60 protein-coding genes, 4 pseudogenes and 1 riboswitch (1 of these 65 only partly in view) are annotated in these 57,671 nt (G+C 35.4%); of the genes and pseudogenes, 41 read left to right on the top strand and 23 right to left on the bottom strand.

Features of this window, described 5'->3' with window-relative positions:
* Positions 1-28: the start of an ABC transporter ATP-binding protein gene (locus tag ACQKNC_RS12620; protein ID WP_427425186.1), read on the bottom strand. The gene continues 749 nt to the left of window position 1, outside the view; only the first 28 of its 777 coding nucleotides appear in the window; the start codon lies at positions 26-28; its stop codon lies off the left edge, out of view.
* 391 nt (positions 29-419) lie between these two features.
* Between ACQKNC_RS12620 and ACQKNC_RS12615 the strand changes: the two genes are divergently transcribed.
* Both ACQKNC_RS12615 and ACQKNC_RS12610 read left to right on the top strand, forming a co-directional pair.
* The gene (locus tag ACQKNC_RS12615) at positions 420-1,118 is read left to right on the top strand and encodes a class I SAM-dependent methyltransferase (RefSeq protein ID WP_427425185.1); all 699 of its coding nucleotides are present in this window, start codon (positions 420-422) and stop codon (positions 1,116-1,118) included.
* Positions 1,119-1,133: 15 nt separating this feature from the next.
* Positions 1,134-1,643 (top strand): GrpB family protein, encoded by a 510-nt coding sequence (locus ACQKNC_RS12610; RefSeq protein ID WP_427425184.1) that lies wholly within the window; start codon positions 1,134-1,136, stop codon positions 1,641-1,643.
* A 568-nt stretch (positions 1,644-2,211) separates the two neighbouring features.
* On the opposite strand, the gene ACQKNC_RS12605 is transcribed toward ACQKNC_RS12610, so the two are convergent.
* Positions 2,212-2,445, bottom strand: a complete 234-nt coding sequence (locus ACQKNC_RS12605; RefSeq protein WP_427425183.1) for a hypothetical protein — start codon at positions 2,443-2,445, stop codon at positions 2,212-2,214.
* Positions 2,446-2,606: 161 nt separating this feature from the next.
* Between ACQKNC_RS12605 and ACQKNC_RS12600 the strand changes: the two genes are divergently transcribed.
* The 3 genes from ACQKNC_RS12600 (at position 2,607) to ACQKNC_RS12590 (ending at position 5,778) form a co-directional block, all read left to right on the top strand.
* The gene (locus ACQKNC_RS12600; protein ID WP_427425182.1) at positions 2,607-3,269 is read left to right on the top strand and encodes a hypothetical protein; all 663 of its coding nucleotides are present in this window, start codon (positions 2,607-2,609) and stop codon (positions 3,267-3,269) included.
* Positions 3,270-3,416: 147 nt separating this feature from the next.
* Positions 3,417-4,865: a PLP-dependent aminotransferase family protein gene (locus ACQKNC_RS12595; protein ID WP_427425181.1), complete on the top strand. Its 1,449-nt coding sequence runs from the start codon at positions 3,417-3,419 to the stop codon at positions 4,863-4,865.
* A gap of 4 nt (positions 4,866-4,869) precedes the next feature.
* Entirely contained in the window at positions 4,870-5,778 is a 909-nt protein-coding gene (locus ACQKNC_RS12590) for a D-alanine--D-alanine ligase (RefSeq protein ID WP_427425180.1), read from the top strand.
* A gap of 457 nt (positions 5,779-6,235) precedes the next feature.
* Here the strand turns inward: ACQKNC_RS12590 and ACQKNC_RS12585 are convergent, their stop codons facing one another.
* Complete coding sequence (locus ACQKNC_RS12585; protein ID WP_427425179.1) at positions 6,236-7,075, bottom strand: YitT family protein; 840 nt, start codon at positions 7,073-7,075, stop codon at positions 6,236-6,238.
* A gap of 435 nt (positions 7,076-7,510) precedes the next feature.
* On the opposite strand from ACQKNC_RS12585, the gene ACQKNC_RS12580 reads away from it, so the two are divergent.
* The 3 genes from ACQKNC_RS12580 to ACQKNC_RS12570 all read left to right on the top strand — a co-directional run bounded on the left by ACQKNC_RS12580 (position 7,511) and on the right by ACQKNC_RS12570 (position 9,033).
* A complete protein-coding gene (locus ACQKNC_RS12580; protein WP_427425178.1) occupies positions 7,511-8,149 on the top strand; it encodes a DUF2975 domain-containing protein in 639 nt (212 codons plus the stop codon).
* 12 nt (positions 8,150-8,161) lie between these two features.
* Entirely contained in the window at positions 8,162-8,377 is a 216-nt protein-coding gene (locus ACQKNC_RS12575; RefSeq protein WP_427425177.1) for a helix-turn-helix domain-containing protein, read from the top strand.
* Between the two features lie 92 nt (positions 8,378-8,469).
* On the top strand, positions 8,470-9,033 hold the full coding sequence (locus tag ACQKNC_RS12570) for a cupin domain-containing protein (protein WP_427425176.1): 564 nt from the start codon (positions 8,470-8,472) through the stop codon (positions 9,031-9,033).
* A gap of 66 nt (positions 9,034-9,099) precedes the next feature.
* Here the strand turns inward: ACQKNC_RS12570 and ACQKNC_RS12565 are convergent, their stop codons facing one another.
* Positions 9,100-10,578 (bottom strand): serine hydrolase domain-containing protein, encoded by a 1,479-nt coding sequence (locus ACQKNC_RS12565; RefSeq protein ID WP_427425225.1) that lies wholly within the window; start codon positions 10,576-10,578, stop codon positions 9,100-9,102.
* A 536-nt stretch (positions 10,579-11,114) separates the two neighbouring features.
* Here ACQKNC_RS12565 and ACQKNC_RS12560 point away from each other — a divergent pair.
* From ACQKNC_RS12560 to ACQKNC_RS12545, 4 genes and pseudogenes are all read left to right on the top strand, one after another.
* Positions 11,115-11,708, top strand: coding sequence for an NADPH-dependent FMN reductase (locus ACQKNC_RS12560; RefSeq protein WP_134023526.1), 594 nt, complete (start codon positions 11,115-11,117; stop codon positions 11,706-11,708).
* Positions 11,709-11,791: 83 nt separating this feature from the next.
* Positions 11,792-12,730: a ring-cleaving dioxygenase gene (locus ACQKNC_RS12555; protein WP_427425175.1), complete on the top strand. Its 939-nt coding sequence runs from the start codon at positions 11,792-11,794 to the stop codon at positions 12,728-12,730.
* Positions 12,731-12,744: 14 nt separating this feature from the next.
* Positions 12,745-12,879, top strand: a pseudogene (locus ACQKNC_RS12550) (flavin reductase family protein); the annotation flags it as partial.
* Between the two features lie 86 nt (positions 12,880-12,965).
* On the top strand, positions 12,966-13,487 hold the full coding sequence (locus ACQKNC_RS12545) for a flavin reductase family protein (RefSeq protein ID WP_427425174.1): 522 nt from the start codon (positions 12,966-12,968) through the stop codon (positions 13,485-13,487).
* 86 nt (positions 13,488-13,573) lie between these two features.
* On the opposite strand, the gene ACQKNC_RS12540 is transcribed toward ACQKNC_RS12545, so the two are convergent.
* A complete protein-coding gene (locus ACQKNC_RS12540; RefSeq protein ID WP_427425224.1) occupies positions 13,574-13,729 on the bottom strand; it encodes an IclR family transcriptional regulator domain-containing protein in 156 nt (51 codons plus the stop codon).
* Positions 13,730-13,925: 196 nt separating this feature from the next.
* Here ACQKNC_RS12540 and ACQKNC_RS12535 point away from each other — a divergent pair, with 196 nt between their 5' ends.
* The 3 genes and pseudogenes from ACQKNC_RS12535 to ACQKNC_RS12525 all read left to right on the top strand — a co-directional run.
* Positions 13,926-15,326, top strand: a complete 1,401-nt coding sequence (locus tag ACQKNC_RS12535) for an amino acid permease (RefSeq protein WP_427425173.1) — start codon at positions 13,926-13,928, stop codon at positions 15,324-15,326.
* Between the two features lie 996 nt (positions 15,327-16,322).
* Positions 16,323-17,366, top strand: a complete 1,044-nt coding sequence (locus ACQKNC_RS12530; protein WP_427425172.1) for an AI-2E family transporter — start codon at positions 16,323-16,325, stop codon at positions 17,364-17,366.
* 623 nt (positions 17,367-17,989) lie between these two features.
* A pseudogene (locus tag ACQKNC_RS12525) lies at positions 17,990-18,115 on the top strand (excalibur calcium-binding domain-containing protein); the annotation flags it as partial.
* Positions 18,116-18,180: 65 nt separating this feature from the next.
* On the opposite strand, the gene ACQKNC_RS12520 reads toward ACQKNC_RS12525, so the two are convergent.
* On the bottom strand, positions 18,181-19,530 hold the full coding sequence (locus ACQKNC_RS12520; RefSeq protein WP_427425171.1) for an MATE family efflux transporter: 1,350 nt from the start codon (positions 19,528-19,530) through the stop codon (positions 18,181-18,183).
* Positions 19,517-19,984, bottom strand: a complete 468-nt coding sequence (locus ACQKNC_RS12515; RefSeq protein WP_427425170.1) for an N-acetyltransferase family protein — start codon at positions 19,982-19,984, stop codon at positions 19,517-19,519. The genes ACQKNC_RS12520 and ACQKNC_RS12515 overlap by 14 nt, the downstream gene beginning before the upstream one ends.
* Positions 19,985-20,108: 124 nt before the next feature.
* On the opposite strand from ACQKNC_RS12515, the gene ACQKNC_RS12510 reads away from it, so the two are divergent.
* The 3 genes from ACQKNC_RS12510 (at position 20,109) to ACQKNC_RS12500 (ending at position 23,770) form a co-directional block, all read left to right on the top strand.
* Complete coding sequence (locus ACQKNC_RS12510) at positions 20,109-20,945, top strand: MerR family transcriptional regulator (protein WP_427425169.1); 837 nt, start codon at positions 20,109-20,111, stop codon at positions 20,943-20,945.
* Positions 20,946-21,298: 353 nt separating this feature from the next.
* Complete coding sequence (locus ACQKNC_RS12505; RefSeq protein WP_427425168.1) at positions 21,299-22,576, top strand: SMI1/KNR4 family protein; 1,278 nt, start codon at positions 21,299-21,301, stop codon at positions 22,574-22,576.
* Between the two features lie 18 nt (positions 22,577-22,594).
* Complete coding sequence (locus ACQKNC_RS12500) at positions 22,595-23,770, top strand: DUF4272 domain-containing protein (protein WP_427425167.1); 1,176 nt, start codon at positions 22,595-22,597, stop codon at positions 23,768-23,770.
* Between the two features lie 229 nt (positions 23,771-23,999).
* On the opposite strand, the gene ACQKNC_RS12495 is transcribed toward ACQKNC_RS12500, so the two are convergent.
* The 3 genes from ACQKNC_RS12495 to ACQKNC_RS12485 form a co-directional block, all read right to left on the bottom strand.
* The gene (locus ACQKNC_RS12495; protein ID WP_427425166.1) at positions 24,000-25,424 is read right to left on the bottom strand and encodes an erythromycin esterase family protein; all 1,425 of its coding nucleotides are present in this window, start codon (positions 25,422-25,424) and stop codon (positions 24,000-24,002) included.
* A 180-nt stretch (positions 25,425-25,604) separates the two neighbouring features.
* Positions 25,605-25,958 (bottom strand): hypothetical protein, encoded by a 354-nt coding sequence (locus ACQKNC_RS12490; protein WP_427425165.1) that lies wholly within the window; start codon positions 25,956-25,958, stop codon positions 25,605-25,607.
* A 23-nt stretch (positions 25,959-25,981) separates the two neighbouring features.
* Positions 25,982-26,677 (bottom strand): DUF2225 domain-containing protein, encoded by a 696-nt coding sequence (locus ACQKNC_RS12485; RefSeq protein WP_427425164.1) that lies wholly within the window; start codon positions 26,675-26,677, stop codon positions 25,982-25,984.
* 457 nt (positions 26,678-27,134) lie between these two features.
* Between ACQKNC_RS12485 and ACQKNC_RS12480 the strand changes: the two genes are divergently transcribed.
* Both ACQKNC_RS12480 and ACQKNC_RS12475 read left to right on the top strand, forming a co-directional pair.
* The gene (locus tag ACQKNC_RS12480; RefSeq protein WP_427425223.1) at positions 27,135-27,908 is read left to right on the top strand and encodes a Cof-type HAD-IIB family hydrolase; all 774 of its coding nucleotides are present in this window, start codon (positions 27,135-27,137) and stop codon (positions 27,906-27,908) included.
* Between the two features lie 616 nt (positions 27,909-28,524).
* A complete protein-coding gene (locus ACQKNC_RS12475) occupies positions 28,525-29,121 on the top strand; it encodes a DedA family protein (RefSeq protein WP_427425162.1) in 597 nt (198 codons plus the stop codon).
* Positions 29,122-29,179: 58 nt separating this feature from the next.
* On the opposite strand, the gene ACQKNC_RS12470 is transcribed toward ACQKNC_RS12475, so the two are convergent.
* From ACQKNC_RS12470 to ACQKNC_RS12460, 3 genes are all read right to left on the bottom strand, one after another.
* Positions 29,180-29,917, bottom strand: coding sequence for a cyclase family protein (locus tag ACQKNC_RS12470; RefSeq protein WP_427425161.1), 738 nt, complete (start codon positions 29,915-29,917; stop codon positions 29,180-29,182).
* A 98-nt stretch (positions 29,918-30,015) separates the two neighbouring features.
* Positions 30,016-30,120, bottom strand: a riboswitch (SAM riboswitch).
* A 146-nt stretch (positions 30,121-30,266) separates the two neighbouring features.
* On the bottom strand, positions 30,267-30,677 hold the full coding sequence (locus ACQKNC_RS12465) for a hypothetical protein (RefSeq protein WP_427425160.1): 411 nt from the start codon (positions 30,675-30,677) through the stop codon (positions 30,267-30,269).
* 260 nt (positions 30,678-30,937) lie between these two features.
* On the bottom strand, positions 30,938-32,122 hold the full coding sequence (locus ACQKNC_RS12460; protein WP_427425159.1) for an MFS transporter: 1,185 nt from the start codon (positions 32,120-32,122) through the stop codon (positions 30,938-30,940).
* A 109-nt stretch (positions 32,123-32,231) separates the two neighbouring features.
* On the opposite strand from ACQKNC_RS12460, the gene ACQKNC_RS12455 reads away from it, so the two are divergent.
* Positions 32,232-32,615 (top strand): winged helix-turn-helix transcriptional regulator, encoded by a 384-nt coding sequence (locus ACQKNC_RS12455; protein WP_427425158.1) that lies wholly within the window; start codon positions 32,232-32,234, stop codon positions 32,613-32,615.
* 68 nt (positions 32,616-32,683) lie between these two features.
* On the opposite strand, the pseudogene ACQKNC_RS12450 reads toward ACQKNC_RS12455, so the two are convergent.
* A pseudogene (locus ACQKNC_RS12450) lies at positions 32,684-33,528 on the bottom strand (aldo/keto reductase).
* A 222-nt stretch (positions 33,529-33,750) separates the two neighbouring features.
* Here ACQKNC_RS12450 and ACQKNC_RS12445 point away from each other — a divergent pair.
* The 10 genes from ACQKNC_RS12445 to ACQKNC_RS12400 all read left to right on the top strand — a co-directional run bounded on the left by ACQKNC_RS12445 (position 33,751) and on the right by ACQKNC_RS12400 (position 43,033).
* Positions 33,751-34,224, top strand: a complete 474-nt coding sequence (locus ACQKNC_RS12445) for a GNAT family acetyltransferase (RefSeq protein WP_427425157.1) — start codon at positions 33,751-33,753, stop codon at positions 34,222-34,224.
* A 194-nt stretch (positions 34,225-34,418) separates the two neighbouring features.
* Positions 34,419-34,865 carry a VOC family protein gene (locus ACQKNC_RS12440; protein ID WP_427425156.1) on the top strand — a complete coding sequence of 149 codons (447 nt, stop codon included), beginning with the start codon at positions 34,419-34,421 and terminating at the stop codon, positions 34,863-34,865.
* Between the two features lie 301 nt (positions 34,866-35,166).
* Positions 35,167-35,835 (top strand): response regulator transcription factor, encoded by a 669-nt coding sequence (locus ACQKNC_RS12435; protein WP_427425155.1) that lies wholly within the window; start codon positions 35,167-35,169, stop codon positions 35,833-35,835.
* Positions 35,832-37,184, top strand: a complete 1,353-nt coding sequence (locus ACQKNC_RS12430; protein WP_427425154.1) for a sensor histidine kinase — start codon at positions 35,832-35,834, stop codon at positions 37,182-37,184. The genes ACQKNC_RS12435 and ACQKNC_RS12430 overlap by 4 nt, the downstream gene beginning before the upstream one ends.
* Before the next feature lie 287 nt (positions 37,185-37,471).
* On the top strand, positions 37,472-38,383 hold the full coding sequence (locus tag ACQKNC_RS12425; RefSeq protein WP_427425153.1) for an ABC transporter ATP-binding protein: 912 nt from the start codon (positions 37,472-37,474) through the stop codon (positions 38,381-38,383).
* Entirely contained in the window at positions 38,380-39,090 is a 711-nt protein-coding gene (locus ACQKNC_RS12420) for an ABC transporter permease (protein WP_427425152.1), read from the top strand. The genes ACQKNC_RS12425 and ACQKNC_RS12420 overlap by 4 nt, the downstream gene beginning before the upstream one ends.
* Complete coding sequence (locus ACQKNC_RS12415; protein ID WP_427425151.1) at positions 39,091-39,825, top strand: ABC transporter permease; 735 nt, start codon at positions 39,091-39,093, stop codon at positions 39,823-39,825.
* A 157-nt stretch (positions 39,826-39,982) separates the two neighbouring features.
* Positions 39,983-41,245 carry an erythromycin esterase family protein gene (locus ACQKNC_RS12410; protein ID WP_427425150.1) on the top strand — a complete coding sequence of 421 codons (1,263 nt, stop codon included), beginning with the start codon at positions 39,983-39,985 and terminating at the stop codon, positions 41,243-41,245.
* 599 nt (positions 41,246-41,844) lie between these two features.
* Positions 41,845-42,396 (top strand): DUF5626 family protein, encoded by a 552-nt coding sequence (locus ACQKNC_RS12405; protein WP_427425149.1) that lies wholly within the window; start codon positions 41,845-41,847, stop codon positions 42,394-42,396.
* Between the two features lie 478 nt (positions 42,397-42,874).
* Positions 42,875-43,033: a DUF1540 domain-containing protein gene (locus tag ACQKNC_RS12400; protein ID WP_082172635.1), complete on the top strand. Its 159-nt coding sequence runs from the start codon at positions 42,875-42,877 to the stop codon at positions 43,031-43,033.
* Between the two features lie 45 nt (positions 43,034-43,078).
* Here the strand turns inward: ACQKNC_RS12400 and ACQKNC_RS12395 are convergent, their stop codons facing one another.
* The 3 genes from ACQKNC_RS12395 to ACQKNC_RS12385 all read right to left on the bottom strand — a co-directional run bounded on the left by ACQKNC_RS12395 (position 43,079) and on the right by ACQKNC_RS12385 (position 45,257).
* Entirely contained in the window at positions 43,079-43,324 is a 246-nt protein-coding gene (locus tag ACQKNC_RS12395; RefSeq protein ID WP_427425148.1) for a group-specific protein, read from the bottom strand.
* A gap of 122 nt (positions 43,325-43,446) precedes the next feature.
* Positions 43,447-44,541 (bottom strand): sensor histidine kinase, encoded by a 1,095-nt coding sequence (locus ACQKNC_RS12390; RefSeq protein ID WP_427425147.1) that lies wholly within the window; start codon positions 44,539-44,541, stop codon positions 43,447-43,449.
* Complete coding sequence (locus ACQKNC_RS12385; RefSeq protein WP_427425146.1) at positions 44,532-45,257, bottom strand: response regulator transcription factor; 726 nt, start codon at positions 45,255-45,257, stop codon at positions 44,532-44,534. The genes ACQKNC_RS12390 and ACQKNC_RS12385 overlap by 10 nt, the downstream gene beginning before the upstream one ends.
* A 157-nt stretch (positions 45,258-45,414) precedes the next feature.
* On the opposite strand from ACQKNC_RS12385, the gene ACQKNC_RS12380 reads away from it, so the two are divergent.
* From ACQKNC_RS12380 to ACQKNC_RS12355, 6 genes are all read left to right on the top strand, one after another.
* Positions 45,415-46,338, top strand: a complete 924-nt coding sequence (locus tag ACQKNC_RS12380; protein ID WP_427425145.1) for an ABC transporter ATP-binding protein — start codon at positions 45,415-45,417, stop codon at positions 46,336-46,338.
* Positions 46,331-47,029, top strand: coding sequence for an ABC transporter permease (locus ACQKNC_RS12375; RefSeq protein WP_427425144.1), 699 nt, complete (start codon positions 46,331-46,333; stop codon positions 47,027-47,029). Before ACQKNC_RS12380 ends, ACQKNC_RS12375 begins: the two co-directional genes overlap by 8 nt.
* Before the next feature lie 22 nt (positions 47,030-47,051).
* The gene (locus tag ACQKNC_RS12370) at positions 47,052-47,924 is read left to right on the top strand and encodes a DUF4097 family beta strand repeat-containing protein (RefSeq protein WP_427425143.1); all 873 of its coding nucleotides are present in this window, start codon (positions 47,052-47,054) and stop codon (positions 47,922-47,924) included.
* 29 nt (positions 47,925-47,953) lie between these two features.
* Positions 47,954-48,610, top strand: a complete 657-nt coding sequence (locus tag ACQKNC_RS12365; RefSeq protein WP_427425142.1) for a hypothetical protein — start codon at positions 47,954-47,956, stop codon at positions 48,608-48,610.
* A gap of 9 nt (positions 48,611-48,619) precedes the next feature.
* Positions 48,620-49,162 carry a histidine phosphatase family protein gene (locus tag ACQKNC_RS12360; RefSeq protein WP_427425141.1) on the top strand — a complete coding sequence of 181 codons (543 nt, stop codon included), beginning with the start codon at positions 48,620-48,622 and terminating at the stop codon, positions 49,160-49,162.
* Between the two features lie 179 nt (positions 49,163-49,341).
* A complete protein-coding gene (locus ACQKNC_RS12355) occupies positions 49,342-49,992 on the top strand; it encodes a uridine kinase family protein (RefSeq protein ID WP_427425140.1) in 651 nt (216 codons plus the stop codon).
* A 107-nt stretch (positions 49,993-50,099) separates the two neighbouring features.
* Here the strand turns inward: ACQKNC_RS12355 and ACQKNC_RS12350 are convergent, their stop codons facing one another.
* The 4 genes and pseudogenes from ACQKNC_RS12350 to ACQKNC_RS12335 all read right to left on the bottom strand — a co-directional run bounded on the left by ACQKNC_RS12350 (position 50,100) and on the right by ACQKNC_RS12335 (position 52,780).
* Positions 50,100-50,513, bottom strand: coding sequence for a helix-turn-helix domain-containing protein (locus ACQKNC_RS12350; protein ID WP_427425139.1), 414 nt, complete (start codon positions 50,511-50,513; stop codon positions 50,100-50,102).
* Between the two features lie 498 nt (positions 50,514-51,011).
* Positions 51,012-51,662: an SIMPL domain-containing protein gene (locus ACQKNC_RS12345; protein ID WP_427425138.1), complete on the bottom strand. Its 651-nt coding sequence runs from the start codon at positions 51,660-51,662 to the stop codon at positions 51,012-51,014.
* Positions 51,663-51,733: 71 nt separating this feature from the next.
* Positions 51,734-52,363 (bottom strand): annotated as a pseudogene (locus ACQKNC_RS12340) (DUF2238 domain-containing protein).
* 114 nt (positions 52,364-52,477) lie between these two features.
* On the bottom strand, positions 52,478-52,780 hold the full coding sequence (locus ACQKNC_RS12335; RefSeq protein ID WP_049663111.1) for a YunC family protein: 303 nt from the start codon (positions 52,778-52,780) through the stop codon (positions 52,478-52,480).
* Positions 52,781-52,972: 192 nt separating this feature from the next.
* Here ACQKNC_RS12335 and ACQKNC_RS12330 point away from each other — a divergent pair, with 192 nt between their 5' ends.
* Together ACQKNC_RS12330 and ACQKNC_RS12325 are read left to right on the top strand one after the other, a co-directional pair.
* Complete coding sequence (locus ACQKNC_RS12330; RefSeq protein ID WP_427425137.1) at positions 52,973-54,154, top strand: NAD(P)/FAD-dependent oxidoreductase; 1,182 nt, start codon at positions 52,973-52,975, stop codon at positions 54,152-54,154.
* A gap of 19 nt (positions 54,155-54,173) precedes the next feature.
* Positions 54,174-55,061, top strand: a complete 888-nt coding sequence (locus ACQKNC_RS12325; RefSeq protein WP_427425136.1) for an RNA polymerase sigma-70 factor — start codon at positions 54,174-54,176, stop codon at positions 55,059-55,061.
* Positions 55,062-55,120: 59 nt separating this feature from the next.
* On the opposite strand, the gene ACQKNC_RS12320 is transcribed toward ACQKNC_RS12325, so the two are convergent.
* On the bottom strand, positions 55,121-55,243 hold the full coding sequence (locus ACQKNC_RS12320) for a hypothetical protein (RefSeq protein WP_427425135.1): 123 nt from the start codon (positions 55,241-55,243) through the stop codon (positions 55,121-55,123).
* Between the two features lie 291 nt (positions 55,244-55,534).
* Between ACQKNC_RS12320 and ACQKNC_RS12315 the strand changes: the two genes are divergently transcribed.
* Positions 55,535-56,272 (top strand): polysaccharide deacetylase family protein, encoded by a 738-nt coding sequence (locus ACQKNC_RS12315; RefSeq protein ID WP_427425134.1) that lies wholly within the window; start codon positions 55,535-55,537, stop codon positions 56,270-56,272.
* Positions 56,273-56,369: 97 nt separating this feature from the next.
* Here ACQKNC_RS12315 and ACQKNC_RS12310 read toward each other — a convergent pair whose 3' ends face one another.
* The gene (locus ACQKNC_RS12310; protein WP_427425133.1) at positions 56,370-56,627 is read right to left on the bottom strand and encodes a hypothetical protein; all 258 of its coding nucleotides are present in this window, start codon (positions 56,625-56,627) and stop codon (positions 56,370-56,372) included.
* 106 nt (positions 56,628-56,733) lie between these two features.
* On the opposite strand from ACQKNC_RS12310, the gene ACQKNC_RS12305 reads away from it, so the two are divergent.
* The gene (locus ACQKNC_RS12305) at positions 56,734-57,525 is read left to right on the top strand and encodes a DUF2268 domain-containing protein (protein ID WP_427425132.1); all 792 of its coding nucleotides are present in this window, start codon (positions 56,734-56,736) and stop codon (positions 57,523-57,525) included.
* Positions 57,526-57,671: the final 146 nt, after the last annotated feature.

Genomic DNA, 57,671 nt, shown 5'->3' with positions numbered 1-57,671 from the left:
AATTCGTAATCGTCAAGATTTCTTCCATGTTGCAACTCCTTTCTGTTGTTCCCGCTTGAACGGGCAGTAATTTATCTGTACCGAAAGTGAAGCAAAAGGTACAAGAATCCCCTTCAAAATTTACAAATGCAAAGAAGGTGTAAGAGATTAACTGCCCGTAAAAGCCCAATTGATAAAGAGTAATAATCGGTGGAGGATGAAGAAGACCCCCTCCGAATAAAGTTTCACTTTATCTTATGTTTAGCGTAATTTATTTAGATAAAATATCCATAAATATAATATAACATTTAAAAATGTAGAAATATCCCTTTTGCGAAATGTGATCTATTTATTTACGGTATTTCCTAAATTTACTTTATAATAAAAAGAAGGAATATTTTGGTTTTTTGAATAAGATAGCTGCAAACGGGAGGCGTAAAATGTTGATCAAATCAAATGAACAATTGCTTGGAGTATTAGATAACTTATTACGTGAACCACAGGGATTTTGGGATGGGTTTTATAATCAAACTTTTAAAAAGGTACCTTTTTTTGTTAATAAACCTGATGAAAATCTAGTAAGCTATTTTGAAAAAAAGGTGATTCAGCCAAATAGAGTTTTAGATTTAGGTTGTGGCGCAGGACGAAATGCCATTTATTTAGCACAGCAAGGTTGTTCAGTTGTTGGTGTTGATATATCGGATCATGCATTACAATGGGCGCAAAAAAGGATGGATGAAGCAGAAGTAAATGTAGATTTCATTTGTGCTAATATTTTTGAACTGAATCTACAAGAAGAGAGCTTTGATTTTATTTATGATTCGGGCTGCTTCCACCACATAGCCCCTCATCGTCGTGTGTCGTATATTGAATTGATTCACAAATTATTAAAGCTTGATGGTTACTTCGCTTTATGCTCATTTGAGGAACATGGTGCATATGGTGGTTCTGCCATCTCAGATGAAGAAGTTTATATAAAGCGTACCTTAGAAGGCGGATTAGGATATACAAAAAATAAACTAAAAGAAGTATTTCAATCATTAGAAGAAATTGAAATACGAAAAATGACAGCCATGTCTGATGAAGAGCAATATTTCGGTTTAGAAGGATTTTTAGTAGGTTTATTTAAAAAGAATTAATGGGGAGGTAAGCTTGTGCGGAAAATTAAGGTTCAACTATCCGGATATAATCCACTTTGGGAACAACAATATGCAGTTGAACAAAACGAAATTGGAAAAGCTTTAGGTGGTAGTGTTATTCATATTGAGCATATTGGAAGTACATCGATAAAGGGACTAAAAGCGAAACCGATTATTGATATTCTTGTTGGTGTACAGAGTTTAGATGAAGTGCCGAGCTTCATAGACGCTTTAAGTAAAATTGACTATGAATATGTTCCGAAACTAGAGTTTAAGGATAGAAGATTTTTTAGAAAGGGATTGTGGGGGCAGGGAACAATCCACTTACATATTTGTGAATATAACAGTCATGAATGGACTGAAAAAATACTTTTTCGAGATTATCTAAGATCACATCCCCAAGCTGCAAATGAATATGCGGTATTAAAAAATCAATTAGCGTCTAAATATCGATTCGATCGATCGACATATACAAAGGAAAAAGAGCCGTTTATCCAAATGATTATTCAAAAAGCAAAGATGTAAGGAATACAAGGCATTGAGGCTAGGTACTTTCAAAAATTCTCACAAACGATTTATAATAATTTCATCAAACCTTTTGAAAGCCCCTAATAGAAATTTTAGAAGCAGGAGGAGAAAAACGTCTTCCTGCTTTTTTGATTAGTATTGGTTTACTGCTTAGTAACATCAAGATGTAAATAATTTGTAGGCTCGATTAAATAACCTAAATTTCGTGTAACTGTAGTTTGTTCTTTAGGTTTATTAACTGTATATGCCTTCCAATTACCTGTTATATCATAGTATATACCTTTAATATAAAAATCAATCTGATAGGTACCTGGTTTTGTGATGTTTGTTTCTGATCTTGTGCCTTGAGTCATTGTAACTGTTGATGATTTACTATAGCCGTATTCAAATTTATAATCTATTTCACTAATGAATTTAGCACCACCTTGTAGACGAAGAGAATTACTTATATTATGAGAAGATGATGCAGACTTAGTTATTGTACGCTCCCAAGTATATTTATAATTAGTACCAGAAGGTATTGATACAGATGTATTAAAAAAGTGCTTATGTTTATTTACCCATCCTAAATTTTTAAATGATAGAGTACATATACTATCGTCGAAGATCTAGGTAAATTTATATTTTCTACTTTTTCAGTTTCTTCAACTTCTAAATCTCCCTTCACGATTTCACCATCTATGGTAATTGAATCTGGATTTACTATGTCTTCAGCTTTAGCTATCTCATTATTCATAAATAAAGTTAACCCAAATATAAGTGTAAAAAGCGAAATAAAGCTGGATTTTTTTAGTTTCATTATATATCTTCTCCATTCCTAGTTTAAATAGTTACTTAAAGCGTCCACAAATTGAGCTGTCTCACTCAATGTAAAAACTTCTTGATTTGTTAAGTTATTAGAGATACCAAGTACAGATATTGCATAGCCATTCCCCAAAAAACTGTACAGTGCTACCTCTGATGAAGGATAATTTTCATAGTAGGTTTTTTTTGCTAAATCATAATGATATAGAAAAATTAACCCTTTTAAAAGTTAAAACGGCTGAATATTTACAAATTGAAAATGATTTAGAGATTAAAGAGATTCGACTTATTTGTGAAGCTCTCATACAATTAAATCAGGAAAATTTTAATGAAGCAAAAGAGATTATTAAGCCCATTTGGGACCGTATTTCAAAATATGATCAGTGGTATTTGAGTGATATTCGTTTGATCAACACGGTTTTATTTCTATTTCCGGTAGATATAGCAATAGAATTTACAGAAAATGTCCTAAAAAGGTTAAACAAATATAATAGTTTTAGAGATATAGATTTATTAAAATCTGCGTTTAATATTAATTTGTCACTGTTAGTAATAATGAATGAAGACTATTCTACAGCCCTTTCTATAATTAATGATTCATTAAGGCAGTATAAAAGAAAAATGAATTACTATATACTAGCTCTACATTTTTCAAGAAAAGCTATATGTCATTTTCATCTTGGCTACAAAGACTCAACAATTTTCTTAGAGCAAGCCTTTCAACTCTTAAGGCTATATGAAGACGAAGAATATTTTGAAAGAATTCAATTAGAATTTAATAAATATACAACGGTTCATGATCAAGAATTAAAAGAATAGTTAGCATATAATTAGGTGCAATTCTTCATTTTGAAGCATTGCATTTTTTGTGAGCCAAACCATACCACAAGGAAGGGAAAATCCCTATACTGTGGACCTTTTGAGTGAGATAAAGTTATGCAAAAATAAAGCAAGGGGGTCAAGGAAGTGTTTAATGATTTTAAGCTTATCGATGATCGTCCGGTTTATATTCAATTAAAAGACTATTTAAAAGAAATGATAATGAAGGGACACTTGCTGGAGCATCAGAAGCTTCCATCTACCCGTGAACTTAGTAAATTATTATCGATCAGTAGAAATACGGTACTGAATGCATATGCAGATTTAGAGCAAGAGGGCATGATCTATGCTGTGAAAGGAAAAGGGAATTTTGTAGGGAAAGTTGAAACGTTGAAAGCTTCATCTATCGAATTTAATTGGAAGGAAAGACTTAATAACGTTACTTTGTTAGCTGATGAATTAGATTTAATGAAGCAAGATATTCATTGGGAAAAAGGGATGATTTCCTTCAATAGTGTTGCCCCCGAAGAAAAGCTTTTTGATGTTGAAAATTTTAAAAGAGCCTTTTTGACCCGGATGTCCCTTGAAGGAGATGTCGTGTTGAATTACGGCTACGCAAAAGGCTATAAACCTTTAATCGAATATCTTCTTCATTATATGGAAATGAAGGGTGTAGATATTTCCAATAAAGATATTTTAATTACGAATGGCTTTACCGAGGGATTGGATATTTTATTATCGTCCTTAGCAAAAAAATCTGGACGTGTTATTTGCGAAAATCCTACTCATCATGCGGCATTAAAGCTTTTCCGCCTACATGGATTTGAAATTCACGGAATTGATATGAAAGATGACGGTATCGATATTGAACAAGTTGAGAAAAGCTTATCGGAAAAGGAATTTGATTTTGCCTACTTAATCCCGTCCTATCATAATCCGACAGGCATTGTTACATCCTCTGAAAAAAGAGCTGAAATTATTAAGCTTTTTTCACAATATCAAGTTCCTATTGTGGAGGATGGCTTTAATGAGGAATTACGTTATTCTGGCTCGCATTTAGCACCACTGATGACTTTTATCGGCGAGGGCAACAATGTTATTTATATCAGTAGCTTTTCCAAAATTCTTTTTCCGGGCTTACGTGTTGGATGGATATTAGCTGATAAGGAACTCATTCACTGTTTGGAAAGTATGAAAAGAGCGCGCACGATTCATACATCGACACTAGATCAGGCTGTGCTTTATCAATATTTACAGGATGGTTATTTTGAAAAATACTTAAAAAAGGCCAAGGCAGTATATAAGAAAAAATATGAACTAGCCCGGCAAGCCTGCAATCAATACATTCCTTTTAAAAGAATGACAGGAGATGGTGGACTTCATCTCTTTATTGAGCTAGAAGAGGAAATGAATGCTCGCATACTACTGGAAAAGTGCTATCAAAAGGGAGTTGTTTTTTATCCTGGTGACGTTTTTTACAGTAATGGCGAAGGTAGTAACACATTTCGATTAGGGTTTTCTCGACTAAAAGAAGAGGATATTGTGCGTGGTATTAAGATTATTGGTGATACCTTGAAAAATGAAATGGGGAGTTGAACATATGAAAGTCGGCGTTATTATGGGGGGCGTTTCCTCTGAAAAGCAAGTCTCTATCATGACAGGGGAAGAAATGATCGCTCATTTAGATAAAAGTAAATACGAAGTGGTAGCTATTAAACTAAATGAAAATAACATGTCAGAGCTCTGTGAAAAGGTGAGAGATATTGATATTGCTTTATTAGCATTACATGGCAAGTTTGGAGAGGATGGCACGATTCAAGGTGTACTAGAGACTATGGGTGTTCCATATACAGGAAGTGGTATACTTTCAAGCAGTATTTGTATGGATAAAAATATTTCGAAAAAAATTCTACGTTATGAAGGCATTGAGACACCGGATTGGCTTTATCTTTCGAATAGCGAGGAGCTTCAGTTTGATAAATTAGACAAAATGGGATACCCGTTAGTGGTAAAACCTAATTCGGGTGGCTCCAGTGTAGGGGTAAAAATAGTTTATGATAAAGATGCCTTACTAACATCGGTTGCTGAAGTATTTAAATGGGATTCTGAAATCATTTTTGAGAAATATATAAAGGGCGAGGAAATAACATGCTCCATTTTGGACGGGGACCTATTACCAATCATTTCGATTCGCCATACAGCGCAGTTCTTTGACTATAAAGCGAAATATGAGGATGCCGCTACGATAGAGGAGGTTGTAGAACTTTCACCTGCCATACATGAACGTGTTGCTGAAGCCGCAAAAGCCTGCTATAGCGCATTAAAATGTAGTGTTTATGCCAGAATCGATATGATGATTAAGGACGGAATGCCATATGTTATGGAGGTTAACACATTGCCAGGGATGACAAAAAACAGCTTACTTCCAAAAAGCGCACTCTCAGCAGGAATTACTTATACTCAACTTTTAGATAAGATAATTGAAATTTCCTTCCAGGTTAAGGAATAAAGAGTTGATTACTGAAATTAAAGATGCATTTGTAAAACGTATACCAAGTATATTAGTTGATTGGAGTGGAGACTGGGCGACTCCTTGGGGATTAGCGATAGAGGAACGAAGGCTAAAACCATCACATCCTGTGATAACGCCTTCGTGACCAACATCGTGTTGGCCCGAGACCCTGGAGCGCAAGCGAAGCGGCTCATCAGACGCCCCCAGGAAGCTTTGCTCTGTGCGAAAGCGTAGTGCTAACGTAGCGGCAGCAACAAATGTTTTCTGCGCGAAAGCGAAGCGGCAGCGATAAAAGCGCCCAGTCGGAACGGAAATCAACCACACATTATGGTGTTAATCCAAGTAGATAAGTATGAGTCTAAAAATAGTAGCTCAATGGAAAAAACACCTTTATGTTGATAAGGGATTAACCCCATTTTCAACAAAAGGTGTTTTAAAGTTTAGATGAATCTCATTAAGCCTTAGACAATTCAATAAATCCATGTCCAAAGACATCTCGTACATCATGGATAGCAATAAAGGCATCCGTGTCTATCTCTTTGACGATTTTCTTTAGTTTTACTACTTCCTGTTTACTAATGACGATATACAAAATTTCTTTTTGTTCCTTCGTATAATAACCATGGCCTGATAGGACCGTTACGCCTCGATTCATATAACCATTTACATGACTGGCAATCTCTTCTGGCTTTTTCGAAATAATCGTAACTGCCTTTTTCGGGTTTACACCTTCAATAACAAACTCCATTACCTTTGTTCCAACATAAAGCATAATCACAGTAAGCATTAATGCTTCTGCTCCGATAATAAAATAAGATGAAAAAGCAACAATTAAATCAAAAAACAATAAACCGTAACTAATACTCCAGCCTAAATATTTGTTCGTCATTCTAGCTAAGATTGTTGAACCTGCTGTTGTTCCACCAACTCTTATAATTAAGCCGATACCAACTCCAGCAAACACCCCGCCAAAAATAGCATTCACAATAATTTCATTTGAAGAAATCGACCACGATTCTGTTAAATGTAAAAACAGTGAATGAAGGGATACAGCAATTATCGTATAAATAGTCGTTTGCCTACTTAAAAATCTATAGCCAACTACTAATAAAACTGCATTTAGCAAGAAGCTCACAATACTTGGCGACCATCCAAACAAATAATAGGCGATGATTGTTAAACCTGTTACGCCGCCTTCACCTAAATCATTAGGTATAACAAATAAGTTGACAGCGAGTGCAAAAAGTAGCGCCCCAATCGCAATCATAAAAAAATCCATAATAAACTTCTTCATATATACACCACCAAAATTTTTTCCTAAGTACATACTATATCAAGTTCTAGGCATTTTATATACTTTTTGGAATGTTCATTTATGATAAATCTATAATTGTTAGTATGTCCTTTATCAGGAAAAGGTCGAATGAAAGAAATAGTTCATGAAGCTGCTATTAAACAGTTATGCAGAATCAACTGAAATCACCAAAAAGCTTTAAGGGCTTGGTGATCGCTTGAGGATTACCTCATTCATACTGTTAATCTCCGAGGTACTTTTTATACAGCCATATTTAAAATATCCATTTATAATATATACTATATCCGAACTTAAAGTTGAAGTTAGTTATTGAAAAAGTAATCTTTAAAACGGGGGTGCGTATTAAGATATCCTACAGTAATAGGGGAAGGAATGTATATAAAGAACAAATAATAAGGGGTGTTAGAAGCAGTTATGGATCAATCGCTAGCAATTCGTAATATTAAAATGAGTTTGAGAATATTAAATGTATTATTAATAACTACTATAGTAATCATATCATCATGTATCTTATCACTCTTTGGTTTATTAGTTGTAGCTTTAACAGTCTCTGGTGAGAAGATTAGTAAACTAGTTTTAGATTCTAACATTGATATTTCTTTTAAATTTAATGGAATAACTATTTTTTTAAATAAAGATATAATGAGTAATTTTGTTTATGATAAAAGTGAAACGATCGTATTAATTTTACTCTTGATGATCTTTACTTTGATTATTATGTCAATTCTTATTTTATTATGGAAGTTTGTTAAATCCGTAATTGTTGGGGATGTATTTACTATTAGCAATAGTAAAAGAATAGAGTTAGTAGCATATAGTTTATTAATTTTAAGTTTTTTAAGTAATACGGTTCAAGCATACTTAGTTTCAACTGTATTACATATGTTTTTAAACAATAATGAATTAGGCAATATTGAATGGATTCAATCCGTTTCTTTTAGATTTTTTGATATAAATTGGAGCATACTACTTTGTAGTTTTATAGTTTGGACAATTGGTAGGATATTTAGATATGGCTCTTTTTTACAAGAAGAGTATGATGCAACAGCATAGGAAGTGAAGATATTGACGATTATAGTAAGATTGGATCGTGTATTAGCTGATAGAAAAATGCAATTAAGTGAGCTTGCAGAAGCAGTAGATATTTCGATTGTCAATTTATCTAATTTAAAAACGGGAAAGGTAAAGGCAATACGTTTTTCCACGTTAAACGCAATTTGCAAAGTCTTGGAATGTCAACCGGGGGATATTTTAGAGTATGCTGAAGATACCTTTGAGTAAAAAATTATCTTGTTTTTTCTAAAATGTGTGTAAGTACATTTCTTGAACAAGTTGCATAGGATAACCTTATAATGTGTGAGGGGATTGAGAAAATGTACTACATGCCTTATTACGGAAACATGCCTATGTATAACTATGGAGATCAGCTAGTTTATTGGCCATCTCCTTATCAGACGGGGTACGCGAACAGAGCTGAACCTTCTCATTTTTCTAATGGTGGAAGAATTGAATTAAAAGATTATGGAGACCGGCCGCTTGTCATCAATCTTGAAAATGCGACTAAGCAAAATGATACGTATCGTACTGCTCTGTGGACGGGAAAGAACTTACAAGTTACGTTAATGAGTATTAATGTCGGTGATAATATCGGTTTAGAAGTACACCCAAATGTTGATCAATTTTTATATATTGAACAGGGTGAGGGATATGCTCAAATGGGCCCAAGTAAAAACAATTTAAACTATGAAAGAAGGGTCTATGAGAATTATGCCGTAGTAGTGCCTGCTGGAACATGGCATAACGTCACGAATACAGGGAATGTGCCACTAAAGCTTTATTCGATATACGCTCCTCCTAACCATCCATTTGGTACGGTACATGTTACTAAAGCAGATGCTATAGCTTCGGAAGCGGGATATGGTCAGAGCAATCAATAATAGATTTTAAAAGGTTGAAGCATTAAGCTCATTAATACAATCATAACTAAAAAAGACAACTCCTACTTAGAGAAGTTGTCTTTTTTGTCGTCGTTTAAATGAAATATATAAAGATAATAAGCCATTCAATGTTAAAAGAGTAACCATTATTATAGTCAAAAATGCAATATCGGGAGCAAAAAATCTAATAGTGTGCCAAGGTGTTCCTGTAAAATGACTTATTAATGGAATTGAAATAATTGCCAAAATTAAAAGTATAAAACCAAATATACCCGACACACCTCTTTTTTTAAATTTTTTAGTTTTTACCTTTTTTAGAAGGTAAATTAACATCACAAAAAGTAAACATAAAATAGTAATCATTATTATTTGGAAAGTAGGTGTATATTTAGGTGCGTTAACAGGCTCTTTTCCATTTAAAATGTCGATAATCCCTTGTTTCAAGTATAGAAGTGACTTTTCCTCTAATATATGACTTTTGTTAGTAAGAATCACACCGCCCCAATCGGTTTCTGGTATATAAAATACTTCTGAGCGTGCGTCAGGATTAGAACCAGAATGCCATATCATTTCTTCTTTAGATTCTGGATAGGAGATTCGTACACCAAGGCCGTAATATCGATATTTACTAGTTTGAACAAAAGGCGATATATAAAGGTTCATCGCATTTTTACTTAAAAAAGTATTATGCTCATGTTGACTAAGAAGTTTAATGTACTGAACCATATCGGATGCACTTGCCGTTATGTATCCATATGGTGTGCCTCCGTTATCATATGTGACTGCGCTTTTTACAGGGTGACCAAGCCATGATTGATAGCCAGATAAGTATCCTTTTTCATATGCCTTGCTACTATTAGCGGCTGCATTTTTCATCCCTAATGGAGAAAAAACTTGTTCCTCCATATATTCAGAAAATGGTTGTTTGGTCACCTCTTCGATGAGAGCTCCAAGAATAGAAAAGTTAGCATTGCTATACTGATGCTTTTCTCCAGGAGCAGCAGTCAGCTTAACATTCGATAAACTTTCTACATTTTCCTTTATAGCGTTCAAATCATTAGATTCCTTGTCCGATATAGATAGGCCAGAATAAGTGCTTATCCCACTTGTTTGCGTGAGTAAATGTTTAATCGTTATTTGGGAAGCGGCTTGTTTATCTTTCAGGGTAAACCATGGCATATACTTTTGAACTGGATCATCTAATTGAATAATGCCTGCATCAACCAATCTCATTATGGCCAAGCCTGTTAGTGATTTACTAATAGAGCCGGTTACAAATGGAGTTTCAGCAGTTACCTTTTCTTCGGATTCTCCCGTTACGCCCCACGATTTGGAATAAAAGATAGCATTTTTATGAACAATAGCAATAGATGCCCCTGGAATTCGCTGCTCTTTCAAATAGTTTTCAACGTAATTATCTATTGTGCTCTTAATGTCTTGTCCTGCGGATGATGCGGAGATTTGTGAGACTGGTAGAAATAGATAGTATGGAATTAATAATAAACATACTAATATAGTTTTATAATATATGGGGGTTTTTTTCATTGTTGTTTTCACCTATTTCTTCCGAAAGTTTTTCCTTCATAATCATGACCTTTAATCATCAAGTGAAATTAACAAAAATATACACTTCTTTATAGTATATGATATTTGTTGTGTATACTATTCGAAAGAACGTTGTCTTCAAAAGCAGCATACGGATATTTTACATAGGATGACTTCCCTTTTTACACCACTTAACAAAAAACTTTCAAAATGATGAGGAGCTGTTGATTTTTCACGGAGAGTGGCGACTCCTGCGGGATTAGCTTGAGCTGACATCCGCCGGAGGCTTTAGGCCAACTCGGAGTGAAAATCAACCCTTGTTTATTGATACGCATTATTTTATTTATCCTTTTGTTAAAGTTGAAGCGGAGATGTTGCTACCATAACATCTCTGCTTTTTTAAAATATTAAACAAACATGTTGACGTAAATTAAACCATCGTGTTATTATTATCTCGAATTCAAGATAACTAAATTCAAGATAAATGAATTCGAACCTTTTAGTCCATGTTTTTACATCATAAGGAGGTAATCATATTGGGTTTTTTAAATAAATTATTTGCTTCAAAAAAAGAGGAGGAAAAAACAATGGCAGAATTAAATATCGGGATTATTATAGGATCAACACGTGAAGGTCGTGTAAGTCCACAAGTAGCACAATGGGTAAAAGAAATCGCAGATCAACGTGGAGATGCAAACTATACAATTATTGATATCGCAGATTACAAATTACCTTTACTAGGTGAACCAGGGCAAGACGCTTCAGGCGCTCAAGGTTGGTCAGAAATTGTTGCAAAACAAGATGGATTTGTATTTATCGTACAAGAGTACAATCACTCTATTACAGGTGCTCTAAAAAATGCACTAGATTATTTACGTGTAGAATGGAATAACAAAGCTGCAGGTATCGTATCGTATGGTTCTGTAGGTGGTGCACGTGCAGCTGAACATTTACGTGGTATTATGGGTGAGCTTTTAATTGCAGATGTACGTGTACATCCAGCATTGTCACTATTCACAGACTTTGAAAATGGTACTGATTTTAAACCAAAAGAAGTACAAGCTGATTCAGTTAACCAAATGTTAGATCAATTAATTCCTTGGTCAAAAGCTTTATATACAATTCGTTAATAATCATGTTCAAAGATTGATGTAGAACGGTATTGGGCAAAGTATAGGTGAAAAATACATTTATCATGAAAGGGACTGTTAACATGAAAAAACATACTGCGGGTATTCACCATATCACAGCCATTGTAGGGCATCCACAAGAAAATATTGATTTTTATGCTGGTGTATTAGGCTTACGTTTAGTTAAACAAACGGTAAACTTCGATGACCCAGGCACATATCATCTTTACTTCGGTAACAAAGGTGGTAAACCAGGGACTATTATTACATTCTTCCCATGGGCAAATGCTTATCAAGGTCGCATTGGTGATGGTCAAGTTGGTGTAACTACTTATGTTGTACCGGAGGGAGCGCTATCTTTTTGGGTTAATCGCCTTGCAAAATTCTCTATTCCATTCCAAAAAGTAGAACGCTTTGGTGAACAAGTAGTACAATTTGATGATCCACATGGACTTCATATTGAATTAGTTGCACGTGTAGAAGGGGAACTGAATGAATGGACATTTGGTGAAGTAACTCCTGAGGTTGCGATTAAAGGATTTGGCGGTGCAACACTGTATTCAAGTCATCCTGAAGAAACAGCTAAAGTCTTAACTGAAGTCATGGGGCTTGAAAAAGTAGCGACGGAAGGCGAGTATACTCGTTACAAATCCAGCGCAGATATCGGCAATACAGTAGATTTAAAAGTAGTTCCTGGTATGCGCGGTCAAATGGGAGTCGGAACGGTTCATCATATTGCTTGGAGAGCCCAGGATAATGCGGATCACCTAGAATGGCAAGAGTATGTAATGAATCATGGACAACATGTAACCGAAGTGAAAGATCGTAATTATTTTAATGCGATTTATTTCCGTGAACCTGGTGAGATTTTATTTGAAATTGCAACAGACCCACCTGGATTCGCTCATGATGAAACACCTGAGACAATGGGTATCCAATTAATGTTACCATCTCAATACGAACAGCATCGTGAACAATTAGAAAGAACATTAATTCCAATCGAAGTACGTGAGCTTGATTAAGGAGGATGAGTCGTTTGATTTCAATTGATCCTACGAAAAATACTGAGCGTGAAAACTATAAATTATTAATTGGCAGTATTATTCCGAGACCAATTGCCTTTGTTACGACGAAGTCAGAGCAAGGAGTCATCAATGGCGCACCTTTTAGTTTCTAACTTATTTCAGCAGATGTTTAAACATCCGCTGAAATAAGTTAAAGCCTCCGGCGGATGTCACAGAATCGGGAAGGAGTGCTTTGTGCAAGCACAAAGCCGATTCTGGACGCAATTATGCCGAGGCAAAATTGATTATCATTGTATCATCAAATCCACCGATGATTTCTCTAGCGGTTCAAAGACCACAGGGGCGCTTAAAAGATACCGCTCGACATATTCATCATCAGCAACAATTTGTTGTGCATATTGTAGATGAGGATCATGTTAAGCAGGTGAATGAAACGGCAGCTTCATTACCTGTAACTGAAAGCGAAATTGATAGAGCTCAATTTACATTAACCGATAGTCAGCGTATATCTGTACCAGGTATAAAAGAAGCAAAGGTTCGAATGGAATGTCGTTTAGTACAGACGATCCCTTTGATGAATGGTGATGAACAGACAGGTGATTTGTTCATTGGTGAGGTTGTACAATTTCATATAGATGAGACTATTTATAATGAAGGTCATATTGACCCAATGAAATTAAAAGCGGTTAGCAGACTAGCTGGCTCAAATTACGCAAAAATTGGAGATATATTTGCGCTAGAACGTCCTCAATAAAAAAATGCGAAAATGTTGATGTAACAACATTTTCGCATTTTTATTTTATTCTAAAATTCTTTCTATATTCACTAAATCTTCTTTAGTTAAAAGGATACGGTCGCTTTCACATTGGTAGCCACTTGATTTTTACAACATTTACCTTCATGCGTTTCTTCATTATCAACAGCATAACCTTGTGCTTTAATGACCTGTAAATGAGGAATCAATAGACTATAATCATAGAAGGTTTTTTTGTGAATGTATTAAGTTCCATACTATTTAATTGCAAAAGTTTTACATAAAAGAATGCATCAATTAACTCGTTTTAGTAAAAGATAAATTGTTATATTAATCTAATTGTTGACTCAATTTGAGAAAATAGATAATATACTGATTATTAATAAAGGTGTATAAAAATGAAATTTATTCTCTTTTATTGGAAATGGAGTGGTTATTATGGCGAATTTTTTACGAACGAAGTCAATCGAGCAAGCCAATAAAATAACTGAAGTCGAACGTTTTAAACTAAAGCGTGAACTAGGAGCGTTGCAATTATTGCTATATGTACTAGGAGCTACAATAGGAGCTGGAATTTTTGTACTGCCAGGAACTACAGCTGCTCTACATGCAGGTCCTGGTGTCGTTGTTTCTTTCTTAATCGGGGGACTTGTTACAATTGCAGTTGGACTAGCCTATGTCGAATTCGCAGCGATGGCGCCCGTCGCAGGGAGTGCTTACACCTATTCTTATATTGCGCTAGGTGAAATTATTGCTTGGATAATTGGTTGGGACTTATTATTGGAATTCATCGTTATTTCTAGTACAGTTGCAGTTGGTTGGAGTGGCTACGTCGATTCATTTTTACAATCTGTCGGAATACATTTGCCAGGAGTTTTAACAAAAGATATTGCCCATGGTGGGATTGTAAATCTACCTGCTGTGGCTGGTTGGCTTATTGTAGCTTGGATTGCACTGAGCGGAATTAAAAATGTGGGTCGATCAAATATGTTATTTACAGCTGCAAAGGTTGGCGCGATTATCTTATTCCTTGCTATTGGGGCTTTTCACGTTAACCCTATAAACTGGACACCATTTACACCGTTTGGCTGGTCAGGTGTAATGGCGGGAGCGGCATTAGTGTTCTTTGCCTTTACTGGATTTGATGGTGTAACAACTGTTCTGGAAGAAGTAAAAAATCCACAAAAAACAATACCAAAAGCTTTAATTGGTGGTCTAAGTGTATTAACGCTTATTTATGCACTTGTTGCCCTAGTATTAACAGGTATTGTACCATCCCCTGAGTTGGATGTTCCAAATCCTACTGTATATGCACTACAATCTGTTGGTATTCAATGGGGAGGTGCTATCATCGCAGTATCAGTTATTTTTGGATTGCTTGCTACGATGATTGCAAATACAACAAGTGCGACACGCGTGCTGTTTGCAATGAGCCGTGATGGACTTCTACCAGAACGTATTGCACAAACTAATAAAAAAACAGGAGTACCTGTATTATCAACTTTAATCGTGGTTGGAACAGGTATTCTCTTATCAGGATTTTTATCAATCGGTGAATTAGCGGAATTTGCTAACATCGGCGGTTTAACTGCTTTTGCTTTAACAACAGTTAGTGTTGTTGTTCTTCGCTATACACGACCAGATCAACCACGTGTATTCAAAGTACCTGCGTTATGGCTTGTAGCAACTGTAGGTATTGGGGGATGTATTGTATTAATTTTTAGTCTGCCGCTATTTACTATAGTGCGCTTTTTGATTTGGTTGGCGATAGGCTTAGTTATTTATATAGGCTATGGATATAAACATGCTAAAATAAGCTCTAAAGATGAAAATCTATAAATGAGATAAACATCTCTTTAGCTCTAATGAACTGCCCCGTAAAGGTTAGACACAAAATCTAACTTTTGTGGGGTGTTTTTATGAGTAAATTTTATACAAATCTGGGCGCACATTCTTGTGAATCTCAACATATTATAAGATTAAATTACCTTACATGCTCAGGAATAAATCTAGCACATGGAAGGTGATCGCCAAAAAAGACTATCTTCGTTAAATCTTGAAGTTTCAAATACACTTTCAAGATTCTTCAGGATTTTTTTTAATGCTAACCTCATTTGAGCTAATGGCTCTTCAGGTATATTCCCGTCTTTCGCCATTCCTATTTGTCCAGATAATTTAACCATCTCTATAGTCCTATCACTTTCATTTGATGCACATATAGAGCAACTGGTTTTGAATGTCCTTCAGGATTTTTGGAACTTTGAGATATTCCGTCTTTTCTATTATTTTAAGTTTAAAATTTTAATAAGAAAATCATACTAAAATTAAGTTTTACTACTAAAATTTGTAATTGATAAAAAAGTATTGTTTGAATAAAAGCATATGGAACGGATGGAGGCTCGGAGCTCTTGGAAATCGTCTTCAGGAATGGAATGTGATGTTTTAGTAATGATTTAATTATTATTTCATTATAAAAGAACTTACATTGGATATGATGGTGTTCAAAAGGTTATAATAGAATAATAGGATTAAGGCTTATAACGCTGATTCGGCTTTCACTAAAGTACAAAAGTATTGTCATTAATTTCTAAATTTGATAAGACATACAATTCTTTTTTACTCCTTGGATTCATTAATTTCTTATGGGACTTATAAAGCAACATGCATTTAAGTCTTTTTCTAAGTGATTATGGAAATAATAATCCAATAAAGGGGTGGATTTACATAAGAATGATACGTAATGTTTTACATCAATTTATTAATTGCTTATGTTCATTTGATAGCGAAACCCAGGCAGTAAAGGCAGCGAAGCCGTTTTGTAGAAGGAGTGAATACATGAGTAATTTCTTTCGTAGTAATGGATTTAAACGTTTTTTAATTCTAGTCGGAATCGCTATTGCAATATATTTGATGCGAAGTATGATCAATCTTATTCTTCTCACGTTTATTATTACTTACTTGATGAATCAGCTTACCACGAAGGCAACAAAAGAGGTTAGAAAGTACGTACGGATAAATGAGAAAGCTGTGACAGTAACCCTATATCTTTTACTTCTTGCAGGTATTGTTGCTGTTATCTACAAGTATTTGCCTGTCGTGACCCAGCAAGTTACACAGCTCTTTGATCTTATTGCAAGCTTTAGTCTCAATCCAAATGATAACGAAATTACAAGGTATTTAGCTCCGACCTTTGAGAAGATTGAACTGGGCAAATATTTAGAGCAGGGTGTAGACCTCACGCTAAAGAATCTTACGAATATTGGTAAAATCATTTTACATGTATTCATCTCACTAATTTTGAGTTTGTTTATTTTACTTGAGAAGAAACGTATTACGGAATTTACAGCAAAATTTAAAGATAGCAAAATGAGCCATCTCTACGATGAACTACATTATTTCTCAAAGATATTCATTCGTTCCTTCGGTAAAGTTATTGAAGCGCAGTTCATTATTGCCGCTGTCAACTGTGTTTTATCTGTTATTGCTTTATACATTATGGGCTTCCCACATTTAATTGCACTAGGGATTATGCTCTTTATACTAGGGTTAGTGCCAGTTGCAGGAGTCATCATGTCCTTGATTCCTCTAAGTATAATTGCATATAGCATAGGCGGTCTAATGTACATTGTCTATATTATGGTTATTGTTATGGTACTACATGCTATGGAGGCATACTTCTTAAATCCAAAGCTAATGTCTGCCAAGACAAATCTTCCAATTTTCTATACATTCATCGTCATTCTCTTCTCAGAGCATTTCTTTGGTGTATGGGGATTAATTATTGGTATTCCATTATTCATGTTCCTTCTCGATATTCTGGGAGTTACATCCTCAGAGGATGAACAGAAACAGGCAATGGAAATACAAGAGGACAAATGAATCGAATAAAGTTTTCGTTCAAAAAGGAATCAAGTGTGTTTGGTTCCTTTTTGTTTTTTCCTTAGGCGGATTTGGGAATTTTCTAGGCCCATGGTTTGGATGTATCTTGGAGAACGACTATGTTTTATTTGTGGATAAATTAAGGCGCACATAATTTATACTCAAGTTTGGGATTTGAAGATTATGGAGACCGCTTTGGTAAAGAGATTGCTGTCATCAAATATTTAACTTCTTTCAGCGGGTGTCCAAACTCCCGCTGAAAGAAGTTAATGCTCCGGCGGATGTCACGGAATTGGTAAGGAGTTCACATAGGATGTTAGCCTAAAATCATCGCATCCACGCGATAACGGCTAACTGACCTGCATTAATTACGCAGGCCTAAGCACAAAGTCGATTCCGGACGCAATTATGCCGAGGCATAATTGATATGAATAATATTAAAGGGAAAAGGGGCCAATTCAAGGCCCCTTTTGAATTTGTCTTCATTTTATTTTAGTATTGTTTCGTAATCCTAAATTATGTAATATTACCCATAAGGAGGTGTTATAGTGAAAAAGCTACTTTTAACTTTATTAACAGCGACATTAGTATTTGGGTTCACACCATTTAATGCGGATGTACAAGCGAAAGAGGTATTTAAAAACTGTAAAGAATTAAATAAAAAATACCCTAAAGGTGTAAAAAAAGGTCATCCTGCTTATCAAGATAAGCTTGACAGAGATAAAGATGGTTGGGCTTGTGAAAAATAGAAATTAAACAGCCAAACCCCTTTCGATTATTGTATCGAAGGGGGTTTAACTTATTTATATGTGCTTTATTTTAAGGAACTTACTTCTGAGAAAATTGCATGTGGTTTGTTCTTCATAAATATAAAAATTAGCAATGCGGTAATGCCTTCTGCGATAGGGAATGTCCACCAAATAGCTTGTGGACCAAGTAATTTAGGCAATAATATTAGAGTAGGGATAAATAGTATAATACTGCGAAGTAACATAATAGTTGTTGCAAGACGAATTCTTTCAATTGATTGGAAGAATTCCGCAAATACCATGTTCACTCCAAGGAATACATACCCAATTGCAAAGTATACAAAGCCTTGTGCTGCCATATTGCGAATTTCAAATGTACTATCACCAAATAATGCTATTAGCTGAGAAGGGAATAACGTAGCAATTATGACAGTAGTTAAACCTAAAATAAATGCAGTGGCTATACCTATTTTCAATAACGCTGTTAATCTCTCTATTAATCTTGCACCGTGGTGATAACTAACAAGGGGCTGTAGGGCCATGCCGATACCAAGGAATACTGTTAATAGTACGGTATGAATATAGTTAACCATCGCGTAGGCGGTAACTCCATCTGAGCCCAAATAGTGTAAAAATGTCACATTATATAAAATGACAATAACAGCTACGGAGGATTCAACGATAAAGCTTGGTAGCCCAATAGCAAATATTTTCTTTAAATCAGATAGACTGATAAATTTACGCACAAACTTTAATTCGGATTGCTTTCGGAAGAAATGTAGGCAAAGCACTGACATACCGATAATTGTGGATATTGCTGTAGCTAGGGCACAGCCAGTTACGCCGTAATTGAGCACGAAAATAAAGACGTAGTTTAAAATAATGTTTAACACAGATGTAGTGATTAAGCCCATCATCGCAAGCTTGGGGTTACCATCATTTCGAATAAAAATGCTTAGTAAGTTTTCAATTGTATAGAACACACCGAAAATCAAAATAACATGTAGGTACTCTTGGACATAAGGAAAGGTAGCATCACTTGCCCCAAATATATAGGAGATTTCCTTTAAATTTAATAAAAGTATTAGAATCAGTGTCATAACGACAACGATCATTGTTGTAAATGCTAATGTAAAGAGCTGGTGCGCTCTTTTTTTATTGCCCTCACCGAGTGAAATTGAAAATAGTGTTGCTCCACCCATACCAATCCAAAGGGAAATAGATAGTAAAATCGAGAAAATCGGTACGGCGATATTTACTCCTGCTAAAGCGGCTGGTCCAACTCCGTGACTAACGAAAATACCATCCACTAAAATATTGACTGACATCAGCAACATACCAATCATAGCCGGGAATAAGTATGATAAAAATAATGGTTTTAGTGGTCTTGTTTCAATTGGATTAATGGTAGTCATGAGCATGTGCCTCCTTAACCATCACCTTTTCACCATTTTCATCGAGCTCGCCGTTAAAGGAGAATCCGAATTTTTTATATAACTGAATAGCTACTATATTGTTGTCATAAACGCTTAAATATATATTTTGACAGCTGTATTTAGCTTCTAAATAATTAATAAGCTGCTGTAAAAAGTATTTTCCCAAACCTTGGTGCTGATAGCGCTCGTCGATGAAGTAGCGATCTAACCAAACACGCTGCGTATTGTTCTCGTGTGGGAACACACCATACATTGCGAAGCCGACCGCAATGTCCTCCCTATATAATCCAACTGGAATAAAACGTGTATCAGTTTCTGCCTCCGCCAGGCATTGCACTGTACTCTCAATAAAATCATGCTGACTATCTGCAATGCTTAATGATAAAATTTCCTTTTTGTTTAAAGCTGTAATGTCACGAATTTCCGTGAACATAATGTCAAAACCCTTCTGTTTTTAATTTCTTTCAGCGGATGAAGTATGCCGAGGTATACTTGCTTGTGAATAGCTACAATTTAATGTATATAGTAACTATATAGTCAAGGAGGGAAACTTAAAAATGTTTAATAAAAATGTAAAATATTTTACAACTGGTGAGTTCGCTAAAATTTGTAAGGTTAATAAACAAACGCTCATTTACTACGATCAAATCGGTTTATTATCACCGATTATGAAGGATAGTAAAGATTACCGTTATTATTCCATTGCGCAATATGAATTTTTTAGTGTGATAGAGCTATTAAAGGCGGTTGGCATGTCTTTAAAGGATATTCAAAAATATATGGCAGAAAAATCACCTGAAAATTTCTTAGAATTAATGCATCAGCAAAAGGAAATTGTAGCGAGAAAACGTCGAGAACTAGAGATGATTGAAAGTATTATTGATGTAAAAATCGATTTAACAGAGGAAGCCTTACACCTTGATTTTGATAGTATTACGATAGAGCAACTGCCAGAGGCAACATTGTATTTAAGTAAAAATATCGAGGATTCGACGGAAGAACAGTTTACGAAGGCTGTATCAGACTTTATAGATGAATTAGATCGCTCTCAGTTAGACACAGGTTATCCTATTGGAGGGATTACAAGAAGAGAGCAAGTATTAGCCGGAAACTATGATAATTATAGTTACTTGTATATAGAGCAACCACATCCACGAGAAGGTCATCCTTATTTCGAGGCGATTGAAGGAGAGTTTATTGTTGGATACCATGTAGGAACGTCTACTACACTTAGTGAAACTTACGAGCGATTATTTAAGGTTATGCGAGAAAAAGGTTTTGAACTAGGGAAGTACGTATATGATGAATATATTTATGATGCCGTTATTAAAAATCGTGAAGAGGATTATGTAACGAAAATTATGATAGAAATTAAAAAGGGTATTGATAAGTAAAATATCACTTTATAGTTACATTCAGATGTTCTATAAGTAGATATCTTTAAATAGTGATACTGAAAAAGGTCTAGGAAATAAAAATAATAAGGTAATTTATCATATATTTTGAGCCTTGAATAAAGTAAAATCTTAGCATTTTAACATAAATTAAGCCTTGTTCTAATAAGTAAATGATTTCATGACGATACAAAAGAAAGATGAGCTTTTATGAATTTAAAGTAGAACGTAACACATGACTAAATATGATGAGAGCATGATTCGTGAAACATATCGACTATCGTTGATGGAACAGTATTTGTACTACTGAAGCCCAATTAATTGACTATTTTTCTTAAAACGGAGGGATCGTAATGCAAAAATGGGTTGAACGATGGACGCAATTAATAAAACAGTTTGAACAGCAAGGAGCTTTGGTGCATCCGATTGAGGTGGCACCTGTAGCTACAGAACAAGAGCTATCAATAGTAGAGGAGCGACTTGGTGTTCGTATTCCTTCTGAGTTCCGTAATTTATTACTATATTGTTCGCGACAAGTGGGGATGTATTGGTCTTTGCCAGATGAGGCCCTACTCCCAATTGAACTAGAGGAGACGCCATCAGGTGATTTTGGTTGGAGTTTGGAAGAGCTTGAATTCCCTGATTTCGGCGGTGACGGTGAAAATCTAGATGAACAACTATATTTACAGTTTCACACGGCTGGCAACGGTGATGCACTTCTTATTAGGATTGAGGATGGTTCGGTTTGGTATTGGAGTCATGAGGAAGATGAGTTTGACTTACTTGCTGGGAGTTTTAATACCTATGCTGAACGAGCTACAGCTTTAGGTTGTATAGGTGCAGATTGTGGCCAGCATCGACAGTTTTGTAGTGAGGATGGACTGGATTTAAGCCTAACAAGCTCTCAAATATGGCTTAAGTGGCTTGAACAATATTTCACGCTAACTCTAAACCAAGCAATGTCTAACTTGGAATCCTTATTAATATATGTATCGATGCATGGAGTGACAGATACTAAAGTTCAGAAAGCATTTGCACAGTTTGATTCTAGCAAGGTATATCATGCACTCCGCAATAAAATTGAACAATCATTGCCACTAGCAGATAAAGAAGCATGGAGTGAAGTGCTAGTAAAGGTTTGTGCGGTAGAGGCAAGGGATTGGGGAAGGATGCTCTGGAGTGACAAAAATGATATGCCTAGTCGGATTCGAGATTATTTAACAGCAAATTGTCTACCAGCTGAAGAAGGTTTATCTCTTGTTCTTCAAGATATCGAGAAAAAGACGGTTGATTCCTATGAAGCTTTACACCGACTACGTCATTTTCATCATCCAAAAACGATAGCTTGGATGAAGCCGTATATTTCATTTCCAATAGATGGATGGGACATACTTTTAGCAGAATCACAGCCAAGTGCAGAGACGTTATTTGAATGGTTGAACGGCAGTGAAGCAGAAAGGCTTACAGCGATACGGGCGGTATGGCAAATGATGCAGCAAGATATGACGCCAACAACAGGTGTAGATAAAGACAATTGGAGACCATTGCTTGCTTATTGGAAGGAACACGAAATACTACGAAAAAATAAACAGCTATTTAGCCAAGCGCTTGCAGGCTTAGATAGTTGGTGAATAAAAGGGGAGAGAAGATTGAACTATTTCACAATATTTGCATCTAAGAACAACATTGATGATATTGAAGTTAAAATTTTAGATGTTTTTGTAAAAGGCTTTGCGATCGATAAAAATGACAATGAGTATTTAATAAAGTCCAAAGCCCTGTTTAAAAAACATAAATTAATAATTAGAGTCATGTCTGAAGATACGAATCCAGATTACTTCGCTAATAATATTCCTGGGATGATTGGGTATTACGACAATATACCTTTTGAAGATGACAATTTAAAGGAATTAGTTTTGACTCAAATATCTGTTTTAAATACAGTGATTGCAATCGAATCGGAAAAAGAGATAAATGAAGAACAGATGCAGTTATTTACGAACCTGCTATCAAGTATAGGGGGGATTGGCTTTTTACCGAATGGCACTTTACTAGACGATGAAGGGATCGTTATTGTTTATCCTGACGGGCAATCAGGACCATCCAATTTCAGACCTCATGCGTGTACACGCAAGGTAATGGGACAAGAGGTGACATCAGAAGAAGGCGAGCAAAGAAAAAATAACACGATAGCCTATTTAAAGGAAAGAGCTATTCCATATACAGCTTCACTCCCCCAGCTCCCACCAATTGGGGCTTGTCAGTTTAAAACCCAAGAGGACATCGCTAGAAGAGCCGTAGCATTGTTAATAGTTATTCAATTTGCCTGTGATGTGGCTCAAGGTGGAAATGTAGAAGAATCGCGAGACTTTTTCATCAATATGTTACGCACATATAAAGTGGAAGACTATCTAACTGGCAATGAAAGAGCCTTTTTACAAACTTCTGAACCAGATGTACAAGAAGCCATTAATATTTCTTGGCAATACGAGGCATATTGGACACTTATTTGGGCACTTGGATTTGTTGAGAAGCTCGATTTTCCTGATGAAGTATGCGATTGCGAGTATGCCATTCAAGTTGTTTCTAACTGCGAAACGTTTGAACAATTTTATTTACACACTGCTATGCGTAGTCAGGAAGAGATTTTAGATGAGGCTGACAAAAATTACAGACACCATTGGGCTTGCGTAGATAGTCGTATAAAAGACCAAGCGGCCCCTTCTGGGATGAATGAAAGCATCGTTATGGAAAGACGAAGAGGCTTGTTCTGGATGATAGGATATCGCCATGAGGAATGGGATACTATTTCGATGGATACTTAAACATAAAAGGAAAATAGCAAACTAGAAGTAGAAACTAGTTTGCTATTTTAACAATATTATTTTATCCCGCATTAACGGGCAGTAATTTATCTGTACCGAAAGTAAAGCGTCAGGTACAAGACTCCATCTCAAAATTCAATGAAAGCAAAGAAAGGACTGCCCGTAAAATCCCGATTGGTAAAGACTAATAATCAATGGGGATGAAGAGAGAATCCCACTGATTAAAGTTTTACTTTATATAATTTGGCTTACTTACTTTATCAATCAGAAGAAGGCCATCATATTGATCTCGTGGAACAAGGCTTTCCTGAATCATTCCCCAGCTATACGATAAGCGTGGCTCAAACATCCATGAGTTTCCTCGCTCATTTTGACGGTTTCGTAAGTCGATAAATGTGTATGGTTTATTTGACGATGAAACAATATCCTCGATTGATCCTTTTATTTGTGGTGAAACGGTCATAGATTCACCCATATTGTTTGCTGTTTCCCCACCTGCCATATAAAGACCAAGCACATAGCTATATTTCTTATAAATATCTGGTAGGCGCTCGCCCATTAATTTTACCGGATATGGAGAACCCATTACTTCGGATTGTGCTTTACGAATATGGTCATTATGCGCCCAGACGATGAATTTTTCAGTTGGATAAATCTCCTCTGCTAACCAAAGTAGGTTTTCCATCATTGATTGGTCACGCCATTCCATTGTCTTTAAGAAAGAATCATATTTATTTTGTTCAGTTTCAATGTTTGCTTGAATTGATAGTTCTACATATTCGTCTGCTAAACGAATTCGATCAGCTAAAGTACGTTCCATAAGCTTTACAATATGAGGCTCGCTCGGATAAGCCACTTTTAACTCTTTTTCTTTTAGCTGTACTTGTGATTTTACTTGTTTATATACTTCGATAATGCTTGGTTTCGCTTTTTGGTAACCTTTTAGATCCGTACCGAAGCTCCAGTCAGCAAGTTGCTCCTCTACTTCACTGAACTGTTTAGCAAGCTTACTATTTTGTAGCCAGTTACCGTTTGTGAATGCACCTTGCTGTTGAATATCAAAGCCTGCTAATTTTAATGGTTTATCGGTATTCTGTGTTTTTTTAGCATATTCAAATAACGGCAGTGTTTCTTTCGTCCACCATACGCCAAAAATAGAATCCTTCATCGTTTGTAGCGCTGCTTGTTTGTCAATTTGTCCTTGAGCATTCATAACATTCCCCATACCACTTTCGAAGGCAAGAACATTGTAGCCCATTTCTTGATGTAAAAACTGAATTATACGTGTTTTTGCTAGGTTAAACTCAGCGACACCATGTGAACTTTCCCCTAAAAAAACGATGCGCTTATCATGCAATAAAGGCTTTAGCATCTCTAAATCTTCAAATTTAGTAGATGGAATGTTTTGTTGACCAATTGCTTCAGGTTGAATAGATGTTAAGCTGTAAGCATGATCGTTTGTCCACTTTTTCCACTCTTGAAGTGTTTCATTGGATGTGCGGGCTTGCTTTACTTCAAAATTGTTCTCCAAAGCTACGCGTTCTTCTACCGCTGGAACCGCTGCCGATGCGTTTGATACTCCGCTGAACGCTGCAAAGCTTGTCAACGCAATACTTAATGATAATAAAACCTTACGTTTCTTACCTTTTGTCACTTTCTATCAGTCCTTCGCTATATGTTAAGACTAATTATAGGTGGTAAAGTTTAAAGTAAAAGGGAACTTCGTTTAAATTTTGTTTAAATTTGGTCAAATGTCATTATTTTGGATTATTTGAGCGGAGGTAGGAAAAAAACATCTCCAAAGTGTAAGTACACTGTAGAGATGTTAGTTATTTTATTTGTAGTGATACGTGCTAGCTCTTTGATTATTCCGTTGTATTTGATTGAACCAGGCACGATCCTTTTCCTCTTGTTTTAATGTACTAACGATGGTGGATGAGCAGCTAACACATATTTTTGCCTGAGTAATTTGTCCACAGCGCTCACAAGGTGCGCCTAAATTAGGGAAAATCGATTTTTTCAATTTTCCTGCTTTTACCCATTTATAGAGTAGCTCAGATGAAACCCCAGTTAATGCAACTACTTCATCATTCGTTAAATAGCGATTATTTTTTCTCAGCAAAAAATGATGTAGGTCTGAAAAAATATCTTCTTCTCTCACATCAATCTTTTTAGTAAATAGCTGCATGTTGATCACTCTCCTCGTTTACTTCAATTGATGACTTCTTCTATATTTTCATTTGCGTTGTTAGGTTGCTCGTCATATTTATAGTTTTCCCAGCGATTTCGTGCTAGTTTTCGATATTTATTGGAAACATTTCGATCTGCTATTAGTCGAGAAAATCCCTTTTTCGCCTCAGTAATATCTCCAAGTCGTAGGCTTAATTCTGCATGTAAAAATTGAATTCTCTCGCCGCCCTCTTGATTGGATGCAAAAGATTTGCTGTAAAAATCTCTAGCAGCAAAAAGGTAGCGCATTTCTGATTCATGATCATTTTTTAAGCGATATAGCCAGGCTATTTTTAATGCGAAATTGGCCATAAGAAGTGACTCTTCCATTGCTGCTCTTGATACAAGATAAGCTAATTTAAAGCTTACAATGGCATCATCGATTGTACGTTCCTTGCACATATCCCTTGGTTTCTGAAGCTCTTTTATGTACAACTCATCAATAAGAAGTAAGAAAGGCCCATATGTTCTTGTCATAGATTTGTGGTAAGCATAGCCACAATGTGGACAAACGGCAACCTCATACAATAACGGGTTTAAACCTTCATAAACTGGCATGAAATCTGTTTGTTCTTCGATAACTTTATATCGATTAGGACGTACTTTATATGTGGTAAAATGCTTTTTGCAAAATTTGCAATCCACACTACTTTCATAGTAGTAAATGTTAAATGCCATAAGAATCAACTCCTTTACCTCGAAAAAAATATTATTTCTTTTGTTCTATTTATATGATGAATAATATCGTTCAATGTATTTAATTTAGTTATCTTTTATTTTAACAATTCTATGTTCTTTGGTATACTCCTTTAGAATTATTGAAATAAAAATGTTCATTACTTTCTTAGTTGTTTGAAATTTCGATATGTAACCGTAGTAGTATTTATCGGTGTAGTAGAGGCAAGTTATACACCTCGTTTTAGTTTGTCAAATTACGTACAAAAGTTTAATTAAAAGCTACTAATTTTCATATGATAAAGTTGTTTGTGTAGGTGATAATACCTATAGTTAATTTTGATATAAAGATGTTTCTTAATGTAAAATTAAAAGTGTGTTGGTGATGATTAATGGGGATGATGAAAAATGGTTAATCGATATACTTGGTGAAAATAAACAAAATGATAAGGAGCGAACGATGAATTATAAAATTGTATTTTTTGACGTAGATGGGACGCTTGTTAATTATGAAGATGGTCGTATTGAAGAAAGTACAAGGAACGCTATTGAGCGATTAAAAAACAAAGGAATTCATATTGTTGCTGCTACAGGAAGACCTTTATCAATGTGCCAGGAGTTAAGAAATATAGGAATAGAGACGTTTATTACAGCTAATGGAGCATATGTTAAGCATCAAGATCAAGTAATACATAAAATACCTGTTGCAAAAGAAATTGTCCAGGCAGTTAAGGATTTTGCTGATGAAAATAAACAAAGTCTCTCGTTTTTTACAGAACAATTATCGATGAATAACGTCCAAAAACAAGAGACATTGAAAGCTATGCAAGAGACATTATCTTTGCGAGAGTTTCCTATGATTAATGAAGATATTTTAACGCAAGAAGTTTACTTAATGTGTTTATATGGCAATGAGGATGTGGAGAAAAAGTATATTTCAAAATTCCCTCATTTATTATTTAAAAGGTGGCACCCTTACATTACAAACGTTTTGCAACATGATGTTTCCAAATCTATTGCTGTTCAGGCTGTACTAGATTATTTTAACTTGAACCCTGGGGAAGCTTTTGCTTTTGGTGATGGAGATAATGATATCGACATGCTGGAGCAGGTTGGCTTTGGTATTGCGATGGGCAATGGTAGTGAAGCATTAAAAAATGTTGCTGATTATGTAACGAAAAAATCAACTGAGAATGGTATTGATTATGCTCTTCGTGAGCTACAAATAATTTAACTCCTTTCAGCAGATGTCTTTTGACCGAAAGCAAAGCGACAGGTACAGATGTCTTTTGACCGAAAGCAAAGCGACAGGTACAAATATTTTTTGTACCGAAAGCGAAGCGACAGGTACAGATGTCTTTTGACCGAAAGCAAAGCGACAGGTACAGATGTCTTTTGACCGAAAGCGAAGCGACAGGTACAGATGTTTTATGTAACGTAAGTGAAACGGCAGTTACAGAAGTCTCCCACTTCAATAGGTGGTGAGATGAATGTGGTTTTAAGTCACTTTTCAGCGGGTGTCCAAACAACCCCTGAAATAGAGGAACTCAGTCTAAGAACGCCACGTCCTGTGGCGACGACTGAGTGACCAACATCATGCTGTTGCTGTCGCTTCGTTGCACTACGCTTTCGCGCAAAAGACATCTGTTGCTGTCGCTGCGTTAGCACTACGCTTTCGCACAAAAAACATTTGCAGGCCTAAGCACAAAGCCGATTCCGGACGCAATTATGCCGAGGCATAATTGATTGGAGAAAACTGTATTAAATACATAACACTCATAATGTTGTTTCCATTGAGTTATTATAAAGCTAACTATTAAAAATTATTACGTTTTAGGTGGGATGGAATTATGGCGCATCATGTGCAATCTCTTATTGAACATTACGGATATTTTGGCATCATTCTTATCCTAGTTGGAGGGATTGTTGGGCTACCACTTCCAGATGAGATATTTTTAACATATGTAGGGTATAGTGTTTATCGCGAAACTCTAGCACATATCCCAGCTTTAATCAGCGCTATCGTAGGTGCGGCAGGGGGAATTACCCTGAGCTACTATATAGGTTATAAATTCGGGCTTCCTTTATTGCAAAAATACGGTTCGAAAATCCATATTACTGAACAGAAAATTGATTTTACTAAAAAGTTATTTGCGAAAATAGGTCCAGGATTATTATTAATAGGATATTTTATTCCTGGTGTGCGTCATCTAACAGCATATATTGCGGCTATTAATAATTATCCTTATAAAAAATTTGCTTTCTTTGCATATACGGGAGCAACTATATGGACATTTACTTTTATTACCTTAGGAACGATACTTGGAGAGAAATGGCGTTATGTTGGGTTATATGTATCCCGTTACAGTGTTTATCTTATAGTATTGTTCATATTAATAATGTTGATCGTTTATTTTGTTTTCAAAAGAAGGAATACAGCGAAATAAATTATTTTCATGAAGAAAGGTCTGATTCTATATTTATTGAATCAGACCTTTTGCTATATTAAGGTAATATTGCGAATGAACGGACAGGGAATCCAGACGCTTTTTCAGGCTTTGGCACAATATTGAATATAGCGGCCCCTTTTGGAGGTAGTTTATCCAAATTTGTCATAAGCTCAATTTGGTAAGTATCCTTCTCTAGCACAAAATATTCACCGTCTAACTTACCGTTTTTACGAAAATCTGCTGCTGAATCCGTGTCAAAAGTTTCGTGGCCAATAGCACTTACTTTTCGTTCGTTGAATAAAAATTGTAACGCTTCTAATCCCCAGCCCGGAATATGATTATTACCATCAGCGTCCTTATTGCTGAAAGACTCTTTATCTGGCCAACGTTTACTCCAATCGGTACGCAGCGCAACAAAGGTATCTGCTTCAATTTCTCCATATTCAGCTTCAAAGTCAAGAATATCTTGAATACTTAACGTGTAGTCGTTATTAATTTCGGCTTCCTTCGATTTATCAATAACGATTAGTGGTAGCACTAGTTCTTTTAGCTCCAATTCTTCTAAATAGCGTGTATCTCGCACAAAATGAATAGGTGGGTCGATATGTGTTCCGTATTGCCCAGGGAAAGTGAATTGTTGTGCAAAGAAGCCATCGTCATGCGAAAATAATGTTTCAAATTTTGCATCGTCAAACATAAAGAAATGAGGAGAATTTGGACCAAATGTATGTGTTAAATCGACCCATTCTTTCGATTTCAATAGTTGAATTGCTCGTAAAAGTTCGTTTGTCATAATAGTTCCCTGCTTTCTTTTAATTTTTTTGAATGCAACAATAAAAAAGAGTCCTCCTTGAAGAAGAGGACTCTTGTGCAATGCAACATAAGTAAGTCTTCTCATCTTCAAGGCTGAATTTTGCCAATTGGAATTAGCACCATACCTATAGGCTGGTTGCTGAGACTTCATAGGGCCAATCCCTCCGTCTCTCTTGATAAGAAAAAATAATATAAGAATTTTCAGAAATAACAATTACAAATACTTTAGCATATTTATTTATAGTTTACAAGTTCGATAGGGATACAAGGTTAAAATTCATAAAGATGCTAAAGGCAAAAAAAGTGGCCCTCTTCAAAGGACCAACTCTTCACCAACCCAAAATTAATGTTAGTTTACAACAGCTACTTTCAGTAAATGTTATACGAAATCCATCTGGTGTATAGGTAGTTTCGTATTTTATAGTAATGCCTGTTGACGCAATTAACTTTTCAACTTCTGTTTTCTTTGATTGTTGTGCCGCGTCCATAAGATCATGTGCAAATTGCTCTGATTCATCAATTTTATCCGTAAGTAATTGTGCTTGCTGCATAATATCCTTGATCCGTTTCGCGGAAGTCTTCAATTTCTTTGTATTGACGATTGGAAATGGACTTCTATTCGTTGGGTTTGTCGGCATTGCTAGATGGCTAGAAGGGTGTTGAATTGTTGGCTGATTTGCCATTACCCATGCCGGATAATAATTAGGATAGACAAAATACGGATAAGGATTGTAATACAACTAAATTCCTCCTATCCTATGCTGATACCTTATATTATGTACAACAAAGCCATTTGTTGCTGCCGCTACGCTTTCGCACAGAAAAGCCATTTGTTGCTGCCGCTTCGCTTTCGCACAGAAAAGCCATTTGTTGCTGCCGCTTCGCTCCAGGGTCTCAACTATGACTAATCCCTGAGGAGGTACCCGTTGATAAAAATTGAAATTGTTCCGATAAAACGAGAAAAGATTCCGATAAAATGAGATTTTGTTCCGATAAATCTTCAAAGTTTGTTTCTATCAAAGAGTAACCATAGAAATGTAGTAGCTGCAGCAATCATCACCATGCCGAATCCGTATATAGGAGTATGAGCTAATGATTGATGACGAATGATGAATCCTCCGATGTATGACCCTAGAAAAATGCCAATGTTAAAAGCTGAAATGTTTAATGCTGAAGCCATTGAAATAGCTGATGGTATATACTTTTCTGAAAGCTGAACGGCATAAAGCTGTAATCCTGGCACATTCATAAACATAAATAGCCCCATCATAAAGACCATCAATAATCCAATGATTGATGATTCCAAAAAGAAGCCGATGCCGAGTACTGCCAATGCTAAGCCGATAAAGATAATAAAAATAGAACGTAAAGGGTTATTATTCGCAAAACGACCACCTAATGTATTACCGATGGCAACACAAATACCATATACAACTAAGATCACGACAATTGCCTTTGGTGAGTAGCCCATATACTGCTCTAAAATAGGAGAAACATAGGTGTATACAACGAATGCGCCACCATACCCAATTGCAGTAATAAAGAGGATTAATAACATTCGAATATTCCCTAATACTTTACCAATATCTCGAATGGATATTGGATTACCTTTCGATAAGTGACTTGGCACGAGCAGGGCATTACTAATTAATCCAATGATGCCTATGAGAACAATGAAAATGAACGACATTCGCCAATCAGTTACTTGTCCAATAAAAGTTCCTAGCGGGACACCAGTGACAGTTGCTAATGTTAGCCCTGTAAACATAAAAGCTATTGCACTTGCTCGTTTATTAGGTGCCACAACATCTGCAGCGATAACAGAGGCAATAGACATAAACACGCCATGTGCTAATGCTGAAATAATACGGCCGGCAATTAGTAATGAGAATGAGGGTGCTAGAGCTGCAAGTAAATTCCCGATAATAAAAAGTACCATGACGAGCAATAACACATTTTTGCGACTAAGGCGCGATGTTAATGCTGTTAAAAGTGGTGCACCAATAGTTACACCTAGTGCATATATGGATACGGTTAAGCCCGCAGTACTTAATGTTATATCAAAATCTTTTGTAATTAATGGAAGTAATCCGACGCTTATAAATTCTGTAGAGCCGATACCAAATGCACTGATGGCAAGTGCGAGTAATGTTAGTTTGGCATTCGGCACTTTTGTATCTTTCATTCTAATAATATCTCCTTTGATTTTTTGTATAGTGTATAGTAATATTCATACATACCAAAAAGTTCGTAGGGTACTTTTAGTTACTTTTGAATATTACAGGGGGTTTACAATGAAAAAAGTTTATAATATTGGTGTTGAAGCCACTCTTGAAGTCATTGGGGGCAAATGGAAACCTATTATTCTTTGTCATCTTAACCACCATGGTCAGATTCGTACGAATGAATTTCGCCGATTGATTCCAGGCATTTCGCAAAAAATGCTAACAAGCCAATTGCGTGAATTAGAGCAGTCTGGATTAATTAATCGCAAGGTGTTCAATCAAGTACCGCCGAAAGTTGAATATTCGTTAACACCTTATGGTCAAGAAATGGACCCTGTGCTGAACATCCTTTGCACTTGGGGTGAAAAACATATCGAAAAGCTACAAGATAAAGGTGAAGATGTACTGTTAATGCAACGTGATGAAGATATCGCGATGATGCATACATCTTAAATAGATTGGTAAGAGACTGTCACGAGAAGAAAATTAGACAGTCTCTTTTACGTTTACATAGCTATCGTTTACATGACAAAGTCAAACACATCTGGGTTTGGTCCAACACGTTGTTCTAGATTCATAGCGTTAATGATCGCCATCTCTTCATCAGTTAGGGTGAAATCAAAAATATCAGCGTTTTGAATCATACGTTCTTTACGCACAGATTTTGGAATTGTGACGATACCATTTTGAATATCCCAGCGTAAGATCACTTGAGCATTTGATTTCTCGTATTTTTCAGCTATTGTTGAAATAGTTTCATTATCGAGGAGTCCACCTTGCATTAATGGTGCCCAAGCTTCCATTTGTATATTGTGCTCTTCGCAGAACGAACGTACCTCAGTTTGTTGCAATCGTGGATGTAGTTCTACTTGGTTAATAACTGGTGTGATACGAGCTATTTTAAGAAGATCCTGTAAGTGCGAAACTTGGAAGTTACATATCCCAATAGCTTTAATTTTCCCTTGCTCGTATAAATCTTCGAGTGCTCTCCAAGCTTCAGCAAATTTATTTTTACCTGGCCAATGAATGAGATATAGGTCTAAATAATCTAGCCCTAATTTTTCTAAGCTGTCCTCGTATGCTGCAATTGTCTCTTCATAGCTCAAGCCATCGTTCCATACTTTTGATGTAATAAATAAATCCTCACGTTTTAACCCAGTAGTTGCTAGTGCCTGACTAATACCTCACCAACCCCTGTTTCATTACCATAAATAGCAGCAGTATCGATACTACGGTAACCAACCTCAATCGCATTTTTCACCATTTCTGCTGTAACATCATTCGGTACTTGAAATACGCCTAGACCCATACCAGGCATTTGTAAGCCGTTATTTAATGTAATTTTATCTTGTAAATGATTAATCATTTTTCTGTCCTCCAATTTTCACTTGTGCTTTGTTGCTTTCTTATTATGCTTCCGTGCTATTGCAAAAAAAAGTACGCACTTTTTGGTTTCATAGAAACGTGGAGGTTACTTTTGTGAGATATCAATGGTTCACTGTAAGAAATTTTTATTAATTTACATGGTTCGGTCCTCTGAGTACGTTACAATTAGTGGTAGAAATCTTCGAAAAGGGTTGGTGAGCGTATGGTAACAACAAAAAACTTGGCAAATCACTTAGAAGTGACCGAAATAAAGATGTTCGAATCAAGGCTTAATGCAATTAAGGAAATTCAGAACAATGCAATGGGAGTGGAGGTTGGTAAATTTGATGGCGCCTATGCTTTCGCAATTAAGAACATTCCCGGTCCCTCTTACAATGTGGTAAAGGGCGATAGTTTTAGTTCGGAGAATACTATAGAAAAAATCCTTAGCTTTTATAGAGCAAGAGAAATACCAGCTCGTTTTGATTTAGCTCCACAATACGCAAATGCTACTTCACTACAAAAATTACATAACGCCGGCCTTTATCAGAGTGATTTTCATGCAACATTATATTGTGAGCTAAATGAAGAGATGGTAGGGAAAATAAAGGATTCGCCCATTAAGATAAGACAAATGAATGAAGCCGAATTTGATCGTTACGGAAATATCTACGTTGAGGGTTTTGGACAGAAGTAAAATAAAACGGTTACCAGAAGGTGGAAGGGTATTTGCTGCTTGAAATAGAATAAGTAATTGATGCTTTTATCTTCATTCAGCAAAAATGTTTTCTGTAGCGAAAGCAAAGCGACAGTAACAATGATTATTTGTGCGAAAGCGAAGCGACAGCAACAATTACACCAAGGCGAAATTGATTTAAAGGAGATGGATAGATGAATCGTTTAAATTTAATTACATTGGGTGTAAAAGATATGGTGGAGTCTCTTAGATTTTATAGAGAGGGTCTGGGGTTTGAAGTAATTGTTTATGGTGAGGAAACCAATCCAGATGTTATTTTCTTTAATAATGGAGGAACAAAAATCTCACTGTTTCCGATTGACCGTTTAGTAAAAGATATAAACGAGGCAAATCCACCTGCTATCTGCAATGACTTTAATGGGATTACGCTTGCTTATAACGGAAAGTCGAAAGAAGAAGTTGATCAAGTGTTTGATTTGGCTAAAAAGGCGGGGGCGAAAATTGTCAAAAAGCCAGAAACTGTATTCTGGGGTGGCTATAGTGGTTATTTCCAAGATCCAAATGGCTACTATTGGGAAGTTGCTTATGGGGACATGTGGCAGTTTGATGATAATGATATGTTGATTATTACAAATAGCTGAAAAGAGAGACGTATTTGGGGGTTCCAAATACGTTTTTTTATGGTTAGCTTGGTTTATCGACGGATTTTTAAAGATATCGCCCAACTTTTAAAAGTTATCACCCAACTTTTTGATTTTATCACCCAACTTTTAAAATTTATCGCCTAACTTTTTAATTTTATCGACATACCCCTAGCCTTAGATGTGATTTATTCAATGACTCTCTCACTTTACAGACAACGATTGAGTACAAATCTATGAAATCGTATAATACAGAATAACATTTATTTCTAAAATCTAGTTTAGATTGGGAGGATTACCATTGTATCGCATATTGTACATAGAAGATGAAAAAGAGATTGGCCAATGGGTGACAAAGGATTTAACAGAAAGAGGATATGAGGTTACATGGCTTGAATCGGGTGAAGAGGTCGATCAGCACATAGCCTCTAAGGATATTGCTATATTGGATGTCATGCTTCCAGGCTTGGATGGCTTTTCGATTGGCAAAAGAATTAAGCGGGAAAATAAAGAAATCCCGATTTTAATGTTGTCAGCACGAACTGCTGTAGAGGATAAAATAGAGGGGCTTAACTTCGCGGATGATTATTTAACAAAGCCATTTCACCCAGATGAACTTATAGCTCGTGTCGAAGTTTTACTAAGGAGATATCAAAAGAATGATGATGTATTAGATCTGCAGCATTTAAAAATTTATACGAAAGATATGCGGATTATCAATAAGCAGACCGATGAAGAAATTCAATTAACAGGAAAGCAGTTCTATCTATTACAGTATTTTATTCGCCACTTAAATCAAATTTTAACGAAGGAACAGCTTTATGAAGGTGTTTGGGGTGAAAGTTACATAGAAGGCGATAAAACATTAATGGTGCATATTCGATACTTAAGAGAAAAAATAGAATTAAATCCAGCCAAGCCGACGATTATCGAAACTATACGTGGCATTGGATATAGGGTGAAACTATGAAATTTTTCCGATCATTATTAGTAAAGTATATGTTGATTATTTTTTTAGCCATCTCCATTGTTCAATTATCATACTTTGCTATTGCAGCTTTTATGTTTGGAATAGGAAAAACTGATTTTTCAAGTGATGTTCTCAGGGAAAGCGAAGTAGAGGAAAAATGGCTTGTAGAAGCTAAAAGTATAAAAAATGTCACAGAGGAAACGATTGCTCAGCATTTTAAAGAATGGAAGGATCAATACCCAAAATCATCCATGTTTTGGGTAAGTGAGGACGGTACATTACTTACAACATTGAATGTGACGGAGCAGCTACCATTAAAATGGACGCCAGCATTTACGACAAAATTTATAAAAGATCATTATGGGGAAGATCCGTTTACAGTTATAGCTTTTTTAGGACAGGACGAATCGAATGGGTTTATCGTTTTTGAGATTCCTAGAGAAGTGTTTAATCCACCTCTTAAAAATGTTTATGAACAATATGGGAACCTCTTAATTGTTGGCGTTATTGCGATTATTTTATTTTTCATTGCTATATCTTTCTTATTCTTCAGAGGGATTCGAAAACGATTATTGCATCTCCAGGAAGCGATGGAAATACGTGATGTAGATGGTTTACCTGTTGAAACGAAGGTCAAGAAGAAGGACGAAATTGGTCAGCTTGAACATAGCTTTAATCGTATGGTGTGTGAGCTTAGGGAGAGTAAAAATCGTGAGCAGAAGGAAGAACAGCTACGACGTGAATTGATTGCTAATTTATCACATGACTTACGAACACCATTAACGAAAATACGAGCACAATCCTATTCAATTAGTAAAGAGGCATTATCGGAGGATGGAAAGCAAGCGATAAAGGCAATGGAAAAGTCGATTGTGAATATTGACGCTTTAATAGAAAATTTAATGTCTTATACATTGCTGATGGCTAGTAAATATAAATTTGAGCCGAAAGACATCAACGTTATACGTTTTGCACGAGAACAAATGACGACATGGTATCCGGTGTTCGAAAAGGAAGGCTTTGAAATCGATATTGAGCTACATTCATTTGAGAAAAACGAATGGCAAGTTGATTCGATATGGCTTGGACGTGTATTCGATAATCTATTTCAAAATATTTTACGTCATGCGAATAGCGGGAAATACATTGGTGTGGAAACTGAATCTACGGAGCACTATGATGCATTTATCATAAAGGATCACGGAAAAGGAATGAAAAATGAATCCGATGCCAAAGGTGCTGGTATTGGCTTATCAATAGTTGATATTATGGTGAAGGGCATGGATTTAGAATGGGATATTGAGTCCAGCGAATCCGGCACGAAGATTAAAATTAAACACTACAAATAGAATATTTCATGAAGCATGCTAAGGCATGGCTTCATTTCAGTAATTGTCCAAACAGTATGCCAGTAAAGCTTATGGCATGCTGTTTTTTTTATTCCAGATGAAAAATTGTGCATAGCCCCCAGGAAGCTTTGCTCTGCGCGAAAGCGAAGCGGCAGCAATAAAAGCGCCCAGCCGGAACGGAAATCAACCCCACGTTATGGTTGAGAGCATTTTTTAAACAAAATTTAAACTTGGACCTTACCTGTTTTTAACCTTCATTGCTTATGATAATTACAGAGGTGAGGACAATGGAATATATCGTACAAACAGAAAATTTATCAAAGAGCTTTGGTAAAGAGCAAGCTGTATCAAATATAAATTTAAAAATACGTAAAGGTGAAATATATGGATTTTTAGGGCCGAATGGAGCAGGGAAAACGACGACGATTCGTATGCTGCTTGGTCTAATGAAGCCTACTTCTGGGACAATTAAAATCTTCCAAAAAGATTCAACGAAGGAACGGATTCATATTTTATCAAAGGTTGGTTCATTAGTAGAGAACCCTTCCTATTATCCACATTTAACGGCCTATGAAAATTTGGAAGCGTTAAGAAGAATTTTAGGTGTACCGAAATCACGCATCGATGAAGTATTAGAAATTGTTCGTTTGAAGGATGCTGCAGATAAAAAAGTAAAGGGCTTTTCTCTTGGGATGAAGCAACGTTTAGGTATCGCTGCATCTTTGTTACATAACCCTGAATTACTTATTTTAGATGAACCAACGAATGGTCTTGATCCATCTGGTATTATCGAAATTCGTAATTTGATTAAACGACTTCCTTCAGAGTATGGAATGACAATTATTATTTCAAGCCATCTATTATCTGAAATTGATCAAATGGCTACACAAGTAGGTATTGTTACAAAGGGGAAAATGATTTTCCAAGATTCAATTGAAGCAATGCGTAGATTTGCTCAGCCAAAGGTAGTAATTAAAGTGAGCGATAGTGAAAAGGGCTGGCGATCATTAGTTGCAAATGGTATTAAAGCAGAACATAAGGATGACCTAATTTTATTCGATGAATGCTCAGATGAAAAGGTAGCACATATTGTACAAATCCTTGTACAAGAAGGCATTTCGGTTTATCGAGTAGAGGAAGAGAAACGATCATTAGAGGAGATTTTCCTTCAAATGACAACAGGAGAGCAAGCGCTATGATAGGAAAACTGTTAACTGCTGACTTTTTGAAAATTAAACGCAAAGGATTATGGTTTTTAACAGCTTTAGGACCAATAGGTGTTGTTGCCCTACAAATGGTGAATTACGGTATAAGGAAGGACTATTTGTTACAGCAAAGCGAGGACGATTGGGGCTACTATTTATTAAACGTTCATTCATTTACTTCACTTGCTATAGTTTTAGGGATTGCTATATTAACTTCATTTATGGCAAGCATTGAAAATGAAACGAACGCTTGGAAGCAATTAATTGCACTACCGGTCTCTAAATTAACAGTGTATTTATCAAAATTCACTGTTCTAGCAATTTTATTGTTTATGTCTTCCACGATATTAATGCTAGTGTCAATGGCTTATGGAGTGTTTTTAGATTTAGGAGATAGCATACCATATGCGGAACTTGCTAAATTTGCTTATTATCCGTATTTTGCCGCGTTGCCAATATTGGCACTTCAGCTTTGGATTGCAAGCGTTTGTCATAATCAGGGGATACCAATTACAGTAGGTATTTTCGGCGTGATTTTTGCTTATTCCTCATTTGTATTGCCTGACTGGATGATTTGGAAATGGCCATCGTTAATGAATCAATGGGATGAGCCCGTTATTAATGTCATGCTTGGAGTAGGCATTGGTATTTTACTGTATATTATCGGAATGATAGATTTTGCAAGAAGGGATGTAAAGTAAATGTGGTCTATACTGAGCGCTGAATGGTTTAAATTACGTAAATCAAAAATGGTGCCATTAATTTTGGCAGGACCTATAATCGGACTTTTTATAGGATTAACATCGAATTTTGGTGATATGGCAGATTCCGGAATTAATGAATGGTATAGCTCATTAATTTCTATGAATTTATTGTATGCATTATTATTTCTACCTTTAATTTCAGGAGTGTTTGCGAGTCTTATTTGTAGATACGAACATCAATCAGGTGGCTGGAAACAACTTTTAGCACTACCTGTAACAAGAGGGAAAGTGTTTGTCGCAAAGTATGTATTAATTATGCTTCTTGTGATGGCGATGCAGATACTATATTTATGTTCTATATATGCAGTAGGTCTTATGAAAGGCTACTCAGATCCTTTCCCGATGGAAATTGTGTGGAAAAGTATTTTTGGCGGATGGTTAGCGACAATGCCATTAGTCGCGTTGCAGCTTTGGACGTCCATTATGTTTAAAAGTTTTGCTGCTCCATTTGCAGTAAACGTTGTATTTACTTTACCGTCTATACTAGCAGTCAACTCAGCGCGTTTTGGGCCTTACTATCCATGGGGTCAGCCCTTCTTGATGATGAATGTAGGAGGCAATACAGGTGATGTTTTCTTCGTGCCTTGGGATCAATTATTAACAGTTGTAGGCGGAGGATTCGTACTGTTTTTCCTTGGAGGCTATTTATATTTCCAACGAAAAGCTGTATAAAGTGAACTTTAATCAGTGGGGATTTATTTCATCCACTGATTATTTGTCTTCACCAATCGGGCGATTATAGGTAGTTTAACTGTACCTAACGCTTCGCTTTCGGTACAAGCAGGTTAACATAGGATAACTTTTTTATAGATTAAGGAGATTTTTATTAATGGTATTTATTAAAAGGAGCTTTTTATTAATTTCAGCTCTATTTCTTTTATTTTCATTGGCGGGATGCGGCAAGGGAGAAGCCGTTAAGGATGCTTCAAAATATACATCCTCAGTTGAAGATATCGATATTCCAAATGATGTGAAAGTAATAGGGTTTGGAGAAGCAACACACGGAAACGTTGAATTCCAAACATTAAAGAAGGATGTATTTCAGGCTCTAATTAAAAATGAAAATGTTCATGTTTTTGTTTTAGAAGGTGATTTTGGTGGTGCTCAGCAAATTAATCAGTTTATTTTAAATGGTACTGGCACAGCTGAGGAAGCGGTAAAAGCTTTGGATTATGGTATCTATAAAACGGAGCAAATGATTGAGTTTGTTCAGTGGATGCATGATTATAACAAGACTGCCGATGAGAAAGATAAAATTTATTTTTATGGTAACGATATGCAACGCTATGATTATAGTAAAAAAGGGTTGCTAGACTATTACGAAGTGGTCAATAGTGAAAGTGCTAAGAAATATAAGGCACAGCTAAAAGATGTATCGAATAAAACAATGAGAGATTTATCAACTAGTCAGCTAGAGGAACTTGATAAAAATATTGATGCAATCATAAAGGATTTACAAACAAATAAAGACTCTTATGAAAAGCAATCATCGAAAGAAGCTTACTTATTTGCTGCTCAATATGCACAAATCATAAAGCAGCGGACGCAATTATTTTTAAATGACGGTAATTATATGAGTCTTCGTGATGAATATTTAGCTAAGAACTTACAATGGATAGTTGATTTTGAAGCGGCTCAAGGTCATGATAAAGTACTAATGTCTGCTCATAACGGACATATAGAGAAAACTTCTGCAAATATGGCAGGATACAAATCTATGGGCCAATACTTAGACGAAGTGTATAAAGATGCGTACTTTGCCATTGGAACGGACTTTGTTAACAATACGTTTCAGGCACAAAATGGGTCTGGTGAAAGAAAAGATTATACAATTGAGCATCACAACGCATTAATAGATGCTTTCAGCGAAGTGAAGGAAAATATTTTCTATGTAGACTTTAAAAAAGCTAGTGAATCTCAGGAGTTAGCCGAAATCGTGGCAAAAAAACAACGAATGGGTAATATCGGCGATGATTTTAGCTTCTGGTACAAGTTTACACAGATGCTTTATACAATTAAAATGACACCTGCTGAGGCATATGATGGCATGATAATTGTTCAAGAGGCAACACCAACAAAAGTTATTGAATAACAAGGTAAAGAGGCTGGGACATCACTGGTCAAAACTTTAAAAAGCGCGAGAAATCAAATTTAGAAATATTGATTTCTCGCGCTTTTCATGTCCTAGATTCACGTATGATGTAGAAGTAGTGCTAAGGGATAATTCCTTGGCACTACTTCCTTCTTTATGAAACAACCAGTTATTGTGTATATAGGATTTTATCCGTGTTTGTCAGCGTTTTTACTACCTGCAGCGTGTATAAAATAGTGCATGCTATGATACGTGCTTCTTTTTAAATTCCCTAATTTGTAATAAGGTTAGCAATTGTTAAACTTACTAACCAATTGTACATTTCATGCGGCAAAACGCTCATATCCATTCCTTATCATCAACGGATACTTCTAATTGACTGGTCGTGTTCGTTTGATATTGGTGAGCATGGCTTGATCTAGATAAGAGTATCTTTTTTCGTGAAAATGAGGTATTAAATTCGCGTTTTTGGTCAAAAAGGACAGATTTATATCATTTTATCAATACTTGATTAATTTGCGGAAAAATGTGATTTTTAAAATTTTATAGCTGATGGTATGGTTTTAACATAACTAGAAAAAAGTAAAGGAGAGTATTTTATGAAAAAAAGATTGATAAGACTGTTAGTATTTTTAATCAGTGTTTTAGGTTTTTATAATATCTCTGAAGCCAAAGCAAGTGAGGTAGTGAACGAGGAAAAAAGCGAAATTGAAATTAGTTTTGACCTTTTTGAAAATGGAGTTCAATCAGAAACATATATTGACGATGATGGAAATGAGATTACGATTATGATTGAACTGATTCAGAGAGAAGAAGATGGAATTACTCCACGTGGGAATGGATGGAGTTATTTATTCCCTTATGGAAAATCTTCTTATAAAGTCTCTCATATTAGGCCTAACCTTGGTATGAGTTACTATGTTGATGTCAATATACCAAAAAGTAATATTAATAATTCAAAAATCACAAATGCTTATGACGCAAATCATTGGAGCATATTAGGCAGTTTATCTGATACAAGTTTAACTTTCACAAGCAAAGAATCTATATTTTCAGCAAGTGCATCTTGGTTAGGTGGTTGGGGTGGTTCTAATGTCTGGTTAAAGGGGACTCTTTCGGGTAATGAACTAAAAATGACTGCCAGATATTAAATTATAATCCCTTCTTAACGGGGCTTATAATATATATATAGGAGGAACGGGACATATGAGCGGATTCTTTTCAATAATACCTATAACGGTTAATATTCTACCAATTCTTTTTGTTATATGGATTGTGATTACTTTGATTAAACTTCAACGTGAAAGTAATATGTTGTTAAAGGAAATATCTGAAAAGTTAAATAATGTAGACCGTAAGTCTAATAACCTGTAAATGATAGTTGAGTTTTATTTTTCTTCTACAAGTATTCATTTTTAAATATATATAGAAGAAAGAAAAGAGCATAAGGAAAAAGTGCCACAAATGGTTATGGGGTTAGGTCTTCGCATGCTTTGATACTAGAAAATAGCCAGAATTGGTGTTCTTCCGTTAATTACAATAAAACCTATTTGCAGATTAACCTTCTATTAATAAGTATTAAAATACCTCGATTTTGTTAATGATAACAAAAGAGGAGGTGTGGAAATAATGGCACAAGAAATTCTTTGTGAAGTTAATAACTGTACATTTTGGAACTCTGGAAACAGATGTGGTGCAGAAAAAATCTATGTTGTAAGTCAAAAGGGACAACAGGCATCTAATAGTGAAGAAACAGATTGTAAGACATTTAATCCTGAAACGCATTAAATTTTTAAGGGTAACCATTTATTTGGTTACCCTTTACCCATATCTTTATAAATAGACATCTATTTTTTCCTTGTTAAATAAAAGCGCATGAGCATTTTTCACTTTTTCCTCTACATAATCTAATGAATACTGTCCATAAGAATCTGTTAAATCGCCAATGGCACGAGATAAATTATCAATAATAGGAATCAACATTTCTGAGTGAGTAAGTTCTTCACCTTTATTCATTTTATCAGTAATTTCATGAGCAAGATGTTGAATCTTTCTTAGTCGCAATTTTTCAGATTGCATGGAATCCTCCTTATTGAACCAATTTATGATTCTTAAATATATGTAAAACAATACGATTTCATGAATGGTTCTGGCAGGCCTCAAATTGCTCGGGTGGAGTCCAAAAATGTTCAATTTTCATATTATTTTTTAGGTAATATAATAATAAACGTTGTCCCATTAGAAGGTTCGCTCTGTACTGAGATAGTGCCGTTATGAGCTTGTACGAGTTTATAAACAATTGCCATGCCCAGTCCGGTACCTTCAGAAGAAGATTCTGTTGTAGTTCCACGATAATATTGTTGGAATATATTCTCCATCATGTGTTGAGACATTCCTACGCCATTATCCACAATGTGGATTTCTACATGCTCAGCCTTATCAAAAATCTGTGTATAAATATTTGTGTTAGGTGGATTGTGGATAATGGAATTCATAAGAATGTTTTGTAATATGCGTTGCATGAATTTAGTGTCAAAATCTATATTCATAACAGATATATCGGCTTCAAAATGTAATATATAGTCACTGGCCTGTGGATTGTTGCTTATAGTAGCAACGATTCTCTTTGTAAAATCCACAATATCCTGATTGGTTTTATGTAAGGGTAACTGACCGTCTGTATTATTAAACTGAATGACGAGACTTAAATCTTGAATAAGTTCCTCCATATGCTTGCCTTTATCTGCAATTTCTTGAATAAAGGAACGGGCCTCCTCTTTGGACCAATCGTATTGTTCGTTTAATAATAGCGTAGAGTAGCCTGTTATATACGTTAATGGCGTTTTTAAATCATGGGATATACCAGCAATCCATTCTTGTTTTGCTTGTTCAACCTTTTCGCGTTCTGTTTCAGTAGCTTTTAATTTTCCGGATAAGGATTGTAGGTGTTGAAGTACCTCTTGATATAACATATAACGCATGCGGAGCTTTCCTTTACGGGTATAGATTTTAGAAAGTCCAGCAGGCTGTGTGTAGTCTTCTTGTGATAGCTGATGAATCCAAGACATTATAAAGCCAAGAGGACCCCCAAAATACCAACCAAATACAGCGATACAAACAATGGTGCTAAACCCGAAAATCCATGCGACTAGTAGACTCTGATAAGCTTCACTAACAGATTTTTTAAAGAGTGGAAGAATACCTTCGAGTCCGATAACGATACAAATTCCACTCAAAAGCATCCACAGAATAATCCCCAGCGCAAGATGTAACGTAAATCGAGTGTTTATTCGCATAGAGAATCCTCTTTCGGTGGAATGAATTTATACCCAATGCCCCTTAAATTCACAATGATTTTAGGATTACGCGTATCATCCCCAAGCTTTTTCCGTAGCTTTGAAATATGAATCGTGACGGTTTTCTCCTCACCATATACATCATTCCCCCATACGAATTCGTAAAGCTGTGAAGTTGTAAAAATACGATTTGGATTTTTACAAAAGAAGTGTAGCAACTCTAGCTCTTTAGCTGTACATTCAACGAGCTGATTGTGAACGGTTAATGTAGCAGATTCAGGATTAAGAGTAAAATAACCGAAATCAAATTTTGTACTCTGCTGTTGCTGAGAACTCTCATACATTTTTTGACGTCGAAGGATGACCTTTATTCGAGCGATGACCTCTAACGGATTAAAAGGTTTTGTAATATAATCATCTCCACCAATACCCAATCCCGTTAATTTATCAAAATCTGTAGAGCGAGCACTGACGAAAATAATGGGTGTATTTGTATGCTTGCGTATTTCTGTGCAAAGTTCAAAGCCACTTATATCTGGCAGCATGATATCGAGCAAAATAATATCGTAATGATTTTCTTTTACAAGCTGTAGTGTTCCTTTGCCCGTTGAGGCAGTATCAATATTTATAAAGTTTTCTTTCCGCAACGTAATTTCTAATAATTTTAAAATACCAATCTCATCATCTACGATTAGGACTTTTTCTGTAGATTCCATTTTTATCCCTCATTTCAATTTCATCATAACAGCTTCTGATCCTTATATCTTTACTATCTTGAAAAAGTTACTGTCATTTTCCATCGAGTTTACTTTGTTTTTACTTTCACTTATTAAGCTTAATGTAACGAATTCAAAATGGTAAGGAGCAAACAACATGGAAACTGTTATTCAACTACATCAATTAAGTAAGAGCTTTAAAGGAGTCGAAACCGTCTCAAACGTCAATATGAACGTTAAGAAGGGAGAGATTTATGGGTTTCTAGGTCCGAATGGAGCTGGAAAAACGACGATTATGAAAATGATTTTAAATTTAGTAAAACCAACTTCAGGTGAAATTAAAATATGTAATCAATCCATTTCTACTACTTCCTATCAATACTTGAGCAAAATAGGCAGTATTATCGAGTACCCTGAATTTTACGATAGGCTGACAGCAAAGGAAAATTTAGAGCTTCACTGCGAGTATGTTGGTGTTTATGAAAAAGGAGCTGTAAAAGAGGCACTAGATATTGTAGGTCTGGATGGAGTGGAAAATAAAAAAATACATGAATTTTCGCTAGGGATGAAGCAAAGATTAGGTATCGCACGGGCAATTGTTACGAAACCAGAGATTCTAATTCTTGATGAGCCGATTAATGGTCTTGATCCAATCGGTATTAAAGATATTCGGGAGCTTTTAATGCTTTTAAAAGAAAAGCATGGAATCACTATTTTAATATCAAGTCATATCGTGTCAGAAATTGAATCAATAGCAGATACAATCGGCATCCTTCATCATGGTCAATTATTGAAAGAGGTAAGGATGGAGGATATTCGAAAAGAGAACATGGAGTATCTGGAGATTGAAATAGATGATGCAAAAAAAGCGATTCATGTGCTAGAGAACAAGTTAGGAATTCGAAAATATGAAATTGTCAATCAGCATTGTATTCGAATTTTTGAACATGGCATTTCTCAATCTCAAATTAATAAAGAACTTATATTAAATAACATTGCTGTCAATGGTATTGAAAAACAGCAACAGCATTTAGAAGATTATTTCTTAAACCTTATTAATGGAGGGAATCAAATTGCTTAAACTATTAAGATTTGAATGGAAAAAGAATAGTATGTCTAGCTATTTTAAAGGCTTAATCATTTGTATTATTGGAATTTTTGCGGCAGTTGCACTTATGGCTGTTGGTTCTGGGGATGAAAAGATGTTTCTAGATTATACAGATTTTATGTCTTTAACAAATATTTTAATTCGCATTGTGTTTATCATTTTTGCGAGTGTGATTTTATCTCGTTTAGTCATAGATGAATACAAAAATAAGACGGTTCAATTATTATTTACGTATCCATTAAAAAGGAAAAAAATTATTCTTGCTAAACTGTCTCTAGTTTTCGGATTTTGTTTCTTCAGCATTATGATTGCGACCCTAATGATTAATATCGCTGTTTATTTTTTAAATCCAATGATGAACTTGTTTGAAACTCCTGCTGAGATACAGGAGATGGTAGCTACTATACCGTCTACTGTTATCAATGCATTTATGATGGCTGGTGTAAGCCTAATTCCTTTGTACTTTGGTATGCGAAAAAAATCAACTGCTGCTACAATTACATCTGCTGTTCTAATCGGATTTTTGATTAATGCAACGGTTTCAAATGGGGATACATCTGCAAGTTTATCTCAATTTATCATTGTCCCAACAATAATGTGTCTATTAGGGCTTATTATCGGCTATCTGTCCTATTATAAAGTCGATAAAGTAGATTTAACCTAAAAATGTGAAATGAGGATGTAAAGTGAAAAAGGTAATCATAGCTTTGATATTCGTTATTGCAATAGGAGGAATACTCTTCACCCTTAAAATCAAAGGAGAAAAGAGCATCACTGAAGAGCAGTCCTTTGATGTTAAGGAAATTGAAGAACTAGAATTAGACATTGAGTCTTGGGATATAGCATTAGAAAATACAGAATCTAAAAAACTAACAATAGAAATTGAAGGTAAACAACAAGAAAAGCAAGAAAACAATCCTGTTGAAATTAAGAAAGACGGAAATAAATTAAAGGTACTTCAACAAGACGCTAAAGAAGGAGTTATGAAAAATTTTAGCTTTGGAAAAAAAGGTACTATTCACATTTCTGTTCCTAAAAATGCTGTGAACAAAATTGCATTAAATAACAGTTATGGTGATATCAAAATGAACAACATTGAAACAAAAGAACTATCGGTTTCAACGGTTTCTGGCGCTAAAACCATTAAGGGGTTATCGGCTGATACAGGGACAATCACTTCAAAAGATGGTGAATTGAACATTGCAGACAGTACTTTAAACGAATTAACAATAGCCGCTACAAACGGTGATAGCTATATGACTAGAGTCAACAGTCCGAAAACGAAAATTACTTCGACTAGCGGTGAAGTCTTAATGAAAGAAATCATCGAAGGAAAAGCACTATTTGTAGAAACGGCTTCAGGGGATATTACGATCTCATACAAAGAGGCACCAAAATCATTAGAGCTTAAAGCGAATAGTGAATCATCTGATATAAGCGTTAGTTTAGAAGGCTATCAGAAAGAAGAACAAACGGATACATTAAAGAAAGGTAAGATTGGCGATGCGTCAAATAAATTGGAACTAATTAGTAAAGAAGGTATAATAACTGTAAAATAAAAACTTACAACCTGTGAGGTTAATGAATAATGTTAAGACGAGAACTAGTTTCAAAAGTAGCGGATAATATATTATATTTACAACTTCACCATCCAATTAGAGTAGCGATTAGTGGAATAACAGCTTCAGGGAAAACGACTCTTTCCAATGAACTTGCTGAAGAGCTTCGTCGAAGAAAAAAAGAAGTAGTACGAACAAGCATTGACAATTTTCATAATCCAAGAGCGATTCGCTATAGACAAGGAAAGGATTCAGCAATTGGTTATTATGAAGATGCACACGATTATCAAGCATTTAAAGAAAAACTGCTAATTCCTTTGGGGGAAAATGGAAATTGGCAGTATCAGACAGTTTCGTTAGATCTAGAAAAGGATGCATATGTAAATCCAGAACAACTGCTTGCAACAGACGATACCATTTTTATTGTGGATGGAACATTTTTATTTAAAAAAGAACTAATACATTTATTCGATTATAAAATTTTCGTACAGACAGATTTTGAGCTAGCCCGAAAAAGGGGAGCAAAACGGGAGACGATTGCATTCGGAAGCTATGAAAAAGCAGAGGAAATGTTTTTGAACAGATATCACGCAGCATCAAGTCTTTATTTAAAGGAGCATAACCCTCAAGAAAATGCAGATATTGTGGTTAATAACAATGATGTCGGTTCTCCATATTTTCTCTAGGAGGTTTATATGGTGAAGTATATTTATGTAATTAGACATTGCGAAGCTCAAGGACAATCGTCGGCTGCTTTTTTTACAGAAGATGGCTTTCAACAGGCAGAAGATTTAGCTGATTTTTTCGCTGACATAAAAATTGATCGAATCATTGCCAGTCCCTTTTCACGTGCAACTCAAACTATAGAGCCGCTGAGTAATAGGAAAAATATAAATATTGAAATCGATGAACGGCTTTCAGAACGCATTTTAAGCACGAGAGATTTACCCGATTGGTATGAAAAACTTCAAGCAACTTTTACCAATATGGAGTTAAAGTTTGACGGTGGAGAGTCAAGTAGCGAAGCAATGAAACGGATCGTTCACGTAGTTGAGGAAACTTTCCAAAGTGATGCCGAGCATTCTATTATTGTTAGTCATGGAAATATAATTACTTTACTATTGAAGCATTATAATAATGATGTCGATTTTAAAGTTTGGAGAAATTTAAGTAACCCAGATATTTTTCAATTAAGCACTAAGCATAATGAAATAATACTAGAACGTGTATGGAAATGATAAAAGTTTGTTTTGCTTAAAATCGCCTCCCAATATAGGAAGAAGATCGCTTCTGTAGCTACGTTTTCTGCGTTTGTTAGGGCGGCAGCAGGAGCTTATAAAAATTGCGAATTAATGAGGTGGTATGAATCGAATTTCATACCATCTATTTTGTGATTGTTGGTAAAAGGAGAAGGAAGATGGAGAAGATACTTCAAGAAATACTGAATTGGATAAAATTAAATGATAGAAGGATTATTATTGGTATCTCAGGGCATGGAGCAGCAGGGAAAACAACGTTTGCCAATAAACTTGTTAATTGTCTAAATCAAAATGAAGTGAATTATATGAATACAGATCCGTATATTGTTAGTTCAGATATACGTAAGCAAACAATTATCGACTATACATATCAAAATGAAAAACATTGTTTCAAAATGACGGCTTGTCATCCAGCAGCCCATCATTTGCCTTCTTTAGAAAGAGATATTCAGATGGTTCGAGAAGATCTAGATTTATTGACAATAGATACGCATTATATGAAAAGTACGTTAATTTCTTCAAAGACTAAAGTAACGATTATAGAGGGAATGAGTGTAGCATTTATTAATCCCGAATTATTTGATTTAAAAATTTATTTTTATACAGATAGTGAGACGGAATTAATGAGAAGGTCGGGTCGTGATGTATTTGAAAGGGGAACTGATATCAACTATTTAAAGCAGTCCCATGAAGAACGTCGGATTCAATATGAATTGTTTATGCATTCGTATAGTCAGCCATTTGATATTATTTTTAAAACGTCTGACGAAGTAGTGTGTCTAGAAAAAAATTTATTTAATCCTAAATAATATATAGTCATGTATGCGGAATGTTCTTGATGTCCATATGTATTGGTATGTGTGTTGAAACCCAAGGAAAAGCAGATAGGCCTCTTTTCCTTGGGATTTTGATGTAACTAATTCGAATGTTTTCTCATATAAACATAAAGCTCAATACCTAGCATAAAGAGCGTTGCAATTAAAAATCCAATCATAAAAATATCGTGTACAAATGCAAAATACGCTATATAAATTACAATAGCAACTAAAAATAAGATGACGAGAAAATGAAACTTTACTGCTTTTTCATTATTCACGATTTGCTTTTTTATATTGCTGTTACCTTTAATCAAATTATCTAAACTAATATTCATTTCATCGCTTAATAAAATTAAATTTTCAATATCTGGAGCACCCTTTTCCTGTTCCCATTTTGAAATGGCCTGTCTAGTAACACCGATTTTATTTGCCAATTGTTCTTGGCTTAAATTATTACTTTTACGATAATCTAAAATCGATTTGCTAATTTGCATTTTTTTCATTCCTTTCATATTTGATATCATCACCATACCAAATTTACTGCTGTTGCAAACGAAACCAATAGTATCAAGTCCGCAACGCTACGTTGCAATTAGATTAACTGTGGAATGAGAGTGCTATTGTTTTAAACCCTCTCGAAAAATGTTGTTTAGGTTCTTTATCGAAATTTATTGTTATTTTGGCTCATCACCATAACGTGTGGTTGATTTCCGTTCCGACTGGGCGCTTTCCTGGGGGCGTCCGATGAGCCGCTTCACTCGCGTTGCTCGCTCCAGGGTCTCATCTGTGACGCTAATCCCCAAGGAGTCGCCCAGTCTCCACTCCAATCAACTAATATACAGGGCGTATATTTTAAAAAATATCATCCGCAACTTTCGGTGATGACGTATTATTTTTTCTATAAATTCAATAATCTTACATTTATCTGCAGAAGAAAAGCGAAAACTCTCGTATCGTAATTGTTGTCGAGACAAACCATGAGAGGAGTTTTCGCTTTGGAATTATACAATTTAATATTGAAATTTCACTCGAACAGTCGCATTAATGGCTATTTGACCTTGTTCAATAGGTGTCGGAATTTTGGAATCAACCATCGCCATTGATCTATACAGAACTGGGGCTTTTTCTAGTTCTTCAACAATTTCAATAGGTTGTGGTTGTAAAGGCAAATGCATCGTCTCTGCAATTGTTTTAGCCTTCATTTGAGCATGTTGAAGGGCTAAACTGAGAGCTTGTTGATAATAGGCATCTACATTGTCGATGTTGAATTGGATAGAGGAAATCCGATTTGCTTCATTTTCTACTGCTGTATCAATAATTTCACCAATCTGGCTCGTATCCGTTACTTTAACGGTAATAGCATTTGTTACTTCGTAGCCTTTAAAAATCTGTTTGCCATCCTCATAATCATAAACTGGTGAAATAGTATAAAAAGCTGTTTGAATATTTTCTCTCGGGATATGGAGAGCTAAAAGAGATTGGATGACACGATTCATAATTATTGCATTTTCTTGCTGCGCCTCTTGTACATTTTTCTCTCTTGTTTGGACTTCTATTTGAATTTGAACATAGTTTGGAGTAGCCATTACTTTTCCATTTCCGGTGACCTCAATCATGCGAGATGTATGGGGCAATTGCTGACTAACGTTTGCATAGTACATAGAATACCACCTTTCAAATGGTTCATATAGTTATGCTATGCTTGCTACAGAGAAAATTTGTTTATCATCATTTACTTTGCCTGTCTTTTCAATAATTTATCATGGAATTTTGTAAATAGTGATAAAGTTAAAATTTTCCAATTGAGGACGAAAACATGTCCCATTGTGCATCCCAGCGATCTCCCTGCATATCTAAAAAGTCTTCGGCTCCTTCACTACCCTTTGAAATTCTTGTACTGAGCCATTCAATGATTTCGTAGAGAGCAGGAATAGCAAGCATAATGCTTATCGTTATGCCCGTTAGCCAGGCGCCTTTTACTAGTGGTGTTTTTCGTATTTATTTCTCTTATGACAATGGCCATCAAACCTTTTAGGAAATGCCCAAAACGATCGTAGTCATTCCGTTATAAGCAAAACTCCTCTTTAATCCAGTTGAAAAATGGAACCTCAGCATAAGTATAGTGCCCACCGATAAATGTTAGAATAGACAAAAGGGCAATGATAAAATAAGAAAACGTTGTAAAGCGAAACTTGTTATAAATCGCGACTACAATAATAATTGCAACGACAGCAGGACTTACCTCTGCGACCCAGTCCAAATAGGATACTGGTTTTATTACAGATCACACGAAAACGGTAAGTACTATTAACAACAAAATTCCGTATATTTTCTGATGTTTATCTTTAGACAAAACGAACATTCCTTTTGTCTAAAGTATAGGGATAGGGTAAAAAGCTTATACACCTTTACATAAGACAGAAGCAAAAAAGCGCCTAGTCAAATTAAATTGCACTGACGCTTTGTAAAAAATTTGTTATACCATTTTTAATAACGCCTCTACACCAGACATTCCCTCAGTAATACCAAGTTGATGCGCTTCATATGTCACGGATTCTAATGGAGCTGTCAATAGCTCATCAATTGTTTTTACACCAACTGCTCGACCAGCGATAATCTTCCGGTCTGCTAAGCGATCATTTAATAGACCAACATCTAAAGCCCCACACATAATGTAGCCCGTATCATTTGAAATTGTCAGCAGAGTTGTTTTTGGCAATTGAACAACTACTGCAGTGAAAAAATGGCCTTTAATCATAATAGGCTCAATTATCACCATCCGAAATCACTCCTTTTCTCTATATACATATGGCGATAGATAAAAAGGTGTTCGAAATTTTTACTAAAAATTATTTGTCACCAAAAACGAACGGAGCAATGTATTTTTCTCGATCGTGCCTTTTAAAATCTTTATAAATGATGTCACAACTGATTATGTGAATTCGTTATAAGGGAAAAAGGAGGAGTTATGATGAAAAATATTGTTATTGTTGGTGGGGGTTATGCAGGAATAAATTTATTAGAGGGATTGAAAAAGGAGTTCCAAGGTCAAATCGGGAAATCAGTAAGAGTTATTTTAATTGATAAAAATAGTTATCATTTTAAAAAAGTATTACTTGTTCGGGCTGCGATAAGGGATATAAATTTGAAAATACCTTTTAGCGAATACTGTCAGAGCGGAATCGAATTTATTCAAGGGGAAGCATTAGCTCTTCAGAAGCAAAATCAACAAATTACTATTAATATGGAAAACGAGAAAACTATAAATTTACATTATGATTACTTGGTGCTGGCATTTGGAAGTGTAATTAGAGAGATATCTAAAGGTTTTGGAGGAATCACTTTAAAAGATAAGCGGAGCGCCATAGAAATAAAAGAACAACTATTGTCACTGATGGAATCATTTAAAGCCTTGGAAAAATCACAACAAAACCAAAGTTTATTTAAGGTAGCTGTTGTAGGCGGAGGAATCGCAGGTATTGAAACAGCTGCTGAAATTGCCGTGTGGTCTAAAGAAAAGTTGGCAGAAGCAGGTGTTAATCCAAGTTTAGTGGAAGTTTTACTTTTTGATGCAAAGGATCGACTTTTACCAGAAGCACCTGTGAAAGTAAGTGAAAAACTCGTCAGCCATCTTAAAAATATTGGGGTAGTCGTCAAAAATAAAACAAGGGTTTCTCACTGTACAGAAGGTCAGATATTTACTAATGATGGCCAAAAATATTCTGTGGGAACTTGTATCTTTAATCCTGGAGTAGAAGCAAATCCAATCATTTCTAGATTAGGTTTACCTATCTCAGAAGAACATCGAATTATTGTTAATCATTCCTATCAGGTTAAAGATGAGGAGCATATTTATTCCATTGGTGATTGCGCATTAGTAGTAGATTATAAAAATAATCATCCAGATGGTATGACATGTAAGGAAGCTATTCCACAAGCGACAAGGCTAAGTAAAATATTGAAGGCATCAATAAGCCAAACACCAGTGAACATATTACACGAATCATATCCCGTAAAATTCTTTTGTATTAGTTTAGGACCAAATAACGGGTTTATGTGGACACAAAAATGGGGGCTTGATTTTACGATAACTGGAAAAATAGGTGCAAGAATAAGAAACTACACTTGGGAATTAGCAAGTCTTCAAAAATAAACAGCTTAAGAGGTGAGCAATGGATAATGAGTTAATAAGTCAGTTGTATAAAGAGTATAAAACACTGCTTTTTTCAATTGCCTATCGCATGACAGGTAGTGCATCAGATGCCGAGGATATCGTACAGGATGTATTTGCACAGATAGGGAAAACCGGAGTAAACCATATGGACAATATAAAAGCTCTTTTATGCAAAATGGTGACGAATCGTTGCTTGGATTTGTTGAAGTCTTCAAGGAAAAAAAGAGAATTATATACGGGAACATGGCTGCCTGAACCTCTAGCATTACATGAGGAGGATCCTTTGTTTACTATTTTAAATGATACGAGTATTTCACTGGCAATTATGATTTTGTTTGAGGAACTAAATCCAATTGAGCGGGCTATTTTTATTCTGAGAGAAGTTTTTGAATATGAGTATCCAACAATTGCTGCAATCGTTGATAAAAGTGAGATAAATTGTAGGAAAATTTTAAGCAGAATAAAAAAGAAATTACCTGAGTTAGTTAGAAAAAATAGTATAGTTACAGACAAGTTGGAAATACAAAATACAGTGACTGTTTTCATGTCAGCTTTTCAACAAGGAAAGGTCAATGAGCTTGTTCATATTTTAAAAGAAGATGTTGTCTATTATGCAGATGGTGGAGGAAAGGCTACAGCTGCATTACATCCTATTTACGGTCGTGAAAAAGTTTCCCGTTTATTATCTGCTCTTTTCCGTAAGTTTGAAAATAATGAAGAAAATTATCAATTAGAAATGATGAATATTAATGGTATAACTGGCTTAGCATTAATATTCGAAAATAAAATTCAGGCAGTAATTGGCTTCGAAGTTGAACATGGACAAATCGAAGCAATTTATTATATGGTAAACCCTGAAAAGTTAAGATATGTTGCTGAAAATTGATTTATACGTAAAAAGTAAAAGAATCAACTCGTTTTATATGAGTTGATTCTTCTTTTTAATTATTTTGTATAAGAAAGCATAGCTGGTTGCTTGAAATTTTTTAATGCAACTGTTGCCTCATTTTTAGTTGTATACTCGAACATACGATAAGTATTTTGTTCAAAAACTGTAATAATCCACATAATGAAAAATCCCCTTTGTTGGTTTTTTGTACTATAACAACTGGCGAAAAAACGAATTATTCCTCTTCCTGTTATATATCAGTCATGCCTTTTATTTTACATCAATCAGTGAAAAAATAAAGTACTATGTGAGTGTTTTCACATTTTGTTCAAAATATAACAGGGAAATTATAAAATTTTTATGCATTTTAAAAGGAGAAAACAGCCAAACCTTCATAAGTATAATTCATTGCAATTCGTAAATAGTAAGTTGACGGAGTTATGTGAATTTGAACTTGGGAGGTGATGCTTATGACACGTAAATATGTATTGGTTTTATCCCTTTGTTTTTTTATCATATCGGTATTTTTTACAGAGCTGACAACCCATGCGGATAAAGGTCGACCTTATTATGAGGAGACAGGAGAAGTTGTGTGGGACATTAACACAAAAGACAAAATAATTGCTCTAACCTTTGACGATGGACCTCATCCTAAATATACGGCAGCTATTTTAGATGTATTGGCAAAGTATGATGCAAAGGCGACATTTTTTATTATTGGAAAAAATGCAGAAAAATATCCAGACCTTGTTTTACGATCTTATTCTGAAGGGCATGAGCTGGCCAATCATACGTATTCACATCCGTTTAAAGCTTCTATAGCAGAATTACATGCACAACTGCGTAAGACAAAGGAAATAATTTATGGTATTACTGGATTTTCGCCAGTTCTGTTCCGTCCTGTAGGTGGTAACTATAATGATCAAATGATCAATGCCGCTGTTAAGGATGGATACAAAGTGGTTATGTGGTCTTGGCATCAGGATACTCAGGACTGGAAACAGCCAGGGGTTAACAGAATTGTCCAAAAAGTGATGAAGGGGTCAAAGCCTGGAGATGTTATTTTGTTCCACGATGGAGGCGGCGATCGTATGCAGACTATTAAGGCGCTGGAAGAAATCTTACCAGAACTTAAAGAACAAGGTTATACATTTGTCACAATATCCGAGTTGATTAAAAGTAAACAGCAACAAGAGAAAGTACAATAAAGGAAAAATAGGCCATCTCAGCAATGAAATGGCTTATTTTTTCAATGACAGTAAATCTGTCATCGAGCAGCGGAAAGTATAATTAGTCCTTTCGATATTACCAGAATAATAGTGGTGCTAGTGCAATTCCGGCAACCACTCCAAATGCAATGCCAACGCCAAAACCTGCTCCTGCTCCTCCCCAACCCCAATATCCTAAACCATAACCGCCAAATCGTCTATCAGGTTGAATCCACACCTGTCTTCTATCCACCCTAGTTATTTCTCCATAATGTACTCTGCCATTTACTTCTTCAATTCTTACACGTTTACCATGATATCTACAACAAAGATTATAAGTATCAGCTGGATTCACAAACTATCCCTCCTTTCGACTTCCTTACAAGCTAATATATGCGGTTGCAATCATTATCACTAGCCGATTGACTACTTTAGCATAAGCTATAGTAAGGAGGGAATGTATGTCAGTAATACCAACAGATGAGTGGCTCAATGAATTAATAGCTAGTCAAAAACTTAAAAACAGTGAAAATCTTGAAGACTTACAACGCTCTATTCTTTGCGCTCGTTTAGGAGAGATTTTTATTGGCGGATCTCCAGATGAAATACAATTTGAACTACAGCAACAGGGACTTTTTCAATCCCATGAAAAAATAGACATTTACAAGTTAAAGAAACAAAACGTTTGGGAAGAAGTACAGAAGGAATTTATATATTTAAAGGAGAAATGGAGCGGTCCAAATATACCAATCTATATCTTCCCGATAACGCAGGAGCAAACATTAACCAATAAAAACGGTGTTGCCTATCCAAATGCTATGTTTTTATATATTGGAGAGCTTGAAAAGCAGGAGCTTAAAGCATTATTTACACATGAGTATAATCATGTTTGTCGTCTGCAATATTTAAATAAATCTCTAGACGAAGTGACTCTGTTAGATTCTCTAATTTTAGAGGGGTTAGCAGAATGTGCAGTGGAGAAGATTTACGGTGATAAATGGTTAGCACCATGGTTGAGATACTATTCATTTGATAAGATGCTAGAAATATGGAAGGGGCATATTTTGTCTCAAATCAATATTCAAGGATTAAACAATCATGGTGAGTTTCTATATGGTGGAAAGCTTCCTCAATGGATAGGGTATTGCATTGGTTATGAAATAGTAAGGACCTATATAAAAAATCATTCATCAAATAATCTGCATGTAAAAAGTTCAGAGGAAATATTGGCCGGGTCTGATTTTTCTTTATAAACAATACTTATGTAAAAGGTTCATCACCGAAAGTTGGGGATGGCATTTTGTTGAAACGTATCACAGATAAGACCCCGGAGCGAAGCGGGTAGTGTTCGATGCCTCATCGGACGCTACTAGGAAGCTTTGCTCTGTGCGAAAGCGAA

Source organism: Lysinibacillus sp. NPDC094177 (assembly GCF_050279145.1).
In the GTDB taxonomy this organism is placed as follows: domain Bacteria; phylum Bacillota; class Bacilli; order Bacillales_A; family Planococcaceae; genus Lysinibacillus.
The sequence above is the reverse complement of the archived record's forward strand: the minus strand, read 5'-3'. Positions and strand labels throughout refer to the sequence as shown.

Bases quoted from the DNA above. Each gene is read 5' to 3' on its own strand.
- ACQKNC_RS12615 (WP_427425185.1), top strand. From the start codon at position 420: ATGTTGATCAAATCAAATGAACAATTGCTTGGAGTATTAGATAACTTA.
- ACQKNC_RS12605 (WP_427425183.1), bottom strand. From the start codon at position 2,445: ATGAAACTAAAAAAATCCAGCTTTATTTCGCTTTTTACACTTATATTT.
- ACQKNC_RS12600 (WP_427425182.1), top strand. From the start codon at position 2,607: ATGAAGGATAATTTTCATAGTAGGTTTTTTTTGCTAAATCATAATGAT.
- ACQKNC_RS12590 (WP_427425180.1), top strand. From the start codon at position 4,870: ATGAAAGTCGGCGTTATTATGGGGGGCGTTTCCTCTGAAAAGCAAGTC.
- ACQKNC_RS12585 (WP_427425179.1), bottom strand. From the start codon at position 7,075: ATGAAGAAGTTTATTATGGATTTTTTTATGATTGCGATTGGGGCGCTA.
- ACQKNC_RS12580 (WP_427425178.1), top strand. From the start codon at position 7,511: ATGGATCAATCGCTAGCAATTCGTAATATTAAAATGAGTTTGAGAATA.
- ACQKNC_RS12570 (WP_427425176.1), top strand. From the start codon at position 8,470: ATGTACTACATGCCTTATTACGGAAACATGCCTATGTATAACTATGGA.
- ACQKNC_RS12565 (WP_427425225.1), bottom strand. From the start codon at position 10,578: ATGAAAAAAACCCCCATATATTATAAAACTATATTAGTATGTTTATTA.
- ACQKNC_RS12555 (WP_427425175.1), top strand. From the start codon at position 11,792: ATGAAAAAACATACTGCGGGTATTCACCATATCACAGCCATTGTAGGG.
- ACQKNC_RS12535 (WP_427425173.1), top strand. From the start codon at position 13,926: ATGGCGAATTTTTTACGAACGAAGTCAATCGAGCAAGCCAATAAAATA.
- ACQKNC_RS12530 (WP_427425172.1), top strand. From the start codon at position 16,323: ATGAGTAATTTCTTTCGTAGTAATGGATTTAAACGTTTTTTAATTCTA.
- ACQKNC_RS12520 (WP_427425171.1), bottom strand. From the start codon at position 19,530: ATGACTACCATTAATCCAATTGAAACAAGACCACTAAAACCATTATTT.
- ACQKNC_RS12515 (WP_427425170.1), bottom strand. From the start codon at position 19,984: ATGTTCACGGAAATTCGTGACATTACAGCTTTAAACAAAAAGGAAATT.
- ACQKNC_RS12510 (WP_427425169.1), top strand. From the start codon at position 20,109: ATGTTTAATAAAAATGTAAAATATTTTACAACTGGTGAGTTCGCTAAA.
- ACQKNC_RS12505 (WP_427425168.1), top strand. From the start codon at position 21,299: ATGCAAAAATGGGTTGAACGATGGACGCAATTAATAAAACAGTTTGAA.
- ACQKNC_RS12490 (WP_427425165.1), bottom strand. From the start codon at position 25,958: ATGCAGCTATTTACTAAAAAGATTGATGTGAGAGAAGAAGATATTTTT.
- ACQKNC_RS12485 (WP_427425164.1), bottom strand. From the start codon at position 26,677: ATGGCATTTAACATTTACTACTATGAAAGTAGTGTGGATTGCAAATTT.
- ACQKNC_RS12480 (WP_427425223.1), top strand. From the start codon at position 27,135: ATGAATTATAAAATTGTATTTTTTGACGTAGATGGGACGCTTGTTAAT.
- ACQKNC_RS12475 (WP_427425162.1), top strand. From the start codon at position 28,525: ATGGCGCATCATGTGCAATCTCTTATTGAACATTACGGATATTTTGGC.
- ACQKNC_RS12470 (WP_427425161.1), bottom strand. From the start codon at position 29,917: ATGACAAACGAACTTTTACGAGCAATTCAACTATTGAAATCGAAAGAA.
- ACQKNC_RS12460 (WP_427425159.1), bottom strand. From the start codon at position 32,122: ATGAAAGATACAAAAGTGCCGAATGCCAAACTAACATTACTCGCACTT.
- ACQKNC_RS12455 (WP_427425158.1), top strand. From the start codon at position 32,232: ATGAAAAAAGTTTATAATATTGGTGTTGAAGCCACTCTTGAAGTCATT.
- ACQKNC_RS12445 (WP_427425157.1), top strand. From the start codon at position 33,751: ATGGTAACAACAAAAAACTTGGCAAATCACTTAGAAGTGACCGAAATA.
- ACQKNC_RS12440 (WP_427425156.1), top strand. From the start codon at position 34,419: ATGAATCGTTTAAATTTAATTACATTGGGTGTAAAAGATATGGTGGAG.
- ACQKNC_RS12430 (WP_427425154.1), top strand. From the start codon at position 35,832: ATGAAATTTTTCCGATCATTATTAGTAAAGTATATGTTGATTATTTTT.
- ACQKNC_RS12425 (WP_427425153.1), top strand. From the start codon at position 37,472: ATGGAATATATCGTACAAACAGAAAATTTATCAAAGAGCTTTGGTAAA.
- ACQKNC_RS12420 (WP_427425152.1), top strand. From the start codon at position 38,380: ATGATAGGAAAACTGTTAACTGCTGACTTTTTGAAAATTAAACGCAAA.
- ACQKNC_RS12415 (WP_427425151.1), top strand. From the start codon at position 39,091: ATGTGGTCTATACTGAGCGCTGAATGGTTTAAATTACGTAAATCAAAA.
- ACQKNC_RS12410 (WP_427425150.1), top strand. From the start codon at position 39,983: ATGGTATTTATTAAAAGGAGCTTTTTATTAATTTCAGCTCTATTTCTT.
- ACQKNC_RS12405 (WP_427425149.1), top strand. From the start codon at position 41,845: ATGAAAAAAAGATTGATAAGACTGTTAGTATTTTTAATCAGTGTTTTA.
- ACQKNC_RS12400 (WP_082172635.1), top strand. From the start codon at position 42,875: ATGGCACAAGAAATTCTTTGTGAAGTTAATAACTGTACATTTTGGAAC.
- ACQKNC_RS12395 (WP_427425148.1), bottom strand. From the start codon at position 43,324: ATGCAATCTGAAAAATTGCGACTAAGAAAGATTCAACATCTTGCTCAT.
- ACQKNC_RS12390 (WP_427425147.1), bottom strand. From the start codon at position 44,541: ATGCGAATAAACACTCGATTTACGTTACATCTTGCGCTGGGGATTATT.
- ACQKNC_RS12385 (WP_427425146.1), bottom strand. From the start codon at position 45,257: ATGGAATCTACAGAAAAAGTCCTAATCGTAGATGATGAGATTGGTATT.
- ACQKNC_RS12380 (WP_427425145.1), top strand. From the start codon at position 45,415: ATGGAAACTGTTATTCAACTACATCAATTAAGTAAGAGCTTTAAAGGA.
- ACQKNC_RS12365 (WP_427425142.1), top strand. From the start codon at position 47,954: ATGTTAAGACGAGAACTAGTTTCAAAAGTAGCGGATAATATATTATAT.
- ACQKNC_RS12360 (WP_427425141.1), top strand. From the start codon at position 48,620: ATGGTGAAGTATATTTATGTAATTAGACATTGCGAAGCTCAAGGACAA.
- ACQKNC_RS12355 (WP_427425140.1), top strand. From the start codon at position 49,342: ATGGAGAAGATACTTCAAGAAATACTGAATTGGATAAAATTAAATGAT.
- ACQKNC_RS12350 (WP_427425139.1), bottom strand. From the start codon at position 50,513: ATGAAAGGAATGAAAAAAATGCAAATTAGCAAATCGATTTTAGATTAT.
- ACQKNC_RS12345 (WP_427425138.1), bottom strand. From the start codon at position 51,662: ATGTACTATGCAAACGTTAGTCAGCAATTGCCCCATACATCTCGCATG.
- ACQKNC_RS12335 (WP_049663111.1), bottom strand. From the start codon at position 52,780: ATGGTGATAATTGAGCCTATTATGATTAAAGGCCATTTTTTCACTGCA.
- ACQKNC_RS12330 (WP_427425137.1), top strand. From the start codon at position 52,973: ATGAAAAATATTGTTATTGTTGGTGGGGGTTATGCAGGAATAAATTTA.
- ACQKNC_RS12325 (WP_427425136.1), top strand. From the start codon at position 54,174: ATGGATAATGAGTTAATAAGTCAGTTGTATAAAGAGTATAAAACACTG.
- ACQKNC_RS12320 (WP_427425135.1), bottom strand. From the start codon at position 55,243: ATGTGGATTATTACAGTTTTTGAACAAAATACTTATCGTATGTTCGAG.
- ACQKNC_RS12315 (WP_427425134.1), top strand. From the start codon at position 55,535: ATGACACGTAAATATGTATTGGTTTTATCCCTTTGTTTTTTTATCATA.
- ACQKNC_RS12305 (WP_427425132.1), top strand. From the start codon at position 56,734: ATGTCAGTAATACCAACAGATGAGTGGCTCAATGAATTAATAGCTAGT.